The sequence below is a fragment of the Microbacterium sp. GbtcB4 genome, from assembly GCF_019091465.1.
In the GTDB taxonomy this organism is placed as follows: domain Bacteria; phylum Actinomycetota; class Actinomycetes; order Actinomycetales; family Microbacteriaceae; genus Microbacterium; species Microbacterium paraoxydans.
The window spans coordinates 1-43,069 of record NZ_JAGXJJ010000014.1 but is presented as its reverse complement, the minus strand read 5'-3'; the positions used below and the strand labels follow the sequence as shown (position 1 = coordinate 43,069).

The 43,069-nt window shown below is 68.1% G+C and carries 41 protein-coding genes, 1 tRNA gene and 1 pseudogene; 18 read left to right on the top strand and 25 right to left on the bottom strand.

Features of this window, described 5'->3' with window-relative positions; all coding sequences use genetic code 11:
* Positions 1 to 351: heme-binding protein (locus KVS71_RS16990; RefSeq protein WP_217585094.1), on the top strand; the 351-nt coding region annotated here is incomplete at its 5' end.
* 320 nt (positions 352 to 671) lie between these two features.
* The gene (locus KVS71_RS16985; RefSeq protein WP_217585093.1) at positions 672 to 1,613 is read left to right on the top strand and encodes a helix-turn-helix domain-containing protein; all 942 of its coding nucleotides are present in this window, start codon (positions 672 to 674) and stop codon (positions 1,611 to 1,613) included.
* Between the two features lie 557 nt (positions 1,614 to 2,170).
* Here the strand turns inward: KVS71_RS16985 and KVS71_RS16980 are convergent.
* Together KVS71_RS16980 and KVS71_RS16975 are read right to left on the bottom strand one after the other, a co-directional pair.
* Entirely contained in the window at positions 2,171 to 2,431 is a 261-nt protein-coding gene (locus KVS71_RS16980; RefSeq protein WP_126892901.1) for a transposase, read from the bottom strand.
* 154 nt (positions 2,432 to 2,585) lie between these two features.
* Positions 2,586 to 5,252 (bottom strand): excinuclease ABC subunit UvrA, encoded by a 2,667-nt coding sequence (locus tag KVS71_RS16975; RefSeq protein ID WP_105950103.1) that lies wholly within the window; start codon positions 5,250 to 5,252, stop codon positions 2,586 to 2,588.
* Positions 5,253 to 5,277: 25 nt separating this feature from the next.
* On the opposite strand from KVS71_RS16975, the gene KVS71_RS20480 reads away from it, so the two are divergent.
* Positions 5,278 to 5,517, top strand: coding sequence for a hypothetical protein (locus KVS71_RS20480; protein WP_158698553.1), 240 nt, complete (start codon positions 5,278 to 5,280; stop codon positions 5,515 to 5,517).
* 130 nt (positions 5,518 to 5,647) lie between these two features.
* On the opposite strand, the gene KVS71_RS16965 is transcribed toward KVS71_RS20480, so the two are convergent.
* Together KVS71_RS16965 and KVS71_RS16960 are read right to left on the bottom strand one after the other, a co-directional pair.
* Positions 5,648 to 5,947 carry a hypothetical protein gene (locus tag KVS71_RS16965; RefSeq protein ID WP_105950104.1) on the bottom strand — a complete coding sequence of 100 codons (300 nt, stop codon included), beginning with the start codon at positions 5,945 to 5,947 and terminating at the stop codon, positions 5,648 to 5,650.
* Between the two features lie 246 nt (positions 5,948 to 6,193).
* Complete coding sequence (locus KVS71_RS16960) at positions 6,194 to 6,793, bottom strand: hypothetical protein (RefSeq protein WP_105950105.1); 600 nt, start codon at positions 6,791 to 6,793, stop codon at positions 6,194 to 6,196.
* 273 nt (positions 6,794 to 7,066) lie between these two features.
* Between KVS71_RS16960 and KVS71_RS16955 the strand changes: the two genes are divergently transcribed.
* The 6 genes and pseudogenes from KVS71_RS16955 (at position 7,067) to KVS71_RS16935 (ending at position 12,650) form a co-directional block, all read left to right on the top strand.
* Positions 7,067 to 8,038, top strand: a complete 972-nt coding sequence (locus KVS71_RS16955) for a metallophosphoesterase (protein ID WP_234024131.1) — start codon at positions 7,067 to 7,069, stop codon at positions 8,036 to 8,038.
* Positions 8,039 to 8,789: 751 nt separating this feature from the next.
* Positions 8,790 to 8,920, top strand: a pseudogene (locus KVS71_RS20080) (IS3 family transposase); the annotation flags it as partial.
* 249 nt (positions 8,921 to 9,169) lie between these two features.
* Positions 9,170 to 9,898, top strand: a complete 729-nt coding sequence (locus KVS71_RS16950) for a VIT family protein (protein WP_105950107.1) — start codon at positions 9,170 to 9,172, stop codon at positions 9,896 to 9,898.
* Positions 9,899 to 9,971: 73 nt separating this feature from the next.
* Complete coding sequence (locus KVS71_RS16945) at positions 9,972 to 11,381, top strand: ferric reductase-like transmembrane domain-containing protein (RefSeq protein ID WP_105950108.1); 1,410 nt, start codon at positions 9,972 to 9,974, stop codon at positions 11,379 to 11,381.
* Positions 11,382 to 11,400: 19 nt separating this feature from the next.
* Complete coding sequence (locus tag KVS71_RS16940; protein ID WP_105950109.1) at positions 11,401 to 11,856, top strand: FMN-binding protein; 456 nt, start codon at positions 11,401 to 11,403, stop codon at positions 11,854 to 11,856.
* A complete protein-coding gene (locus tag KVS71_RS16935) occupies positions 11,853 to 12,650 on the top strand; it encodes an FAD:protein FMN transferase (protein ID WP_105950110.1) in 798 nt (265 codons plus the stop codon). Before KVS71_RS16940 ends, KVS71_RS16935 begins: the two co-directional genes overlap by 4 nt.
* Here the strand turns inward: KVS71_RS16935 and KVS71_RS16930 are convergent.
* From KVS71_RS16930 to KVS71_RS16920, 3 genes are all read right to left on the bottom strand, one after another.
* Positions 12,622 to 13,605 (bottom strand): sensor histidine kinase KdpD, encoded by a 984-nt coding sequence (locus KVS71_RS16930; RefSeq protein WP_105950111.1) that lies wholly within the window; start codon positions 13,603 to 13,605, stop codon positions 12,622 to 12,624. The genes KVS71_RS16935 and KVS71_RS16930 overlap by 29 nt on opposite strands.
* A complete protein-coding gene (locus KVS71_RS16925) occupies positions 13,602 to 14,276 on the bottom strand; it encodes a response regulator transcription factor (RefSeq protein ID WP_105950112.1) in 675 nt (224 codons plus the stop codon). The genes KVS71_RS16930 and KVS71_RS16925 overlap by 4 nt, the downstream gene beginning before the upstream one ends.
* A gap of 100 nt (positions 14,277 to 14,376) precedes the next feature.
* Positions 14,377 to 15,627 carry a sodium:proton exchanger gene (locus KVS71_RS16920; RefSeq protein ID WP_199787652.1) on the bottom strand — a complete coding sequence of 417 codons (1,251 nt, stop codon included), beginning with the start codon at positions 15,625 to 15,627 and terminating at the stop codon, positions 14,377 to 14,379.
* A gap of 1,300 nt (positions 15,628 to 16,927) precedes the next feature.
* Here KVS71_RS16920 and KVS71_RS16915 point away from each other — a divergent pair.
* The 4 genes from KVS71_RS16915 (at position 16,928) to KVS71_RS16900 (ending at position 21,189) form a co-directional block, all read left to right on the top strand.
* Complete coding sequence (locus tag KVS71_RS16915; RefSeq protein ID WP_105950114.1) at positions 16,928 to 17,245, top strand: hypothetical protein; 318 nt, start codon at positions 16,928 to 16,930, stop codon at positions 17,243 to 17,245.
* A 13-nt stretch (positions 17,246 to 17,258) separates the two neighbouring features.
* On the top strand, positions 17,259 to 18,179 hold the full coding sequence (locus KVS71_RS16910; protein WP_105950115.1) for a hypothetical protein: 921 nt from the start codon (positions 17,259 to 17,261) through the stop codon (positions 18,177 to 18,179).
* 74 nt (positions 18,180 to 18,253) lie between these two features.
* Positions 18,254 to 19,246, top strand: coding sequence for a tyrosine-type recombinase/integrase (locus KVS71_RS16905; protein ID WP_105950116.1), 993 nt, complete (start codon positions 18,254 to 18,256; stop codon positions 19,244 to 19,246).
* The gene (locus KVS71_RS16900) at positions 19,243 to 21,189 is read left to right on the top strand and encodes a hypothetical protein (protein ID WP_105950117.1); all 1,947 of its coding nucleotides are present in this window, start codon (positions 19,243 to 19,245) and stop codon (positions 21,187 to 21,189) included. The genes KVS71_RS16905 and KVS71_RS16900 overlap by 4 nt, the downstream gene beginning before the upstream one ends.
* 243 nt (positions 21,190 to 21,432) lie before the next feature.
* Here KVS71_RS16900 and KVS71_RS16895 read toward each other — a convergent pair.
* A tRNA-Pro gene (locus tag KVS71_RS16895) sits at positions 21,433 to 21,509 on the bottom strand.
* A 108-nt stretch (positions 21,510 to 21,617) separates the two neighbouring features.
* Between KVS71_RS16895 and KVS71_RS16890 the strand changes: the two genes are divergently transcribed.
* The 5 genes from KVS71_RS16890 to KVS71_RS16870 all read left to right on the top strand — a co-directional run bounded on the left by KVS71_RS16890 (position 21,618) and on the right by KVS71_RS16870 (position 25,286).
* Positions 21,618 to 22,226 carry a GNAT family N-acetyltransferase gene (locus tag KVS71_RS16890; RefSeq protein WP_217585092.1) on the top strand — a complete coding sequence of 203 codons (609 nt, stop codon included), beginning with the start codon at positions 21,618 to 21,620 and terminating at the stop codon, positions 22,224 to 22,226.
* Positions 22,223 to 22,678: a hypothetical protein gene (locus KVS71_RS16885; protein ID WP_217585091.1), complete on the top strand. Its 456-nt coding sequence runs from the start codon at positions 22,223 to 22,225 to the stop codon at positions 22,676 to 22,678. The genes KVS71_RS16890 and KVS71_RS16885 overlap by 4 nt, the downstream gene beginning before the upstream one ends.
* Before the next feature lie 62 nt (positions 22,679 to 22,740).
* Positions 22,741 to 23,409 carry a lysoplasmalogenase family protein gene (locus tag KVS71_RS16880; protein ID WP_217585090.1) on the top strand — a complete coding sequence of 223 codons (669 nt, stop codon included), beginning with the start codon at positions 22,741 to 22,743 and terminating at the stop codon, positions 23,407 to 23,409.
* Entirely contained in the window at positions 23,409 to 23,783 is a 375-nt protein-coding gene (locus tag KVS71_RS16875) for an RNA-binding S4 domain-containing protein (protein ID WP_025105136.1), read from the top strand. The genes KVS71_RS16880 and KVS71_RS16875 overlap by 1 nt, the downstream gene beginning before the upstream one ends.
* 39 nt (positions 23,784 to 23,822) lie before the next feature.
* Positions 23,823 to 25,286 (top strand): HNH endonuclease signature motif containing protein, encoded by a 1,464-nt coding sequence (locus tag KVS71_RS16870; RefSeq protein ID WP_217585089.1) that lies wholly within the window; start codon positions 23,823 to 23,825, stop codon positions 25,284 to 25,286.
* Positions 25,287 to 25,497: 211 nt separating this feature from the next.
* Here KVS71_RS16870 and KVS71_RS16865 read toward each other — a convergent pair whose 3' ends face one another.
* The 17 genes from KVS71_RS16865 to KVS71_RS20075 form a co-directional block, all read right to left on the bottom strand.
* Complete coding sequence (locus tag KVS71_RS16865) at positions 25,498 to 26,445, bottom strand: NUDIX hydrolase (RefSeq protein ID WP_217585088.1); 948 nt, start codon at positions 26,443 to 26,445, stop codon at positions 25,498 to 25,500.
* 62 nt (positions 26,446 to 26,507) lie between these two features.
* A complete protein-coding gene (der, locus tag KVS71_RS16860) occupies positions 26,508 to 28,028 on the bottom strand; it encodes a ribosome biogenesis GTPase Der (protein WP_217585087.1) in 1,521 nt (506 codons plus the stop codon).
* Positions 28,021 to 28,719 carry a (d)CMP kinase gene (gene cmk / locus KVS71_RS16855; RefSeq protein WP_144881344.1) on the bottom strand — a complete coding sequence of 233 codons (699 nt, stop codon included), beginning with the start codon at positions 28,717 to 28,719 and terminating at the stop codon, positions 28,021 to 28,023. The genes der and cmk overlap by 8 nt, the downstream gene beginning before the upstream one ends.
* Positions 28,712 to 29,848: a prephenate dehydrogenase gene (locus KVS71_RS16850; RefSeq protein WP_217585086.1), complete on the bottom strand. Its 1,137-nt coding sequence runs from the start codon at positions 29,846 to 29,848 to the stop codon at positions 28,712 to 28,714. The genes cmk and KVS71_RS16850 overlap by 8 nt, the downstream gene beginning before the upstream one ends.
* Positions 29,845 to 30,642: a pseudouridine synthase gene (locus tag KVS71_RS16845; RefSeq protein WP_217585085.1), complete on the bottom strand. Its 798-nt coding sequence runs from the start codon at positions 30,640 to 30,642 to the stop codon at positions 29,845 to 29,847. Before KVS71_RS16845 ends, KVS71_RS16850 begins: the two co-directional genes overlap by 4 nt.
* On the bottom strand, positions 30,639 to 31,262 hold the full coding sequence (gene scpB / locus KVS71_RS16840) for an SMC-Scp complex subunit ScpB (protein WP_060921098.1): 624 nt from the start codon (positions 31,260 to 31,262) through the stop codon (positions 30,639 to 30,641). Before scpB ends, KVS71_RS16845 begins: the two co-directional genes overlap by 4 nt.
* Positions 31,252 to 32,124 (bottom strand): ScpA family protein, encoded by an 873-nt coding sequence (locus KVS71_RS16835; protein ID WP_060921097.1) that lies wholly within the window; start codon positions 32,122 to 32,124, stop codon positions 31,252 to 31,254. The genes scpB and KVS71_RS16835 overlap by 11 nt, the downstream gene beginning before the upstream one ends.
* Entirely contained in the window at positions 32,108 to 32,941 is an 834-nt protein-coding gene (locus KVS71_RS16830) for a ParA family protein (protein ID WP_164498181.1), read from the bottom strand. The genes KVS71_RS16835 and KVS71_RS16830 overlap by 17 nt, the downstream gene beginning before the upstream one ends.
* Positions 32,942 to 33,101: 160 nt before the next feature.
* A complete protein-coding gene (xerD, locus tag KVS71_RS16825; protein WP_217585084.1) occupies positions 33,102 to 34,004 on the bottom strand; it encodes a site-specific tyrosine recombinase XerD in 903 nt (300 codons plus the stop codon).
* Between the two features lie 2 nt (positions 34,005 to 34,006).
* Complete coding sequence (locus KVS71_RS16820) at positions 34,007 to 34,600, bottom strand: NUDIX hydrolase (RefSeq protein ID WP_217585083.1); 594 nt, start codon at positions 34,598 to 34,600, stop codon at positions 34,007 to 34,009.
* Entirely contained in the window at positions 34,593 to 36,287 is a 1,695-nt protein-coding gene (locus KVS71_RS16815; RefSeq protein ID WP_060921094.1) for a CTP synthase, read from the bottom strand. The genes KVS71_RS16820 and KVS71_RS16815 overlap by 8 nt, the downstream gene beginning before the upstream one ends.
* 26 nt (positions 36,288 to 36,313) lie before the next feature.
* Complete coding sequence (recN, locus tag KVS71_RS16810) at positions 36,314 to 37,996, bottom strand: DNA repair protein RecN (RefSeq protein WP_105950130.1); 1,683 nt, start codon at positions 37,994 to 37,996, stop codon at positions 36,314 to 36,316.
* Positions 37,993 to 38,910, bottom strand: coding sequence for an NAD kinase (locus KVS71_RS16805; RefSeq protein WP_060923487.1), 918 nt, complete (start codon positions 38,908 to 38,910; stop codon positions 37,993 to 37,995). Before KVS71_RS16805 ends, recN begins: the two co-directional genes overlap by 4 nt.
* Positions 38,907 to 39,704, bottom strand: coding sequence for a TlyA family RNA methyltransferase (locus KVS71_RS16800; RefSeq protein WP_217585082.1), 798 nt, complete (start codon positions 39,702 to 39,704; stop codon positions 38,907 to 38,909). Before KVS71_RS16800 ends, KVS71_RS16805 begins: the two co-directional genes overlap by 4 nt.
* Entirely contained in the window at positions 39,701 to 39,880 is a 180-nt protein-coding gene (locus KVS71_RS16795) for a hypothetical protein (protein ID WP_025105152.1), read from the bottom strand. The genes KVS71_RS16800 and KVS71_RS16795 overlap by 4 nt, the downstream gene beginning before the upstream one ends.
* 49 nt (positions 39,881 to 39,929) lie before the next feature.
* Positions 39,930 to 40,979, bottom strand: a complete 1,050-nt coding sequence (locus KVS71_RS16790) for an HAD-IIA family hydrolase (protein WP_217585081.1) — start codon at positions 40,977 to 40,979, stop codon at positions 39,930 to 39,932.
* Positions 40,980 to 42,926 (bottom strand): primosomal protein, encoded by a 1,947-nt coding sequence (locus tag KVS71_RS20075; RefSeq protein WP_254635891.1) that lies wholly within the window; start codon positions 42,924 to 42,926, stop codon positions 40,980 to 40,982.
* Between the last annotated feature and the right edge of the window lie 143 nt (positions 42,927 to 43,069).

Here is a 43,069-nt window from a genome sequence, read left to right as displayed (position 1 = left end):
GCGCGCGCTGCGGAGATCGGACGGCCCCAGGACATGGCCGTCGTGGACGCCGGTGGCACCCTCAAGGCACACGTGCGGATGGGTACTGCGAACATCGGCAGCATCCACTTCGCCACCAACAAGGCGTACACGTCCATCGCTTTCCAGACCCAGACCAAGGACCTCACCGAGGCAACGCGCCCGACAGGCGACCTGTACGGACTCAACGACGCTCACGGTGGCCGTATCGTCGTGTTCCCCGGGGGCATTCCGCTCGTCCGCGACGGCGTCATCGTCGGAGCCATCGGAGTGTCCACCGGTAGCATCGAGGAAGACCAGACGGTGGCTGAGGCCGGAGCCGCCGCACTCTGACTTCGGACCGCACGAGCTGGCGCCGATCCCTGTTGAGCGGTGTCCGATCTCACGAGAACCTCAACTCCACCCAGCCGTCAGCACAAGACGGCCAGCAACGCTAGTCAATCGGGGTAGCGACGGTCGCCTCCCACAGCTCGCCAGCCGGGAGTACGGCGTCTTCCAACGGTGCCGCCCGCACGCCCACGAACCCCGCGCCTGCATCGACACCGACTAGCCCGAGTCGATGTCCGCATGGGGTCGCGGAACACCCGCGAACCCATGCGGAGCGAGGGCCGGTGGGGAGTGGCGTATACGGCAGTATTGCTATTGTTTACGTCATGCGTATTGGACTGATCGCGATCGACGGCTGCTTCGGTTCGGCTATCGCGTCGATCATCGACATCGTGCGGGTGGCCGAGGGTGCCCGCGGCGATGTCGACCCGCGGATCGACCCGATCGAACTCGCCATCCTCGGACCGAAACGGCGAGTGACCACGACGGCATCGATGACCCTGTCGGTGGACCACCCGCTGTCGGAGTCCGGAGAGTTCGACGTGGTCGTTGTCCCTGCGCTTGGAACCCTTACGGCCGCCGCTACCAACGACGTCCTCCAGAGCCGAGATGCTCGTTCGGTCATCGCCTCGCTCGGGCGCCTCGACGAGGCGACCACCCGGATCGCCGCGGCGTGCACCGGCGTGTTCGCTGTCGCCGAGACCGGACGGATGCATCATCGGCGGGCGACGACCAGCTGGTTCCTGGGGCCGGAGTTCCTGAAGCGCTATCCGACCGTCGCCCTCGATCTCGACACCATGGTCGTGACCGACGGGAACCTCGTCACCGCCGGCGCCGCGTTCGCCCACATCGACCTCGCGCTCTCACTCGTGCGATCGATCAGCCCCGACCTGGCCCAACATGTCGCCAAGCTCCTCATCATCGACGAGCGCCCGTCGCAGGCGGCCTTCGTCGCTTACGAACATCTCCGGCACGAGGACTCGATCGTCGTCGAGTTCGAACGCTTCGTGCGCGCCCGCCTGGACGAACCGTTCAACGTCACCTCCGTCGCGCAGTCGCTCGGCACCAACCGGCGCACCCTCGAAAGACGAGTCCGTGCGGCGCTCAACCTGACTCCGCTCGGCTTCGTCCAACGGCTTCGCATCGAACGAGCTCGGCACCTCTCAGCAACCACGGACCTCACCTCCGCCGAGATCGCGCTACGAGTCGGCTACGCGAACGCCGAGACTCTGCGCTCCCTCCTGCGTAGGGAGCGACACCGTTCCTGACCTATCGCCATGCCTGTAGCCGGTGTGCCAGTGCTCGACTGGAATCACCTCTCAGCACGTCGCGTCGACGCTCCTGCGTCGCCCCCTGAACGACCCACTCGACACGCCCGCAGCACAGGCCATGTGACGTGTCCCGGCTTCCCGGACGGTCGGAGTTGGGTGGCTGCGATGTCGCTGCGTTCTCGTCGAGAGCATCAGCAGACCCGATCAGAGTCGATTGGGATAGGACGCGAAGGCGGTCAGGTCAGGGCGGCCGAAGCCGGCCGGCGGGGTAGCGTCGGACACGTCGAGGTCTTTCGGATGGATGGCGTAGGAACCTCCATCGTCGGGAGACCTCGACGTCTATCCCGGGACCGCCACGCCAACGCCAACTACACCCTCATCTGGGAAGAGCCCGTTTACGGCACCTTCACCGGGCATTTTTGCGGGACAGTCTTACGGGAATCGAAGGCTTAGGTAGTTGCTGGGTTCTGGTCGTTCACCCGGATGGTCCGCACCTGTACCGGTGGACGACCGGCTATCGGGACAGCGGAAGCGGTGTGCGCGGGGCAGACCCGTCAGGAGCGGTCGAGTTCCTTCGCGAAGAACACGCTCGCGGCCTTGAAGACTTCGTTCGCCTTGCGCAGCTCAGCGTTCTCACCCCGCAGGCGCTTGTTTTCCTCGGCAACATCGGTGGGCACACCGGGACGCTGCCCGCCGTCGACTTCGCGACGGCGATGCCACACCCGCAACGTCTCCGCGCTCATACCAAGAAGCCCAGCGACATGGCGCACCGCGGTTATGAGATTCGGATGCGAGGGCTTCGCCTCGTCCAGCATCCGCAACGCCTTCTCCCGCATCTCGGGCGACTACTTCTGATTCATCAATTCCATCCTTGCTTGAAGAACGGAACGGAACGAAACCCAGAGCGATTCACCTTACCCGGCCAACGACGCACCCTCGACGTCTACACCCCCATCTGCAAAGAGCCGGTTATGCCCCTGACGTCAGCGTCGCGGCCTCGGCGAGGGCGGCGGCGAGATACGGTGCTGAAGCGCTGTTTCTCGACGCGGCGACCTCTGCTGGCGTTCCGGACGCGACCACTGTGCCGCCGTCGTCACCGGCTCCCGGCCCGAGATCGATGACGTAGTCGGCTGCGCCGACCACCCGCATGTCGAGTTCCACCATCACGACCGTGTTGCCCGCATCGACGAGAGTCTGAAGGTGGGTAACTAGACGGTCTGCGTCGGCACAGTGCAATCCGGAGGTCGGCTCATCGAGCACATACAGAGTGTCGCCGCGCTGCGCTCGTTGCAGTTCGGTGGCCAGCTTCACACGCTGCGCCTCCCCACCGGAGAGCTCTGTGGCCGGCTGTCCCAAGCGCAGATAACCGAGCCCGACATCAACCAGCGAGGTGAGTGAGCGCATCACGTCGTACTCGCCGGCGAAGAACTCGTGAGCCTCTTCGACGCTCATCGCGAGGATTTCCGCGATGTTGCGCCCTCGCCAGGTGATCTCCAGGGTGCTCGATTGATAGCGGGTGCCATGGCAGTCGGGACACACGGTGTAGACCGAGGGCAGGAAGAGCAGCTCGACCATCACGGAGCCTTCACCCTCACAGGTCGGGCAACGGCCGCCTGCGACATTGAAGGAGAACCGACCGGGCTTGTATCCGCGTGTCCGAGCTTCCGGCGTCTCGGCGAACCGGCGCCGCACATGATCGAAGAGTCCTGTGTAGGTCGCGACGTTGGAGCGGGGCGTGCGGCCGATGGGTTTCTGGTCGATGCTCACCACACGCCGGACCGTCGTGAGGTCGCCCTCGACCGACCCTCCGAGTTCATCGGACTCGTCAGTGAGGAGCAGGGTGTCGGCCTCTGCGTTGTCCTCCTCGATGCGACGGGTGTCTCCTTGCCTGGCGCCGATGAGGGCTGGCAGGACTTGACTGACAAGGCTGGACTTCCCCGACCCTGACACGCCAGTGACAGCCGTGAGCGTTCCGAGCGGTAGCGCCACAGATACGTCCCGCAGGTTGTTGCGGGTGACGTGCTCCAGCTGCAACCAGTCGTGGGCGGCACGGGGCTGGTGCGGTGGGAGGCCGCTGCCTCCGAAGATGTATCCGCGCGTCACCGACTCGTCGACCTCCGCGAGCCCGTCCGTGGGGCCGCTGTAGATCACGCGCCCGCCGCGTTCCCCGGCTCCGGGGCCGATGTCGACGAGCCAGTCCGCGTGCCGCATGACGTCGACGGAGTGTTCCACGACGAAGAGGCTGTTGCCGCGCTGCTTGAGGCCGTCGAGGATACCCAGCAGCGCGGTGACGTCGTGCGGATGGAGACCGGCTGACGGTTCGTCGAGGACGTAGACGACACCGAACAGTTCCGACGTGAGTTGCGTGGCGAGTCGAAGTCGTTGCAGTTCCCCCCCGGACAGTGTCGGCGTCGTACGGCTCAGCGAGAGGTAGCCGAGTCCGAGGTCGATGATGGGGCGCAGGCGGTCCAGCAGCTCGGCACCGAGGCGGGCTGCCGCGGCGCGCTTCTCGGCGGACCGATTCGGCGTGCGACGGACATCGGGTGCAGCGGAGTGCGCAGACCCGCCTGCAGCGACGCGTTGTGCGACGGCCTCGCGCCTGGTCTCGACGTCTATCGTTGCGCCGGAGGTCTCGTCCTCGAGGTCGGATTCGGCGACGACGGGCACGAGAAGTTCTGCCAATTCACGCAGTGGCAAGGCTGAGAAGTCGGCGATGTCCAGTCCTTCGAACGTGACCGTCAGCGCTTCGGGCTTGAGCTTCTTCCCCTGGCACACCGGGCACACCGCTGCGCTCATGAACTGGGCTACGCGGCGCTTCATCGACGCGCTCTTCGTGTTTGCGAAAGTGTCGAGCACGTATCGTCGCGCGCCGACGAACGTGCCTGAGTAGCTCGGTTCGATCCCCGCTTGGATCGCCCGTCGAGCCTCAGCGAGCGTGAGTCGCGAGTGAACCGGGACGAACGGAGTCTCGTCGGTGTAGAGGATCCAGTCCCGATCCTTCTTCGGCAGATCTTTCCACGGCACATCCACGTCATAGCCGAGCGCGACCAGCACATCGCGCAGCTGGTGGCCGTGCCAGGCGGTCGGCCACGATGCGATGGCGCGTTCCCGGATGGTGAGTGAAGGATCGGGGACCATCCGCTCCTCGGTCACCGCGTACACTCTGCCAATGCCGTGGCACTCGGGGCACGCGCCCTGCACGGTGTTCGCGGAGAAGTCCTCGGCGTAGAGCATCGGCTGACCATCTGGGTATGCACCTGCTCGCGAATAGAGCATCCGAACCACACTCGACAGCGTGGTGATGCTGCCTACAGAGGAGCGCGCGCTGCGCCCTCCGCGCTGCTGCTGCAAGGCGACTGCGGGCGGCATCCCAGTGATGGAGTCGACGTCGGGGACACCCGCCTGGTCGATCAGTCGCCGCGCGTACGGGGCAACTGACTCTAAGTAGCGCCGCTGCGACTCCGCGTACAACGTGCCGAAAGCCAAGGAGGACTTCCCGGATCCGGACACGCCCGTGAACACGACCATCGCGTCACGCGGAACCGTGAGATCGACGTCCTTGAGGTTGTGTTCCCGGGCACCACGCACCCGGACATCGGGCTGGACGTGGGGGGACGCTGAGGAAAGGTGATCCATTTCGGAACTGTACCAAGCGGCTCTCGTGGTAAGCAGGTTCATCGACCGTGGGAGGCAAGATGATGCGGCTGTCTACCGGCTCTTCAAGGTTCGTGGTGAAGGGCGCTTCGTCGGCATCGTCTTTACCAACACGTTCGAGGATTCCCTCCCCTCTACGGGAGCAGATGGGGCAACAGCGATACTCGCGCTGCTTCTTGGTCTCGGCATCCTTGGCGGGGGCGCCTGGCTGGTGACGACAAGTAGGAGGAGACGTCTCACGCGATGAAGAACCTCCCCACCGTCGCCGCCGGACGGAGATCACCGCGGTAGGTCCCTGTCGTCGATCTCACGCCAACCGCATCCGGCTCACTAGGTGGGCGTCTGTCCTGAATGCTCCTTGTAGAACCTCCGGGTTATCACTCAGTTACCGCAGCCCTACACCGAAAATCGACGACGATGGCGATCCTTGCTGGCGTCAAGAGCCACAAAACACATCGCGGATGTTCGACGTGCGGCGGACTCCTCCGCTCCTTGACTTTGTCGATGGCCACGGCACTGAGAATCAGTGCAGGCACGCCAAGCACGCTCCGCATGCTGCCCTGGAGCAGCACCACGTTCAGCTTGGGCGCGAGCTCCAGCAGCCGCAGGATTGTCTGGACACCGGCGTCCAGTTGGGCGATGTTCGGTGCCCGGTTGATGTACCAGGAACTCGGCACACTTGTGCATGCACGAGGAACCCGGGAAGTTCGTCGTCAGTCTTATGAATCTGGCGCTGCCGCACGCCGCACGCCGCACGGGCATGGTCATGGAGTTCACAGACGTACACGCTCCGAGCGTCACCCGCACACCACGAATCAACCTTTAGCAACACGCTCTAGTGGCGGTGGCTAATGGGCCCGAGATGGTCGACACGCCGGAGACGAGGCCGCGTAGAGCTGGGCGACAAGCAGCCGACTACCGGGTCAGAAGGCGACTTCGCCCGCCGGGGTAGCGCCGGCACCCTTTCCGCTCTCCTCCAGGTACCGTGCGTAATCCTCTTCGGGGTCGTACCGGTTCGGGTGGCCGTCGCCCCACAGTTCGTACTTCGTCTCGATCCTGCCGGGCGGGAATGAAGGCCAGCTCCAGTCTTCGCCGCGTGCGTGTGCCCACACCGCAGTTTCCAAGGCGGCGCGCGCGAAGTCGATGGCGGCGAGGACCGAGTCTACGAAGGCACTCCAGCGGTCTCGGTTCGAAGTGGGCCAGCCCCCGGATTCTTCGTCCCAGGAGCGATCTCGGTCTGTGTAGGAGATGCGCTGCGTCGAGAAGGTGGCGAGCTGCGACGCCCAGTCGGCCGGCAATCCCCGGGGAATGCGGAAGTGGATGGTTGCGTACTCGTCCGTCTCGTTGGTAAGTACGCGAACGCCGTAGCCGTCCCAGGTACCGATGACATAGCGAGTGCATGCGAGATGCGAGTAAAGAGGCGACGGGTCGATGTCTCGCACGTACTCGTCAGTGGTGGGGCGGGGGAAGTCCGGCAGTTCGATGTCTGACTGCGGCGTAGTCGAGGCGTGGATGTTAGTCATAAGCAGCTTTCTCTGAGTGGTTTGGACGCCTCCCTATGCGCGACAACATCGAGCCGGCAAGGCTCAGCTGTAGGTCGTCAAGCACGCGTGTTGAGACACCCGCGTTGGACAGAGCTCGCGTCGAGAATCGCCGAACGGAGGACAACGCTCCATGCGAACAGACCCGACGCATGTTTGCTTGAGATGCTTGCAGGATCGCCCGGTGCACGGCCGTGGTGCTCGCCGCTGAACGGAGTCGGGATGAGATTGTCTGAACACACAGAAAGGATCTCTTTGCCCGATCGGCGCGTCGCGGTGTGCGGCGACTGGCACGGCAATGCAGATTGGGCTCGTGTGGTCGCCCGGGCACTCCCGTCGCTGGCACCCGATGTGACGACGCTGCTGCACCTAGGGGATTGGCAGATGTCGCCGCGCGAGGTCGACGCGATCTTCGCCGACACGAACATCGACCGCTTCTACGTGGTCCTCGGGAATCACGACGACTACGGTCAGATCACTCCGCTGCTCGATCGACATCCCGGGGAAGCCGTAAGGGTATCCGAGCTCACCTGGATCCTCCCACGGCCAGCCCGCCTCACCATCGGCGGACGCTCTGTTCTGGCGCTTGGCGGCGCCGCGTCCGTCGATCGCGAGTCCCGCCAAGAAGGGCGGACCTGGTGGCCAGATGAGACGATCACCGATGACCACGTCGCGACAGCTGTCGCCGGTGGGCGGGCGGATCTGATGCTTACCCACGAGTCGCCGGCCAACAACCCCGTCCGCGCCGTTCGCCAGGTCTTGCGCACAAACCCGCACCGGTTTCCGAGGATGGCACTCGAGGCTTCCGCAGCATCACGCGCGCGCGTGAGCGAAGTCTGGGACGCTGTGCACCCGGAGCTTCTCATTCACGGGCACATGCATATCGCAGGAGGCGGACAGACCGATGATGGACGGCGGGTCGCTAGCCTCGGACGCGACGGCCACGAGTGGAACCTCGGGATCCTCGACATGCAGAACCTTCGGATGGCAACGCCGAGTCTCGCCGTCCTCCGCGGACTGGCGAACGACCAAGCTCCCCGCCTCACTCGTGCGCAGCGAATCAACGGCGCCGCAGAAGCCCTGCACTCGGGTGTCTTGGACGGACTCAAGCCGACGCCTCGTGCCCTCCGTGACGCCCAGGACTACGTCGACGGTGTCCGCAGTCTCGAGGAGATACTCGAAGAGGTCCGCCGCCGCCATACTCGAACCCGCCACGATGAGCCTTGACCGAGGAGAAGCCCCTCGCTTCAGGTGCGACCCTGCGCGGGCTAGCTGCAAGCATTCAGCTAGTCGCAGTCGCCACGCGAACAGCATCGACGCTGTTTCCCTCGACGGACGGCCGCAAGTATGTCTGTCGCTGTGCCAACCGTTTTGGTCAGGCTTATACATCGCGACTGTATAAGCCTGCGCCACGGCTCCCGCCGCATCCACCCTCCCCGCTATACGGCACCGCTGGGTGAGAGGCCATCTCCTGTTGCTTCAGCGGGAGGGCGGGAGCGGCAAGGTTCGAGCAGCGTCGAGCACGCATTCGACGGACCAGCAATCCTCCCTGACGAGTCTCTCTGGAGACGAGTGAACGCCTGGGCGTGAAGGTCTGACGAAAGCTCCAGTGCACGAGCAGCCCATCGCGGGACGAAGGCTATGTTCGCCGTGCTTCAGGCGACGAGGAAGAGCGAGCCGACGCTCGCGGCCGTCGAGATGAGTAGTCCGCCCGCGGCGGTCAAAAAGTCGCGCCGAGTCGAGTTGAGCACTCGTACGCCGCAAGAAGGCTTTGTTGTCGTAGGTAGGACGTGTGAGCCCATGTTCGGCGCAAATCGCGTCCCACTTCTCGTCCCTACCGATGAAGAGAACCATTGACGAGGGGTCGCCGGGAGGTGCGAGTTGTCCTCGAACTCGGCCTTCGCGAGCTCTTCCATCTTGCCGATCCGCGCCTGGGCATGATCGAACTCCTTGCGCGCGCCGATGGGCCCCCGGCAACGACTTCCGCCTCGCCATCGTAACCTGAAGCGAACGGACCTACTACCGGCGCCGTCGACAGCGAGCCCTCGGCAAGTTGCGCCCGTCGAATTCGAAGCCATCATGACCACACAGGCCGCATCCGCGGCCTAACACGAAGAGTCACCAAGACCCTCGGCAGTCCCACGGAGCTTCGATCAGACCGGGAGCTCGTCGTACAGCACAATCCACCCGCGGCTCAACGCTTCGGGACAACGGGGGCTGGCACTGGACGCTCCCCATTGACCTGAAGCTTCAGATCACGCCAGCGTTCCAAAGCGAGCCCAGTTGCGGTTTTGTATTGGATCCGCGATCATCTTGAATCAGTCTGCGAAACCAGTCGAAGGATGCTTAGCTAACGCCATGGACGACAACGCGCCTGAGGGCGCCCACCGCAACGAGCCTCACTCTGGCGATCTCGGTGGGCGATTGAACTGGCTGCGGGCAGGCGTACTTGGCGCCAACGATGGCATCGTTTCGGTTGCGTCGCTCGTCGTGGGCGTCGCCGGGGCGACGACGGATTTCGCGCCTCTGGTGACGGCGGGTATCGCAGGGCTGGTCGGTGGGGCGGTCTCGATGGCGCTGGGCGAGTACGTCTCGGTCAGCAGTCAGAGCGATAGCCAGCGGGCGCTGATCGCGAAAGAACGCCAGGAGCTGGTCGATGATCCCGCTGCGGAGCTCGAAGAGCTCACCGGTATCTACCAGGCGAAGGGGCTCACTCCCGAGACAGCACGCAAGGTCGCGGAAGAACTGACCGCCCACGACGTCCTCACCGCGCACCTGGAAGCAGAGCTCGGAATGACCGAAGACCACGTGGTGAGCCCGTGGGCTGCCGCTGGAGCGTCGGCTCTTGCGTTCACTATCGGTGGGTTGCTCCCGTTGCTGGCGATCTTGCTGCCGCCCGTCGACCTGCGCGTCCCGATCACGTTCATCGTTGTCCTGCTCGCGCTGGCGCTGACGGGGTTCGTGAGCGCGAGGATCGGCGGGAACCCTGCGGTCCGGCCGACGGTTAGGGTCGTGGTCGGCGGGGCGCTCGCTCTCGCCGCGACGTTCGCACTCGGGTCGCTTCTCGGAACGACCGGCGTTGCCTGAGAATCACCTATGACAGCTTCAGGTGCACAGCTTTCTTAAAGCTCTCTCAGAGGGCCGCGTGGACGATGGCGTCATGAGCACCCTCCGCACCGCCTCAACGTTCACGCCGACCTTGCGTGTATCGAAGCCCCGGGTCGCCACTTCGTGGTGGCGGGTCGCCGCACTCTGCGTGATCTGGGCGACGAGCTTGTTCGTCGTCGCACTGTGGGTGGCCGGGGGCGGGGTGACCGCCGTACTCAGTTTCTCTGCGGAGAGCGTGACCACTCTGGGACGGCTCTCCGGGCTTGTCGCAGCGAACCTGTTGCTCTATCAGGTGTTGTTGATGGCGAAGGTTCCGCTGTTCGAGCGGGGGTTTGGGCGTGAGGGGATCACGCGGTTTCATCGACAGGTCGGCTTCTGGTCGTTCTGGTTGATGGGTCTGCACATCCTGCTGCTGGTCATCGGGTACGCTGCGGCGGCGGGTGTGGGACTGTGGGATCAGCTGTGGAGTTTCGTCTGGGATTACCCGGGGATGCTGCTGGCAACTGCGGGAACCGGTCTGCTCGTGATGGTCGTGGTCACCTCGATCCGCCGTGCCCGCCGTCGCCTGCGGTACGAGTCATGGCATCTGCTACACCTGTACGCGTACCTGGGCGTCTTCCTCGCTCTGCCGCACCAGTTATGGACGGGAGCCGACTTCCTCGCATCAACACCGGCCACGATCTACTGGTGGTCGCTGTGGGCTATCGCAGCGGCAGCCGTCATGGTGTTCCGCGTCGTCGCACCGCTTGTCCGTTCCCATCGACACGCTCTCCGCGTCGACACCGTCGCACTCGATGGGGCAGCCGGTGTCACCGTGCGCATGTCCGGTCGGGACCTCCGTGCGCTGAAGGCACGGGCGGGCCAGTTCTTCGTGTGGCGGTTCTTGGATGGGCCAGGATGGATGCGAGGGCACCCTTTCTCCCTCTCGGCCGCTCCGGGCGACACCTACGCGCTTACGGCGCGCCTCGTCGGCGACGGCACGACACGACTCGCGTCGCTGCGTCCGGGCACCCGAGTGTTGGTGGAGGGTCCGTTCGGGGAGATGACCGGAGATCGCCGCAGCGGCCGGAAGCTCCTCATGATCGGTGCGGGAGCCGGAGTGGCCCCGCTCGTCGCGCTTCTCGAGGCGGAGCGATACGAGCCAGGTGACGCGGCCCTGGTCGTCCGGGACAGTGCGGACTCTGACGCTCTACTGCGGGAGCCGATCTCGTCGCTGATCCGTGAGCGCGGAGTGCGCCACTTCCCGCTCACCGGCCCCCGCGCGGGCGGCAACTCCCCGTGGCTGCCGGCCACCCACACCGCCTGGAATGGCCCCGATCTGCTCCGCTACATCGCCCCTGACCCGGACGAGTACGACGTCTACCTGTGCGGCCCCGACGGGTGGATGCGCGCACTACGAGAAGACCTCCAAGGCGCCGGCTTCACCGTCGACCGCATCCACTCCGAATCCTTCACTTCCTGAGCACCGAGGGAGCAACGCCATGAAGAAGATCATCTACGCACTCCTCGCGACACTGAGCGGGATCGTCCTCCTGTTCAGCTACCGCACCTCCCTCGACGCTGTTCCCCCCTCCGACATCGCCAGCCCCGCCAGCAGCACCACCCAGGGCACCAGCGGGTCGGCATCGACCACCACCGCCGGGACTACGACGGGGCTCGCGGACGGGACGTTCACCGGCGACACCACCCACACGCGCTACGGGCCCATCCAGGTGCAGATCACCGTGTCGGGAGGGAAGATCACCGACGCGCAAGCGCTCCAGTATCCCGACAGCAACGGTCGAGACCAACAGATCAACGCACACGCGATCCCGCTGCTGGTCTCCGAGACCGTCCAGGGCCAGAGCGCACACATCCAGATGGTGTCCGGCGCGACCTACACCAGCGACGGATACACGAGCTCGCTGCAGAGCGCTATCGATCAGGCACAACAATGACCACGCCAGACATCCACGTGCACGTGGAGCACATCATGGGCACCGCCATCAGCATCCACATCGTCGACCCGCGTGACGACGCTGCGGTCCGGGATGCGGTGCGGGCGTGCGTCTCGGAGCTCCGCGACATCGACCGCGTGTTCTCGCCCTACCGGGCCGAATCCGACATCAGCCGCATCCGGGCCGGTGACCTCCGCATCCAGGACGCTGACCCGCGCGTGGCAGAGGTCGCTGCCGCGTGCGCCGACTACGAACACGAGACCGGCGGGCTCTTCTCCGCATCTTGGCGGGGCGGGTTCGACCCCACCGGGTACGTCAAGGGGTGGGCGGTGGAACACGCGAGCAGACGACACCTCGCCCCTCTCCTCGTATGGTCACGGGCCGTCGGCATCAACGCCGGAGGAGACCTGCAACTGTTCACCGCACAGGGCTCGGACTGGGTCTGGGACGTGGGAATCGCAGACCCGTGTCGCCCCGGGAGCGTTGTCGCGACGATGCAGGTGACGAATGGTGCTGTGGCCACGTCCGGTCCCGCCGAACGTGGCAGGCACATCATTGATCCACGCACCGGTCACCGCGCGCACGGCATCGCCTCCGTCACCGTCGTCGCCGACACTCTCGCTCACGCAGACGTCTGGGCTACGGCCGCCATCGCCGCAGGCTCCTCCGACACCACCTGGATCGCCGCCTCCCGCACGAGGACCGGGCTGCTCGTCACGGATACTGGAGCCACCACACGGTGGATCGGGTCGACGCCCGTCGAGGTCACCTCGGCGTCGTCGTGGGCAGCGTAAGAAGGAACACTGTCCTTCCCGGGGACGTCGATTCGACGACAACGCTCCCTCCGGCGCGCTGTGCGACATCCCGCACCAGCGAGAGCCCGATCCCGAATCCGCGTCCACGGCCGCTGTCGGGAGAGCGAGCGAACCTCTCGAACACCTGAGCGGGGTCGATACCGGAGATCCCAGCCCCGTGGTCGGTCACACGTATCTCCACCCCGCTCGCCGACCGCCGTGCTGAGAGCTCGACCGAGCCGCCTGCCGGTGAGTGCGCGACCGCGTTATCCAGGAGTGCGACCAGAGCCCGCACGAGGGTCACCGGCAGCACCGGCACGACAGCGTCCACGACGTCGACGTCGATCCTCACAGCCGTGTCGTCCGCCAGGGAGCGGATCGCGGCTGTGGCGCCGCGAGCGGCGTCGGCGAGGACCGCTGATTCTCCGGCGAACGACTGTCCTTCTGCGGCGAGGAGCATGTCGGAGAGGACGTCGCGCATGCGATCCGCGTCTTCTCGCAGCTCGCGCGCCGTCGCGGTCACGTCCTCGCCGCGGTCCAGACGGCGCTGCAGGATCTGGATACGGCTCGTCAACGCCGTCAACGGCGTACGGAGCTCATGGCTCGCATCCGCGACGAACTGTCGTTGCCGCCGCAGAGCATCGCTCAACGGGAGTGCTGCTCGCCGCGCGGCGATACTCGCAACCACGGCCAGCAACAGCACCCCCACCGCACCGAGCAGGACCACGGCGGGCACGAGAACACTGATGTCGACGACGAAATCGTCCCCACCCGCACCCGGGAACCACCCGCCCTCGTGCCTCTCGCCCTCACGGCGCGACGACGACAGCACCACCGCGAGAAGAATCAGCACACCTCCGAGGACGATCACCCCGGACGAGACGCCCACCCAGACCGCGACGACCCGAGCCGCCCGCCGCACCTTCTCCGCATCCGGGTCTCTCTGCGCACTCATGACGGGTTCCCCGCACGATACCCGCGCGCTCTGACCGTCTCGATCATCTCCGGAGTCGTCTTCTTCCGCACATAGTGCACATACGTGTCCACGGAGCTCGCGGAATCACCGGCAGGGAACACCGCCCGGAGGATCTCCTCTCGACTGAACACATGGTCCGGACTCCCGCTGAGCACCTCCAGCAACGCGCTCTCCGTCGCCGTGAGCGTGATCCGGTACCCCGACGGGTCAAAGACCGCCTGTGCTGTCGGGGCGAAACTCCACTCACCGAGCTCGCGCCGCGCCCCACCCGACTGGAAAGCCCGCTGCAATGCGCGCAACCGCGCCAGGAGTTCCTCGTAGTCGAACGGCTTGACGAGATAGTCGTTCGCCCCACCGTCGAGCCCCGTGACCTTGTCGTCCACCGCGCCCAGGGCAGTCAGCATGAGCACCGGGGTCGTGATGTGCGCCGTGCGCACCGCGCGAACAAGATCGACACCGTCCATCCCCGGCAGCCGCCGGTCCACCACCATCAGGTCATACCGGGTACCCAGCGCCAAACGCAGGGCGACCTCGCCGTCGGACGCATGATCGACCCGATACGTCTCCGACAACACCTCGACCGTCATCGCCGCGATCAGTGGATCGTCCTCGACATACAGCACAGACGCGAGCTTCGAGGATCCCACCATGAGGTGATACTGCCACGCGCCACGGGCATCACGCTATGACTCACGACAAGCGCACAACGGAATCGAGCATCTCACTCACACAGCAGATGCCGTGCTCACGTCACTGCCAGGCAGCCGTCGGAGTCTCGCTGAGACGTTCCCGAGTAGGGGTGCGGCGGAACGGTGCCGTGAGAGTGGGCAGGATGTGTGCGCGGTGCGCGATGAGCATCCCCACGGCGATCAGCACCTGGATTGCTGAGAGGATGTAGCGGCCGGTGGTGTCGGTGACGAAGAACTGCACAGCGAAGATCGCTGCGAGGGCGACGGCCGAGCGCCAGTGGAAGCGCAGCGCGATGATGATCGCGACGCCCATGAGGGTCTGTGTGCCGGTGAGGACAAACTCTTCGATCTGGCGGGAGTCGAGTGGCAGGTCGCCTCCTCCGCCTCCGAAGAAGTGCGCGATGGGGAGGGATCCGACGAGCAGGCTCCACTGGTTGACCTTCGAGGCGATGAGGGTGCCGATGGCGGCGGCGCCCATGCCGCGCAGCGCGAAGAGCACGGCGATGATGAACTCGGGAGCCTCGGAGGCGAGTGGGGCGAGCCACTGGACGAGGAAGTAGCTGTCGATGCCGAGCGACGTCCCCGAATCCACGAGCGCGGTAGCGAACGGTTCGGCGCAGGCGAGGATGATCGCGGCCGACACGACGAACATCGAGATGACGGTGACGCGGCGGGCACGCGTCGGCATTCCGGCGATGTCGGCTGCCGCTCCGACGAACTCCTCTTCGCCGTCGTCTTCGACCCGGCTCGCGCGCCATAGGTACAGCACGAATCCGGTGATCAGGACGAGGCCGAACCAGATCGGGATGTTGCCCAGCAGCGGGATCGCGAATGCCAGCACCGCGAGGATGCCGAGGAATCCGACGTCGAGGCGCGCAGTCACGGGAAGGCCCAGACTCGACACCCGGCGCGTGTCGCCACGGCCAAGACCTCGATTGGCGACGATGAGGGCGACGATCACGACCAGCGGCCAGCCGAAGCCGAGCAGCAGCCGGTTGGACCCGGTCATGTTCGCGGCGGCGTACTGGGCGTAGTCGGGGTCCGAACCCGAGCGGAACGCGTAGTACAGGTCGACGGCGTACTCGGGGAGCACGGCGATCAGGGCGAGGATCGCAATCGCGAGGGCGCCGGAGATGTCCTTCTGCGCGGCTTCGGCGGCCCAGGCGAGCAGGAAGCTCGCAGCGACCACCGCGGCACCGAACACGAACAGGTCGACTACGGGGTTCGGGTGGAATGCGAGGATGCGGAACACAACGGCCGGGGCGGCAATCGTCAGGCACAACAGGATGCGGGAGATGAGGGCGCGAGGCATCGCGCTCTCCTTTCGGTCGGGCGCGACCGAAGAGACGACACAGCGGAGCTTCGGCCACACAGAGAGGCCGAAGGTCTCGCTCATCCCGGATCGGGACGGGGCACCGGACGATCTCCGTGAACGTCAGTATGTCGATGCACCCTCAGGCGCTACGGCCCGGAGCTACTCCCCTTCGATACCCCCAGTCTTCCGGCCGGCGAGCTTCGAACATGGCCGAGAGAACGGATTCGGAGCTTTTCGGGAGACCTGAAGCGGAATCGTAAGGCCGAAGCTAAGACACTTCTTATCTTTTCGCTGCGCCGAAAGCATGAGCGAGCGTTTCTCAAGCGCCACAGCCGGCGGCGCAGCCACTCAGAGCAACGGATGGCAGCATGACATGGCCTCGCCCAGACTAGCGATTCGGGGTGCGGGGTCGCCCACGGCAATGACGCCGAGACCCGAATGATAATGCTGGCACTTGACGTTCTCGCGTCTGGTAGACAACCATCCTGCAGCCCGACCACTGCTGGATGCGATCAGGCCAGGATTGCGAAGCGTGCACGAAATTCAGCATGTGGGACCGCTCGGGTGCGGCCGGGGTTATGTTCGGCGCGCTTCTCGAATAAGTCGGAGCAACTTCTGAGTACGAGCACGTTCAAGTCGTCCGTTTCGGAGTCGCAGCAATTGACGGCCGAGCCATCGCGCGAGCACGAACTCTGCCCGATCTGCCGCGTGCAATCGAGGAAGGGTGCGATGCGCTGCGACGAATCGTTCGCATTCTTCGAACCTTTCGTTCCACGCGCGATCCAGGGGATCCCACTCGAAAGCGGGTGAGACGTCGAGTCGAGCGCGCTGGTACGCGTTCAGGCCGCCTTCGAAGCGACGCTGATACCGAGCCCACTCGCCGAGATGGCGTTCCTCGTCCATGAGGGTCGTCCTCGCGCGAGTGTTCTCGCGTGGCGCGCGACCGTGGTGTCGCCAGTGATCTTCGTAGGCATGGAGAGAACGGATCCAGGTCGCTGCGCGGCGCTGAGGTACGACTTGGTCGTCAAGAACCAACGTCACCGCCGCGGCGAACCGGTCGGCGACGGGATCGACGGGCCCCTCCGCCCGTCGTAGTTGTTCAGCTTCTTGGTGGAGTTCTGCAGGGGTCGACGCGCGCACAGGGTCCTTTCATGGGCGAGACGGCTCGCCCAATGGACCTATGCGCGGTGTGCACCCGTCGTCAGACCGCGCCGAGCACACGCGTCGCTGTCGCTGAGTCGGCGGAGTCGCCCTAGACGGCTTCGTAGGGTTGCTGACATTTAAAGGAGGCGTCATCGTGCAGATCGACGACGAGCCGCAGGTCCGGGTGCTCGACGAGATGGACGGCGTCTTCGTCGTGACCACAGATGATGGAGTCGAGTACTGCCTCGACATGAACAACCGACAGGTCACCCGCACGGTAGAAGTGCGCACAGGGGTCCGTACGGTGCTCGACCCAGAATCCGCCGCGCTGGTCGCTGTCGCGACGTGCCGAGTCGGCGTTCCGATGGTGCTCCTCATCGACCGAGACGTCCCCGGAGTGTTGTTCACTCGCCGCACGTCCGCCACGGTGTTGAGCATCAACCAGGTGTCACGAACACCACTCCCGCAGTAGGAACAGCTGGACCATGGCCGATACCAAGGTCGACGATGAGGCCGACGACGGAGCCTTCGCGCCGAAGAAGGCGGCACGGTACTGGACGACGCTGGGGCCGGTCGTGACGGCTGCGGTGAACAAGACGGCGAGTCGGACGGGTCGGGAGGCGCGTTCGCTGTATCCGGTCGCGACGGCGTTCGTGCTGTGGGCGTGGCAGACCAAAGGCCTGGAACTCGACGTCGCACAGATGTTCCGGCGTCGACTGGTCGAAGAGTACGTCCACCGAGGGATGGAATCGTTCACGCGCGGGAGCCGGGCCACGTATCGCTCCGTCCTCCTCACCATCGTCGACACCGTGACCCCACCCTCAGAGGCCCCCTTCCCTATTCCTCGGTCTGATCCCACTCCGCCATACAACTCAGCTGAGATCGCTGCCCTCCGGAGCTGGGCCGGCGCCCAGGGGTCGACTGTCCGCCGTCGTGACGCGGCCGCCCTCCTCGCGATGGGGTTCGGAGCAGGCCTCGCGACCCGTGAACTTCTGTCGGTGCGCACCGGGGACATCGACGTGCGCGGGGACGACGTTCATATCCTGGTATGGTCGGGGCGACCACGGCTCGTCCCGGTTCTCCCTGCATGGCAACCCGCACTCCGAGAAGCGATAGAAGAGCTGGGCGACGACCAGTGGGTATTCCGTATTGGACGCACGGGGGTGCGGTCGGCTCAGGTCACCGACTTTTTACATCGGGGGCACAAGACAGAGCTGGATGTTAGGCCGGCGCGGATGCGGACGACTTGGTTGCTCACCCATCTGCAGGCCCGGACACCTCCGGGGGAACTCCTTCGTATCGCAGGGCTCGAGCACCTTGCGGCGCTGGATAGGATTCGACGGTTCCTTCCGTCGCGGGCACCACTTCCGCCATCGAAGTCCGACTTCGAGCGCTCTCGGGACTAGGCCGGTGCGCTGTGCTGCGGGAAGTGCGACACGCCGTACGCACGCTTTGGCGACTGGCCGCGTACACGGTGGTCATGAACCCAAACCACCGACTCAGCGACAACCTCGACGAGACCGCAGCACTACTCGCATCCCACCCGCAGCTGCCCGAGCTGGCCGCGCCCATCATCGTCAAGTACCGGCCCAACAGCGCCGCCCTGGCTGGCGCCTGGACGGCCACACGCTCCTTCACCGTCGAGACCGCAGCCGCGATGCTGCCGCACTCGTTCGATGTGGCTCGCCGGCTGATGACGATGTCCGCGTCGTTCCACATGTGGGTGTGGGCGCGGACGGGTACAGAGCTGACGATCCGTCGGGTCTACACGCAGAGCAACATCGACCGGTTTCTCGAGACGGTCCATAAGAACCGATCCGCGGGTCACCGGTGGGGCGTATCCCGTCAGCTGGTGAAGATCGGTCGCGAGCTCGCCGACGCCGACCTCATCGCCATCACGGCACCGCACGGCAAGGTCCGCTCCCCGTTCACGACGAAGCAGATCGCGTCGATGCACAGCTGGGCGAACTCGCTCACCACCGTGAAGAAGCGCCAGAACGCTCAGGCGCTCCTCGGACTGGCCGGCGGCGCTGGACTGACCGCGGCCGAGATCGTCAACGTCCGCGTCGCCGACATCCACCGCGACGGCGACGTCGTCTTCGTCGATGTCGTCGGCAAGCGTGCCCGACGCGTACCTGTGCGACACGCCTGGGCTCGGGTGCTGCTTCGCAGCATCGACGGCCGGGCCGACGCCGACCAGCGTCTGTTTCGTGGACCGCGGATCGCCGAGTACCCGCCCCGCATCATCCAGTCCTTCCTCACTGACCACCCCGCGCCCGTCCGTCCCACCCCGGCAGCGCTTCGTGCGGCGTGGTTGCTGCACCACATCAACAACAACGTGCCGCTGCCCGTGCTCCGTGAAGTGGCCGGGTTCGAGCACTACTCGACCCTCGTTCGGTACTACGAGCACGCGAACGTGCTGGATGTCGCTGACTTCACTGCTCAGCTCGTCGGAGCGGAGGTCGCACGATGACCTCCGTCGACATCGACTACTACCGCGCCTTCGACGACAACGACGACTGCGGCATCACCGAGCGCGAGGTCCTCGGTCGCGGCCGCGACCTCCAGCAGTTCGACGACTCCACTGTGGCCTTGGCGGAAACCCGCGTCCGGCAGTCCGGCATCCTCGAGCAACTCGACCGTTGGGCCGCTGAAGATGCCAAACGCGACGGTATGGGCGGACGACCCGCGATGATCTCCTACCGCGCCCTGCTCACCGCCCTCCTTCTTCTTGCTCAGGAAGGGGCCCCGCTCCACATCCGGCGTGCCGCGTACGTTCTTCAGCACAGGCTCTCCACGAAGTCCAGCGACCTCCTCGACCTGCCCGAGACGCCCACGAGCTTTGCTACCCATGTCGCCACAACGAAGCGCTGGTACACGAACACGATTCGCGCGTTCCACCGAATGAAGACCCTGATGGACCCCTACCCGCAGGAGCTCTACACTGCCAAGACCCACACTCAGATCCAGGAGATCCTTCGCAATCACGACGCAGAGCGCGCGGAGAAGTACAAGGCGCGCCTGGACGAGTACACCCGCCTTTTTATCCGCATGACGTTCATGCTCCAGCCGCGAGAAGTGCGTCGGGCTTCGAAGCAGATGGATCTCTCCTTCGACCAGACCTACATCGGCACACCCACCACCAAGGGGTACAGCCGCAAGCATCTCGCGAGCAAGGTCAAGGCTGAAAAGGGAGCCGATTTCGGCGAGGTCTCCCCTGGCCCCGTGGACGCCTTCGCCGGGTGGCACGTCAAGAGCGGCAAAGCTGAGCGCGTCGACAACCAGAAGGGCGAGGTCGACCAGACCGCACCTGAACGCGGGAAGTCGGGAGACTACGACTGGGGATGGGTGGCGAACCTGGCCGTTCGCGTCGACGCCGAGCAGCCCAGCTCAAAGCGGTTCCCGAGTCTCGTGGTCGCCGCGTCCCTCAGCATCCCGAACATGGAGGTCGCCGAAGAAGCTGCGCACCTCCTCGAAGCCGCAGCGATGCTCGACCTCGCCCCTGGTGTCGCCGACGCTGACAAGCAGTACTGGGCCAACGCCAAGCCCTTCCGACTCCTGAAGCCGGCATTGAAAACCGGCTTCACTCCGTCCACGGACTACCGATCCGACCGCGTCGGCGTCAAGGGTGGCCAGCACGGCGCCTTGTTCGTCGAAGGCGACGCGTACTGCCCGAGCACGCCGAAGCCCCTCCTGAACGCCACTCCGGATCGTCTCGGCGACGTGATCGACGTCGCAACGCATCGAGCCCGAATCGAAGAGCGGAAGGCCTTCCAGCTGCACGTCAAAGACAAGGCGAAGACGCCTGACGGAAAAGTGATGCTGCGCTGCCCGGCCCTCGGCCCCAGTCCGACGGTCACCTGCCCACTCCGCGAGATGATGCTCAGCGCGGCTAAGAAGGCCCGCCCCGAGGTCGAGCCCGAGACCCTGGAAGAAGAGTTCCTCGACACCATCTGCAAGAAGCACTCGGCCGCGTTCGACCTCACTGAGATGCAGGCCCCGCAGCAGGCCTTCGCCTACGGCACCGAAGAGTGGGAGACCTTCCACGACCACGCCCGCAACACCGTCGAGTCCGGAAACCATCAGCTCAAGGCATCAGGCGACGCAGACATCGAAACCGCCGGTCGCCGCCGCGTCCGCGGAATCGCCGCCGCACAGATCCTCGTCACACTCCTCATCGCGGCCCACAACATCCGGAAGATCGCAGCCTTCTTCAGCGACCGAGAGATCGAACGAGCGCGCACGACTCCACGTGTCCACACCATCCGCCGCCGCGACCGCGTCTGGGCCAATCGCTACACGAAGACCACAGGCAACGGCGACCTCAGTATCCCCCGAGGCGGTCGAGCATCGTCGCTGACGAACACACCGCCCGGCCAACCGAGCGAGCTCGCGCTGACACCAATGCGCACCTGAACGGCTCCGTACACTGACGACGCCCGCCGGCGGCACGCCCGGCACGCTCCCCGCTACACCAGGACAATCGAACGCGCCCGAAAACCGGGCGCGTTCGTGTTTTCGTCCCCAGAATCGTGCGGACTCGACCATATGAACTCGAATCCGATCTCGCAGACGCAGAAAAGGGAAGGGCACCTGCTCGAAGCAGGTGCCCTTCCCTTTTCTCTAGCTGTTCTGCAATCAGTATTGCCAACAGCCCAATGGTCGGGCTGACAGGATTTGAACCTGCGACCCCTTGACCCCCAGTCAAGTGCGCTACCAAGCTGCGCCACAGCCCGTTGTTCTGCACTCTCGCGCAGGCAACTCCCCTATCTTAGCCGCACCGGAGGCCCTCTCGCGAACCGAGGCGTTGCGGGGTGTCGGAAGCTGCTTGTACCGTCGCCTGCATGTCGACGATCACGACCGCGCTGGCGACGACCGCCCGCTGGGATGACGTGCAGCACGCGCTCACCGGCGGGGGCGATGGGGCGAGCTGCCAGTGCATCTGGCCGGTGCTGCCGAACAAGGACTGGAATCAGACCACCACCCCTCAGCGCACCGAGATGTTCCGCGCCGAGATCGACGAGGGTCCCCCTCCGGGGCTGGTCGCGTACGTCGACGGCGAGGCCGCGGGCTGGATCCGGATCGGACCGCGCACCCGTCAGGCCCGGATCCCCCGTACCAGCATGATCGCTGCGTCGAGCACCGAGCCATTCGGTGACGAGTCCGTGTGGGCCGTCACCTGCTTCGTCGTCCGCAGGGAGCATCGGGGCACCGGACTCAACGCGGAGCTGCTCGACGCCGCGGTCGCCTTCGCGCGGGAGTCCGGCGCCCGCCTCATCGAGGGCTATCCGGTCGACACCCGTGGCGAGAAGCAGCGCGCGAACGATCTGTACCACGGCACGCTCGGGACGTTCCTGCGCGCGGGCTTCACGGAGAAGGCGGTGATGAAGCCGGGGCGCGTGCTCGTCGCCCTGGACATCGCACCGAACGGGACCGATAGCGTGAAAGCATGAGCGACGCGAACCCCTCCCTCGACGATCCCGACCTCGGACCGCTCCACCGGGCGACCTCCGAGCTAGACGACGGCTCTGTCCTCACCCACGACTGGTTCGTCGGCAGCGTCGAGGTCGACGGCAGCACCTACGAGCTGATGGTCGAGGGCGCGTCGCCGGACGAGGTCGCTCCACTGCTCCCCCGGCTGCGTACGGTCATCGCCGGGCTCCCGGGCCTCCGCCGCATCGCCTCGGATGCCGTGGTCACGGCGTTCAGCACCGGCGATCCGGACCCCAGCGAGCTCGACGAGGCGGCGGACGACCTGGAGCTCGAGACCATCGAGGCCGGAGCCGATGGCACCGTCGTCCTCCACTTCACGGACTCCTGCGGCGAACACTTCCCGGAGGGCTACTGGCCCGCCGTGCACCTCGATGCCGAGGGTGCTGTGGCCACGGTCACCGTCGAGTCCTGAGTCGGGCCGGTCCGATCGACCGCCTTCGAGACGACATGCCCCTCCGGTCATACGATGGAGGGATGCAGCGCCGCACCCTCCCTCCCGCGATCGTGTGGGCGTTCGTCCCCTACGCCGTGGTCTCCGCCTTGCACGTCGTGCTTCTGGCGCTCGGCCACGATCTCGCGGGTCCGACGAAGCTGCTGCTCATGCCGCTGCTCGCGGTACCGGTCCTGGTGACGGCGCGGCGAATCCACCCACCCGTGACGGTGGCTCTGCTCCTCGTCGCCCTGCTCTTCTCCTGGCTGGGCGACGGCGCGGGCGTGCTGTTTCCCGCGGCACCCGAGCTTCCGCTCATGCTCGCCTTCTTCGGTCTCGCGCACATCGCCTACATCATTCTCTTCGCCCGCCACCTCGCGCGCCGCCGGCTGCCGTGGTGGACCGCGGTCTACGCGGTCTGGTGGCTCGCGATGATCCTCGTCCTCGGCCCACACACGGGACCGCTCCTCATCGGCGTCGCGCTGTATGGTCTGCTCCTCGCGGGCACCGCCGCGTTCGCCGCACGATGCCATCCGCTCGTCGCGACGGGCGGCGCGTTCTTCCTGGCGAGCGACACGATCCTCGCTTTTCGGCTCTTTCTTCCGGATGCCCTTTCGGCCTGGAGCAGCCCCGCCGTGATGCTCACGTACACGCTCGGCCAGGGGCTGATCGTGTACGGCGCCCTCGTCTCCCTGCAGCGGAGGCCCGCCTGATGGTCGACAGTGCGCGGGTGGATAGCTGGCTCTGGGCGGTGCGCGTCTACAAGACCCGGTCGGCGGCGACCACCGCATGCCGCGCGGGGCATGTGCGCGTGAACGGCGACAAGGCGAAGGCTGCACAGGCGGTTCGCGTGGGCGATGAGCTCCGGATCCGCATCGCGGGTTTCGACCGGATCCTGATCGTGCGCCAGATCCTCGTCAAGCGCGTCGGAGCGCCGCTGGCCGCCCTCGCCTACGAAGATCGAACGCCGGAACGCGAGCCGCAGGCAGCCCTCGGCGTCCGAGACCGCGGCGCCGGACGACCGACGAAGCGGGAGCGTCGGGACATCGACCGCCTCCGCGGACGAGGCGATATACAACACGACTGAGCCCTTCCTGGATTCGAACATACGTTCTAAAATCGAGGTATGACGAACCCGCCGACCGCACCCCTCGACCTCGAGGAGCGGAGGCGCGTGCGAGACGCCTGGACGGAGACCCGTCGACGCATCGCAGCACTGGAGGCAGAGGCTGCGGAGCTCCTGGTGGCGCAGATCGCTTTCCATGACGAAGACGTGGCCGCGGCCCCACACCACCGTGATGCCATCCACCGCTCGATGGTCGCCGAGTTCGCCACAGCGGCGCATCTTTCCACCGGCACCATGGAGTTCGCGTTCGCCGACGCTCTCGCCCTGAGCACCGCTCTCCCCCGCGTGCGAGAGGCCTTCCACACGGGGTCTCTGAGCTCCGGGCACGTGCGGGAGATCGCGCGGGCGAGCGCCGTCGTGGCCGAGGCCATCCGCAACCGCGTCGTCGCGCCCGAGACGATGGCGCTGTTCGAGACGGCGGTGCTCGTCGTCGCCGAAGCCGAGACCGCGGCGCGCACGCGGGTGCATGCCCGCCGCGTCGCCTCCGCGCTTGTCGGCGAGACGATCACGGAACGACACCGCCGCGCCGCGGACGAGCGCTGCGTCACGGTGCGATCGGTCGACGACGGCCTCGCGGTCCTGACGGCGGTCCTCCCGGAATGGGCGGCGGTGGCGATCGCCGACCGACTGAATCAGCTCACCCGCACCGTCATCCGGGCCCGTGATGCGGCTCCCACGCGTGATGCGGGGACTGCGCATGACGCGGGGTCGGGTTCGGACGAGGCAACGCTTCGCCTGTCCCTGGCGCGTGACGACCTGCTGACTGCTCACAGCGTCGCGACGGATCGCCCGCGCGGCGAGACTCGGTCGGACACGAAGATCTCCAGCGCCGATGGCGACACCTACGCCCTCGACCCCGAGACGGAATCGCTCCCCGCAGACACCCGCACTTGGAGCCAGGTGCAGGCCGACCTTCTGACCGGTCTGCTCCTCACCGCCGATCCGAGCGCCGTCGAGGGCGACGGCCTCACCGGGGTGCGGGGTCGCCTGCAGGTGACCGTGGCGGCGACGACCCTCGTCGGACTCGACGACCGTCCGGCCGAACTGGACGGACACGGCGCTCTGCACCCGGACATCGCGCGAGCTCTGGCCGGTCGCGACGGGGGCTGGACGCGGTTGTTCCTCGATCCGCACGGGCAGGTCATCGAAACGGACGCCTACAGCCCGACCGAGAGCATGCGCCGGTTGCTTCGGGCCCGCGATCAGCACTGCCGGTTCCCGGGGTGTCGCCAGCCGGTACACCGCTGCGACGTCGACCACACCTGGGATCACGCGAAGGGCGGCCCGACCCGCGTCGACAACCTCGCGCACCTCTGCCGCGGACACCACGTGCTGAAACACCCCGATATCCCGGAGCCTCAGCGCTGGACGGTACGACAGCGACCCGGTGGGGTTCTCGAATGGCGAAGTCCCCTCGGCGCCGTCCATACCGATCACGCCCCACGTCGGGTCGCCTTCGTCTGAGCTCGCGGATCATCTCGGCGGCGGGTCATTCGCGCGCGGTGACGCAGGCACGTCGATTAGCGCCACCTCAGACCATGTCGATCTGCGCCGCGTCAGACCACGTCGTGCCGCGCCACCTCAGACCACGTCGATCCGCGCGACCTCAGACCATGCCATGCCACGCCGCTGTATGAGTACCTGGATCCGCGGAGCGAAGCGCCCGCGTCTCGCGCTAGGCGTCGAGAAGACGGAGGAGCCAGCCGCTCGAGCGCACCTGCGCCCCGGCGGCCTCGACGCGGGACTGCAGCTCGCGGTCACTGGTCACCGCGAGAACCGGCGACGCGCTCGCGACCCGGCATTCGACCTCGGCGACGATCGCATCGTCACCGGCGCCCTCCGCACGCACGACGTCCAGGGCCGAGCTCGCGACTCCGGCTTCTGCGGCCGCGGCGTCCGCGGGTGATCCCGCCGCAGCGGCCTCCGCGATGTCCCGCGCGCGACCTTCCACGACGAGCGAGACCTCCGGGAACCAGGCGTCCCCCGCGAGCCCGAGGTCGTCCGCGGGCACGGCCAGCCCGGTCAGACGGTCGCGCAGTCGTGCGGCGGCTCCCGCACGATCCTTCCACCAGCCGTCCGGGACCGAGCCCACGACGTTGGCGGCGTCCACCACGACCACCGGATGCGCCGAGAGCTGAGCCCGCAGCATCGGCCACGCCGCACCGAAGCCGGGATGCAGGGGCAGCGCGTCCACGTCCTCGACGGGTACCCACGACAGCGCGACGCTCTCCGGGTCGCTGATCACGGGGTCGAACGGCGTGCGCACATCGGCGACGACGGTGGTGTACGACCAGATGCCGAGGTCGAGCACGCTCGTGAAGCGCGGCCGCACCGCACCATCCGGCACTCCCGCCTCTTCCTGCGCCTCCCGCACGGCGCCCACGATGGCCGCTTCTCCCTCGTGCAGCGCGCCGCCGGGAAGGCCCCAGGTGCCGCCGAAGTGGCTCCACGCGACCCGATGCTGCAGCAGGATGCCGCGCTCCGGGTCGACGGCGAGGAGGCCGGCTGCACCGAAGCGCCCCCAGTACCGCTCACCGGTGTCGGCGACCACCCAGGCATCGCCGGGATCGCGAGGCCCCTCGGGGCGACGCGGTTCACCGGCGGCGGGAGGTACGACAGTCACCCCCTCAGCTTTTCACAGCATCGGGGCTCCGGCGCCACCGCCGCGACATGCGCGGCAACGAGTCAGCGCTGGCGACGCTCCCGCACGCGCATGTTGATGACGATCGGCGTGCCCTCGAACGGGTAGAGCTCGCGCAGGCGGCGCTGGATGAACCGGCGGTAGCCCGGGTCGAGGAAACCGGTCGTGAACAGCACGAACGTCGGCGGACGGGTCGAGGCCTGCGTCCCGAAGAGGATGCGCGGCTGCTTCCCGCCGCGCACCGGGTGCGGGTGCTCGGCGACGAGTTCGGCGAGGAACGCGTTGAACTTGCCGGTCGGGATGCGGCGGTCCCAGTTCTCCAGCGCCATCTCGAGCGCGGGGACGAGCTTGTCGAGGTGACGACCGGTCTTCGCCGAGATGTTCACCCGCGGGGCCCAGGCCACGTGGGCGAGGTCCTGCTCGATCTCGCGCTCCAGGTAACGGCGGCGGTCGGCGTTCTCCAGATCGTCGTCGTTGAGGCGATCCCACTTGTTGAACGCCAGGACGAGCGCGCGACCCGACTCGAGCACGAGGTCGATGATCCGCACGTCCTGCTCGCTGATCGACTCCGACACGTCGAGGACGACGATCGCGACCTCTGCCTTCTCCAGCGCGGCGGACGTGCGCAGCGACGCGTAGAAGTCGGCGCCCTGCGCCATATGCACGCGGCGACGGATACCGGCCGTGTCGACGAGGCGCCACATCTTGCCGCCCAGCTCCACGACCTCGTCCACGGGGTCGCGAGTGGTGCCGGCGAGGTCGTTGACGACGACGCGCTCCTCGCCCGCGGCCTTGTTCAGCAGCGAGGACTTGCCGACGTTCGGGCGCCCCAGGATCGCGACGCGGCGCGGACCGCCGATCTCCTGCTTCGCCACCGCGGAGATCTCGGGCAGCTTCTTCAGCACAGCATCGAGGAGGTCGGCGACACCACGACCGTGGATCGCGGAGACCGGGTGCGGCTCCCCGAGACCCAGGTTCCACAGGGCGGCGGCTTCCGGCTCCTGACGCGCGTCGTCGATCTTGTTGGCGACGAGGAAGACCGGCTTGCCGCTCTTGCGCAGCAGCTTCACGACGTGCTCGTCGGTCGACGTGGCGCCCACCATGGCGTCCACGACGAACAGCACGACATCGGAGAGGTCGATCGCGACCTCGGCCTGAGCCGCGACCGAACGGTCGATGCCGCGGGCGTCGGGCTCCCAGCCGCCGGTGTCGACGACCGTGAAGCGGCGGTCGTTCCACTCGGCCTTGTACGTGACGCGGTCGCGGGTGACGCCGGGGGTGTCCTCCACGACGGCCTCGCGACGGCCCAGGATCCGGTTCACGAGCGCGGACTTGCCCACGTTCGGCCGCCCGACGATCGCCACCACGGGCAGCGCAGGCAGGAACTCGATGCCGTCCTCGCCCAGCGTCACGCCGGCGAGGAGCGCGGCGTCCTCGTCGTCGAGCTCGTAGTCGGCCAGGCCGGCGCGCAGGGTCTCCGCGCGCTGCTCGGCCAGCTGGTCATCGATCTGCTCGAGCTTCTCGGCGAGCTGGTCGGGACCGCCTTCGTATTCGTCGTCAGCCACGGTCTGCTCCTCGGAGTCGTTCGATCACCGAGAGGACGGCGTCGATGGTCTGGGGGAAATCGAGTGCGGTCGAGTCGACGACCTCCACGCCTTCCGCGGCGTTGAGGAAGTCGACGACGGCACTGTCGGAGGCGTCACGCTTGTGCAGCGCGTCCGCGACGGCGGCGGCGTTCTCGCCGGCGAGCTCGCCCGCGCGGCGTGCGGCCCGCACCTCGGGCGCCGCGGTCAGCAGGATGCGCACGGGCGCATCCGGTGCCACGACGGTCGTGATGTCGCGTCCTTCGACGACGACGGCCGGGTACGGCGCCTCGGCGACCAGCGCCCGGAAGAGCTCGTTGACCTGGGTGCGCACCTCCGGCACGCGGGCCACGCCGCTCACGGCACCGGACACACGCGGTTCGCGGATCGCGTCCGTCACGTCGACGTCGCCGACGCGCACCGTGCGGTCGTCGGGGTCGAGACCGAGACGGACGGGGAAGTCGGCGGCCGCGGCGCGCACGGCCTCGGCGTCGTCGGTGTCTGCACCGCGATCGAGCACATGCCAGGCGAGGGCCCGGTAGGCCGACCCGGTGTCGAGGTAGCCGAAGCCCTCGCGACGCGCGATCGCCTTGGAGACGCTCGACTTGCCGGACCCGGCGGGGCCGTCGATGGCGATGAACTTCGTGGCGGAGATGGTGGAGGTGTCAGTCATTGGTGTTCCCTGCGATGCGCCAGCCGCGTTCCTGGAGTCCGGTGATCGCGCCGTGCAGCGCCGCGGGGTCGACGCTGATCTCGGCGAGGCCGAACTGCGCGCCCGGAGAGTGCTCAAGGCGCAGGTCCTCGACGTTGACGCCCAGCTCGCCGAGTTCGCCGAACAGGCGCCCCAGCTGACCGGCGGTGTCGTCGACCATGACGACCAGTGTCTCGAAGCGTCGGTTCTGTCCGTGCTTGCCGGGGAGGCGCTCGACGCCGTCGTTGCCCTGGCGGATGGTCTCGGCGAGCACGCGTCGGGCGCCGGGGGCCCCGGGAGCGCGCAGCGCATCGGCGACCTCGCTCAGGTCGGTCGCGAGCGCGTCGAGGATCTCGACGACGGGACCGGCGTTGGCGCCGAGGATCTGCACCCACAGTTCGGGAGCGGACGCGGCGATGCGCGTGGTGTCCCGCACGCCCTGCCCGGCCAGACGGAGGGCGCCCTCCTCGGCCCCGGCCAGCCGACCGGCGAGGAGACTCGCGACGACCTGCGGCACATGCGAGGTGAGGGCGACGGAGCGGTCGTGCTCCTCCGGGGTCATCTCCAGCGGCATCGCGCCGACGTCGAGGGCCAGTGCCTCGACCAGCGCGAGGTCCCGCGCGGTGGTGTCCTCGTCGCGGCACACGACCCACGGCCGCCCGATGAAGAGATCGGCTCTCGCCGAGATCGCCCCGCCGCGCTCCCGACCGGCGAGCGGGTGCGAGCCGATGTAGCGGGCGAGGTTGACGCCGCGCTCCCGCAGCGTGCGGAACGGCTCCAGCTTGACACTCGCGACATCGGTCACGACGGCGTCGGGGTACCGCTCGAGCTCGGCCTGGATCACGTCGGCGGTCACGTCCGGCGGCACGGCCACGACGATGAGCACCGGCGCGTCGTCGTCCTGCGGAAGCCGCCCGGCACCGTAGTCGACGGCGAGGCGCAGCTGCGCAGGGGACGCGTCGGTGAGGACGACGTCGATGCCCTTCGCTCGGAGGGCGTGGCCGACGCTGGCACCGAGCAGCCCGGCACCGACGATGCGCACGGTGCCGGACAGACGCGGCGCCACGGCACCGGTCTTCCGCGCCGCGGGCGCACTCGTCGTCTGGGTCATTCGCTCTCCTGCTCGCCTGGCGCCTCGGCGACACCGGATTCCCGGCGCGCGAGAGTCAGCAGCGCGCCGACTTCGATTTTACTCAGTTCCCGCGTCCGACCGGCCGGGAGGGTTCCCAGGTGCAGCGGACCGAACTGCCTCCGCACGAGTTCCGTGACCGGATGGCCGACCGCGGCCATCATCCGGCGCACGATCCGATTGCGGCCGGAGTGCAGCGTGAGCTCCACGAGGCTCGAGCCGCGCGACGTGTCCAGCAGCCGGGCCTTGTCGGCGGCGATGGGGCCGTCCTCCAGCTCGATGCCCTTCGTGAGCTTCGAGATGGTCTGCGCCGTGACCGCCCCCTCGACCTTCGCGATGTAGACCTTGGTGACACCGAAGGAGGGGTGCGCGAGCACGTGCGCGAGCTCGCCGTCGTTGGTGAGCAGCAGCAGTCCGCTGGTCTCGGCGTCCAGACGCCCGACGTTGTACAGCCGCTCCTCGTAGTCCTTCGTGAAGCGCCGGAGATCCGGGCGTCCGCTCTGGTCGCGCATGCTGCTGACCACACCCGTCGGCTTGTTCAGCATCACGTAGCGCTTGGACACGTCGAGCTGCACCGCGGTGCCGTCCACGTCCACGAGGTCCCGCTCCGGGTCGATGCGGCGGCCGAGCTCGGTCACCACCTGGCCGTTCACGCGGATGCGCCCCTCGACGATGTACTGCTCGACGACCCGACGGGACGCCACACCGGCGGCCGCCAGCACCTTCTGCAGTCGCACGCCTTCGGGAGCGGCGGAATCGTGGGCGTCGGTGGTCATCGGACCGTCCCTTCGTCGAAGCCGTCGGCGCCGTCGTCGAGGAGCGGCGAGATCGGCGGAAGCTCATCCAGAGAGTTGATGCCGAGATGCTGGAGGAGCGCATCGGTCGTGCCGTAGTTGATCGCGCCGGTCTCGGAATCGGCGAACAGTTCCGTGATCAGCCCCCGCGCGAGCAGGGTGCGGACCACGGAGTCGACGTTGACCGCGCGGATCGAGGCCACCTGGCTCCGGGTCACCGGCTGCTTGTACGCGATCACCGCGAGCGTCTCCAGCGCCGCCTGGGAGAGCCGGGCCGGCGCCTGACCGCCGACGAACTCCGCCACGACCGGATCGAGGTCTTCGCGGACGTAGAGCCGCCATCCACCGCCGACCTCCCGCAGCTCGAAGCCGCGCCGCGGACCCGCGCCTCGACCGTCGTAGTCCTCGACCAGCGACTCGACCGTCTGCCGGACGGCGGGCACCGGCGCGCCGACCGCGGCGGCGAGAGCCACCAGGCCGATCGGCTCGTCGACGATGAAGAGGATCGCCTCCACACGCTCGCTGAGCGGGAGCTCGGACCCCGTCACGGCGTCGGGCTCGTCGCGGAGCCCGGTCTCTGCCTCGGTCACGTCATCGGTCATAGTCGGCCCCCAGGGTCGCGAGTGTCTCGTCCGACCAGGAGTCGGCGGCCCAGCGGAGCGTGAGCTCCCCGAGCGGTTCCAGTTGTTCGAAGGAGAGCGCAGCGTGCCGGTACAGCTCCAGCACCGAGATGAAGCGGGCCACGACGATACCCGGCTCGGTGACGCCGGCGACGAGCTCGCGGAAGCTCAGCGATTCGGTGCCGCGCAGCAGCGTGACGACGATGGCGGCCTGCTCGCGGATGCTGACCAGGGGTGCATGCAGATGGTCGAGGCCGACGTGCGGGATCTCCTTCGGCGCGAAGGCCAGAAGCGCCAGCGCCGCGAAGTCGTCGGGGGTGAGCGACCAGACGAGCTCGGGCGTCTGCTTCCGGTGCTTCTCCTCCAGAGGCACCGCACGCACATGACGGCGGTCCTCCCGCTGCAGGCACCGCGAGAACCAGGCGGAGACCTCTTTGAACGCGCGGTACTGCAGGAGGCGGGCGAAGAGCAGGTCGCGCGCTTCGAGCAGGGCGACGGCCTCGGCGTCGACGAGCTCGCCCTGCGGCAGCAGTCCCGCGACCTTCATGTCCAGCAGGGTCGCGGCGACGACGAGGAACTCCGAGGCCTGATCCAGCTCCTCCTCGTCCTCCAGGTCGGCGAGGTACGCGATGAACTCGTTGGTGACGGCGCTCAGCGACACCTCGGTGATGTCCATCTCGTGCTTCGAGATGAGGTTCAGCAGGAGGTCGAAGGGGCCGTCGAAGTTCGACAGCGAGACGCGGAACCCCGCGGCGTCGTCGGCAGACGAAGACTCCGCCGCGTCGACGGCGTCGGCGGATGCCGGGACCTCAGCGGTTCCGAGCTCGTCAGGCGACGGCGCCACGGGCGACCAGCTCCCTGGCCAGCCGCAGGTATGCCTGTGCGGCCGCGTGCTCCGGAGCGAACTCGGTGATCGGGACCCCCGAGACCGACGCATCCGGGAACTTCACGGTGCGGCCGATCACGGTCTCCAGCACGTCGTCGCCGAACGCCTCCACGACCCGCTCCAGCACCTCGCGCGAGTGCAGCGTGCGAGGGTCGTACATGGTCGCCAGCAGCCCGTCCATCTCGATGGAGGGGTTCAGGCGATCGCGGACCTTGTCGATGGTCTCGATGAGGAGCGCGACACCGCGGAGCGCGAAGAACTCGCACTCGAGCGGGATGATGACGCCGTGCGCAGCCGTCAGCGCGTTCACGGTCAGCAGACCGAGCGACGGCTGGCAGTCGATGAGGATGACGTCGTACTCCCCCGCCACCTGGCGCAGCACGCGGGCGAGGATCGTCTCGCGGGCGACCTCGTTCACGAGGTGCACCTCCGCGGCGGAGAGGTCGATGTTCGCGGGGAGGACGTCGAGACCGGGCACGTTCGAGTGCACGATCGCGTCGTGCGCGTCGCGCTTCGTGTCGAGCAGGAGGTCGTAGACCGTCGGCACGTCGTGCGTCTGAATGCCGAGACCGGCGGACAGTGCGCCCTGCGGGTCGAAGTCCACCGCGAGCACCTTGCGGCCGTACTCCGCGAGCGCGGCGGCGAGGTTGATGGAGGTGGTCGTCTTGCCGACGCCGCCCTTCTGGTTGCAGAGCGCGATGATGCGGGCCGGGCCGTGCGACTTCAGCGGCGCCGGGATCGGGAAGCCCTGGTACGGACGGCCGGTGGGTCCCATGGGAGTGTCGTCGGCCTTCTGCGCCTTCGCCCTGGACTTCGCCACTTTCTCAGCCACCGGTTCTCCTGCTCCTTCGTGCTTGCTCGATTGTAGCCGCCCAGCGTTCCCCAGCCGTCTCGGCGCGCGGCGGGCGACCCGGTACCGGCCGCGGCCTGCGCGGTCAGCGCGCCCGGGGATGAGAGGTCGCGTAGATGTCACGGAGAGCATCCACCGACACATGCGTGTAGATCTGCGTCGTCGCGACCGAGGAGTGCCCCAGCAGCTCCTGCACCACCCGCACGTCGGCACCGCCCTGCAGGAGGTGCGTCGCGAACGAATGCCGCAGCGTGTGCGGGGAGACCTCGGCGGTGAGCTGTGCGCGCTCGGCAGCGGAACGGATCACCAGCCACGCGCTCTGTCGCGAGAGCGGGGCACCGCGCGCGCCGAGGAAGAGCCGGGCCGATGCGCGGCCCTTCGCCGCGAGCTCCGGACGGACCCGGGTGAGGTAGGCGTCGACGGCGGCGCGGGCGTACGACCCCACCGGGACGATCCGCTCCTTCGAGCCCTTGCCCCGCAGGCGCAGCACCTCGCCGTGCGCCATGTCGTCGACGTCGAGACCGACCGTCTCCGACACCCTGGCACCCGTGGCGTAGAGGAGCTCCAGCAGCGCCCTGTCCCTGATGCCGAGCGGTTCCTCGGCCGACGGCGCGGCGAGCAGGCGCTCCACCTGGTCGATCGTGAGGGCTTTCGGCAGCCGGCGCGGGGTCTTCGGTGGGCGGAGTCGTCCGGTCGGATCGTCCGCCTCGATGCCCTCGCGGGCGAGGAACCGGTGCCAGCCGCGCACCGAGGACTGCAGGCGCGCCAGGCTCGTCGCGGCCGGCGGCGGCTCCGCGGACGCGCGGGCGGCGATGAAGCGGTCGACGACGGCGGGCGTGATGTGCGCGGTGTCGTCGATCCCGTCCGCAGCGAGCCAGTCCCGGTAGCCCTCGAGATCCCGCCGGTAGGCGCCGACGGTGTGGCTGCTGAGCCCGCGCTCGATCGTCACATGACGCAGGTACGCGTCGAGGGCGCGATCGAGCAGCATGCTCAGCTCCGGTCGCGCAGCCTCTGCGCGGCGGCCAGGACGCCGATGGAGAGGATGCCGTTGTGCAGGCGTCCCTCCAGGACTCCGGCGACGGCCTCGTGCAGCGGCACCCACGCGACGCGGATGTCGGCCTCCTCGTCCTCGCGGTCATGCGCGGTCTCGGCGGCTGAGAGTCCGGTCGCGAGGAACACCCGGATGAGCTCGTCGTTACCGCCGGGCGTCGTCCACGACGACACCAGGGGCTCCCAGTGGGCCGCGACGAGGTCGGCTTCCTCCGCGAGCTCGCGACGGGCGGCCGCCAGCGGCTCCTCCCCCGCGATGTCGAGGAGGCCGGCTGGCAACTCCCAGTCGCGGTGACGGATCGGGTGACGGTACTGCTGGATGAGCAGAACCCGCTCTTCGTCGTCCAGCGCGAGGATCGCGACGGCCCCGGGGTGGGCGACGTACTGTCGCACGATCTCGCCGTCGCCGTAGCGGACCCGGTCAGAGCGGACGTCCCAGACGTACCCCTCGTAGACGAGGTCGCTGCTCAGGACCTCCGGCTCGAAGGGCTCGTCCCGCAGCGGTTCCGGCACGCCCGCCTTCGACTCACTCATCGACGGGCACGTCGAACAGCTCGCTCGCGCGGTGACGCGCGATGGCGGCACCGACGAGACCGCGGAACAGCGGGTGCGGGTCGGTCGGACGCGAGCGGAGTTCCGGGTGGGCCTGCGTGGCGATGTAGTACGGGTGCACGTCGCGCGGCAGCTCGACGTACTCGACGAGGTCCAGCTCGGGGTTCAGACCCGAGAACACCAGACCGGCCTCCGACAGGCGATCGCGGTAGGCGTTGTTGACCTCGTAGCGGTGGCGGTGACGCTCGGACACCTCGGCGGCGCCGTAGACCTCACGCGCCAGCGAACCCTCCGCGAGAGCCGCCTTGTACAGGCCCAGGCGCATGGTGCCGCCCAGGTCGCCGCCGTCGAGGATCTCGATCTGCTCGGCCATGGTCGCGATGACGGGCTCCGCGGTATCCGGATCGAACTCGCTGGACGAGGCTCCGGCGATTCCGGCGACGTCGCGGGCGTACTCGATGACCATGCACTGCAGCCCCAGGCAGAGGCCGAGGGTCGGGATGCCCTGCTCGCGGGCGAACTTCAGCGCACCCAGCTTGCCCTCGATGCCGCGGATGCCGAAGCCTCCGGGCACGCAGATGCCGTCCAGCTCCGCCAGCTGCTCCTGCGCGCCCTCCGGCGTCTCGCAGAGGTCGGACGGGATCCAGCGGATGTTGACCTTGGTCTCCTGCGCGAAGCCGCCCGCCTTGAGGGCCTCCGTCACGGACAGGTAGGCGTCGGGAAGGTCGATGTACTTGCCGACGAGGCCGATCGTGACCTCGTGCTTCGGGTTGTGCACCGCGTGCAGCACCTTGTTCCAGCGCGTCCAGTCGACGTCGTCCGCCTTCTGGTCGAGGCCGAGGCGGCGCACGATGTAGGAGTCGAGGCCCTGCTCGTTGAGGGTCGACGGGATGTCGTAGATGCTCGGCAGGTCGACGGTGTTGATGACGCCTTCGACGTCGACGTCGCACATCAGGGCGATCTTGTTGCGGTTGCTCGCGCTCACCGGGCGGTCGCTGCGGAGCACGAGGGCATCGGGCTGGATGCCGACCTGGCGGAGGGCTGCGACCGAGTGCTGGGTCGGCTTGGTCTTCTGCTCGCCGGACGCGCCCATGAACGGCACGAGCGAGACGTGCACGAAGAACACGCTGTCGCGGCCGAGCTCGTGACGCAGCTGGCGCGCCGACTCGAGGAAGGGCTGCGACTCGATGTCGCCGACCGTGCCGCCGACCTCGGTGATGATCACGTCGGGACGCGGGTCCTCGGTGGCCTGCAGCCGCATGCGGCGCTTGATCTCGTCGGTGATGTGCGGGATGACCTGCACGGTGTCGCCGAGGTACTCGCCGCGACGCTCGCGGGCGATCACCTGCGAGTAGATCTGACCGGTCGTGACGTTGGCCGCCTCGGACAGGTTGATGTCGAGGAAGCGCTCGTAGTGGCCGATGTCGAGGTCGGTCTCCGCACCGTCGTCGGTGACGAACACCTCGCCGTGCTGGAACGGGTTCATGGTGCCCGGATCGACGTTGAGATACGGGTCGAGCTTCTGCATGACCACGCGGAGTCCGCGAGCGGTCAGGAGGTTGCCCAGGCTGGCCGCGGTGAGCCCCTTGCCCAAAGACGAAACGACACCACCGGTCACGAAGATGTGCTTGGTCGTGTCGTTCTTGGGCCCCGCAGAAGAAGAGTTCATCACGGGCTTCTATCCTAACAGTTCATTCAGACGCCGAGGCTGAGAAGCTCGCGGGCGTGGGTGAGTGCGGCATCGGAATCCGCGAGGCCGGAGAGCAGACGGGCCATCTCGGCCTCGCGCTCCTCCCCGTCGAGCCGCCGCACGCTGGAGGCGGTGACGGCGCCGTCGTGCGATTTCACGACGGTGAGGTGGTTGTTCGCGAAGGCGGCGACCTGCGCGAGATGGGTGACGGCGATCACCTGCGACTTCTCGGCGAGTCGGGCGAGTCGCCGACCCACCTCGATGGCCGCCGCGCCGCCGATTCCCGCGTCGACCTCGTCGAACACGAAGGTGGGCACCGGGTCGGTCGCCGCGATGACGACCTCGATCGCGAGCATCACCCGCGACAGCTCGCCGCCGGAGGCCCCCTTGGCGACCGAGCGGGGTTCGGCGCCGGGATGCGGGGCGAGCAGGATGGCGACGTCGTCGCGGCCGTGGGTGCTCTCAGACCCCGGGGTCACAGAGACCTCCAGGCGCGCGTCCGGCATCGCCAGCGCGTGCAGCTCGGCCGTCACGGCCTCGCCGAGTCGGCCGGCCGCCTCGTTCCGGGCCGCGGTGAGAGCGTCGGCCCGGGCGTCGAGCTCCGCCCTGGCCGCGTCGCGCTCGGCGGTGAGGCGTTCCAGACGCTCTCCGTCGTCGTCGAGTTCGGCCAGCCGCGCGGATCCGGTCTGCCACAGCGCCAGCGCCTCCGCCAGCGAGCCGTGCTGACGGATGAGGACGCCGAGTGCGGCCCGGCGCTCCTCGACGGCGGCGAGCTCATGGGGTCCGGATTCGTCGAGGTCGGCGAGGAAGCCGGAGAGCACACCGGCGGCGTCGGCGATCCGGTAGCCGATGTCGGCCAGGGTCTCCGCGACCTCCGCGAGCTTCGGGTCCGACACGCGCTCGATCGCTCGGCGTGCTTCCGCGACCAGCGCCGACGCATCGGGCTCGCCCTCCTCGTTCGAGAGGGCCCCGTGGGCCAGGGCGGCGGCGACGCGGAGTTCCTCCGCGTTCGCGAGGCGCTCGGCACGAGCCGCCAGCTCCTCGTCCTCGCCCTCCTCGGGGGCGGTCGCCTCGATCAGGGCGAGGTCCTCCCGCAGCCGAGCGGCCTCCTCGGCACGCCGGTCGCGATTCGCGGTGATGTCGATGATCTCGGCGTCGAGGGTCCGCCAGCGCTCGAACGCGGCCTGGTAGTCCTCCAGCGCCCGGGCGATCGGTTCGCCGCCGAAGCGGTCGAGGGCGTCGCGCTGCGCGGCGGCCGACCGCAGCCGGAGCTGCTCGGACTGTCCGTGCACGACGATGAGCTCGTCTGCGAGCGAGGAGAGCACCCCCGCCGGAGCGGCGCGGCCGCCGACGCTCGCACGGCTGCGGCCCTCGGCGCTGAGGGTGCGCGACACATACAGCTCGGCGGTGCCGGCATCGGCCGGCTCCAGCTCTCCCCCGGCCTCGGCCACGATGTCGGCGACCTCGCCCTTCTCGGGCACGATCCACACCCCGGCCACCGACGCCTGGGCCGCGCCCTTGCGCACGGCCCCCGAGTCGGCGCGCTGGCCGAGGAGCAACCCGAGGCCGGTGACGACCATGGTCTTGCCCGCGCCCGTCTCTCCGGTGATCGCCGTGAAGCCCGGGCCGAGCGGCAGGACGGCGTCAGCGATCACGCCGAGCCCCTGCATGCGCATCTCCTCGATCATGCGTCGCTCCTCCGCTCCTGTCCGCGCCACCCTTCGACGGGCAGCTGGAACTTGCGGACGAGACGGTTCGTGAACGCGGTCGGGTGCAGGCGCGCGAGACGGACCGGGCGCGACGAGCGGCGCACCACGACGCGAGCGCCCGGCGGGAGGTCGTGGGAACGACGGCCGTCGCACCAGAGGATGCCGGAGCCGTCCGTCCGCTCCAGCATCTCGATGGCCACGGCCGCATCGGGGCTCACCACGAGCGGCTTCGCGAACAGGGCGTGTGCCGACAGCGGGACCACCGCGATGGCCTCGACCGTCGGCCAGATGACGGGTCCGCCGGCGGAGAAGTTGTAGGCGGTCGAGCCGGTCGGGGTGGAGATGACCATGCCGTCGCAGCCGAAGCTCGACAGGGGGCGCCCATCGATCTCGAGCACCACCTCGATCATGCGCTCGCGGCTCGCCTTCTCGACGGTCGCCTCGTTCAGGGCCCAGGTTTCGAAGACGACGTCGCCGGACCGGTCCTTGACGCGCACCGACAACGCCAGGCGCTCCTCGACCTCGTAGTCGCGGGCGATGACGCGGCGCATCGCGTCGTCCATGTCGTCCCGGTCGATCTCCGCGAGGAAGCCGACGTGTCCCATGTTGATGCCGAGCACCGGGGCGCCGCTGTCGCGGACGAGCTCCGCCGCGCGGAGGATGGTGCCGTCGCCGCCGAGGACGATCGCGAGTTCGAGGGTCGACGGCCCGGAGGCGTCCAGCACCTCGACGTCCGCGAAGAACGCATCGACCGCGGCGAGCTCGGCATGGTCGTCAGCTGCCAGGACGGGACGGACCCCCGCACCGCGGAGGGCGCCGATCACCCGACGGGCGGCCGCGACGGTGTCGACGCGGCCCGCATGGGCGACGACCAGGATCCTGCGCTCGTTCATCGTCCCCCTGCCAGCCGGTTGATGGTGTCCATCCATTCTGTCGGATTGCTCCCGCCGCCCGGCACGAAGTGCACGAGATACTCCGCATTGCCGTGAGTCCCGAGGATCGGGGAGGAGACGATCCCCGCCATCCCCAGCCCCGCGTCCCACGCGCTCCACACCACGCGGGCGACGGCGTCCGCACGGGTGGCGGGGTCGGTGACGAGACCGCCGCGCACGGCCGTCCGCCCGACCTCGAACTGGGGTTTGACCAGCAGCAGCACGTCGGCGCCCGGTGCGGCGACGGAGACCACCGCGGGCAGCACGAGCTCGAGCGAGATGAAGGAGAGGTCGCCCACCACCAGATCGGGGGGCGCAGACTCCCCCGTCGCCGCGGCGAGGCCGTCACGCGTCATGTGCCGCACGTTGAAGCCCTCGACGGCGATGACGCCGGGGTCGGCAGCGACCGCGGGGGCGAGCTGGCCATGCCCGACGTCCACGGCGAGGACACGGCGCGCGCCGCGTTCCCGCAGCACCTGCGTGAATCCGCCGGTCGAGGCCCCCATGTCGAGCGCCAAGCGCCCCTGAACCGGGATGCCGAAGCCGTCGAGCCCGGCGACGAGCTTGTGCGCCCCGCGGCTGACGTAGTGGTCGGCGCCGGCGACCGTGATGGTGTCGTCGTCGCTGACCGGGGTCGAGGCCTTCACGACTGGGCGGCCGTCGACGCTCACGAGGCCGTCGGCGATGAGGGTGGCGGCATGCGTGCGCGAACGGGCGAGTCCTCGGGCGGCGAGGGCGGCGTCGAGTCGCGTCATCGTGGTCCCGGGGTCTCCCGCAGGTCGTGCCGGGATCCGCTCTCGAGTCGTCGCGAGAGTTCGTCGTGCAGGGCCGAGTACGCGTCGGCGCGTGCGGCGAGCGGCTGCCCTTCGATCAGGCGCAGACGACTCCACAGGCCGTCCGTCGGCGCGCTGGTCGTCGTCTCATCGCTCACGCTTCCACTGTACGCGGCGCCACCGACGGGCGGCGGCGCCACGCGTGGCTCAGGGGCGGTGGAACGGGTCCGCGTACAGCCGCTCCGGAACCCGGAGGACGAACACCGGTGTCCCGGACGCCCAGATCGCGGCGGCACCCGCACGGAGCAGGTCGAGCTGGTCGCCGGACTCGGCGACGATCTCGACGTCTGCGCCCCGGACGCGGACGGCGGCGCCGTTCACGTCGAACACGCCGTCGGTCACGGTGGGCTCGGGGTACGGCTCGTGCAGTCCGCGCAGGTCGCCGAGGATGTAGGTCGGGCGCGATCCTTCGGGCGCGGCGAGGACGTGCTTGGGGCGGTCGATGCCGGTGAGCACCAGGGCGGACTCGATGCCCGCACGGCTGGCACCCATGATGTCGGTGTCGAGGCGGTCACCGATGAAGAGCGCCTTCGCCGCGCCGAAACGAGCGAGCGCCTCCTCGAAGATCGGGGTCTCCGGCTTGCCCGCCACCGTCGCCAGACGACCGATCGCGGTGTGCACGGCGGAGACGAGAGTGCCGTTCCCCGGGGCGACGCCCCGCTCGCGCGGGATCGTCCAGTCGGTGTTCGTGGCGATCCACGGGATGCCGCCCTCGTCCTCGGGGACCTTGAGGGCGAACGCCGCCTCGGCGAGGTCGGTCCAGGCGACCTCGGGCGCGAAGCCCTGGACCACGGCCTGCGGCGCGTCCTCGGCGCTGCGCGTGACCGTGTACCCGGCCTTCTGCACCTCGTCGACGAGGCCGTCGCCGCCCACCACGAGGATGGTCGCCGGCGCCGGCACGATCCCGGACAGCAGACGCATCGCCGCCTGCGGGCTCGTCACGACGTCCTGCGGAGCGACGTCGAGTCCGAGACTCGTGAGGTGCGCCGCCACGGAGGCGTCGGTGCGCGAGGCGTTGTTGGTGATGTAGCCGAGACGCACCGTGTGCGCCGCCGCGTTCAGGCTCTCCACCGCATGCGGCAGAGCGCCGGGACCCGCGTAGACCACGCCGTCGAGATCAGCGAGGACGGTGTCGACGCCCTCGAGGGGTGTGTGTCCCGCGGGTTGCTTCCGCGCCTTCGGTGTGAAGAGTCCCACCTACGCCTCCGGCTTCTCAGGCGCGGAGGGCGAGTCGTCCTCCGTCTCGTCGTCATCCGTCTCGTCGTCCTCGCCGAGCAGCTCGCGCACCTCGTCCTCGATGGACGGCTCGGGGGTGTCGACCGCGTCGGTGGCTTCCGTCGCGACGTCGGCTTCCGTTGCGTCGCCGGCGACGTCCTCGACAGAAGCAACGTCCTCGACGGAGAGCTCGTCGTCGGAGAACTCGTCCTCGACGAGGCCGTCCTCGACGTAGAGTTCCTCGTCGCCGGCCTCATCCACACCGAGAGCTTCCGCAGCGACCTCGGCGCGATGCGCCCAGAACTCCGCTTCGTCGGTGCGCCCGAGGTCCTCCAGCACGGCGGCCCGTGCGGCGAAGAGCGCGGGGCTCCACTCGAACGCGCGGTCCGGGTCGAGCTCCGGAATCTCGAGTTCGCCGAGGGCCAGCTCCAGGTCTCCCTGGTCCAGCCGGGCACCCGACATCGCGATCGCGAGAGCCACGCGCACCGGGGTGGTGAGAGCCGATCGGTCCACGGCGCGGCCGGTCTCGAGGGCGCGGTCGGGACGCCCGATGCCGCGCTCGCTGTCGACCATGAGGGCGATCTGGTCGTCCTTGCCGGAGATCCGGCGATAGGTGCGAAGTTCACGCAGAGCCAGGGCGAAGTCGCCCGTCGCGTAGGCGGTGATGCCGAGAGTCTCGCGGACGATCGCGATCCGGCCGGCACGACGCGAGGCCGCCAGGGCATGCTCGTGCGCCAGAGCGGGATCCTCGTCGATCAGCCGGGACGCCATCGCCAGGTGTCGGGCGACGAACTCGGCGTTCTCCTTGCTGAGCGTCTTCAGCTCGTTGCGCGCGGACGGGTGCAGGTCGCGTGCGGTGAGCTCGTCCGGGAGGCGGGGCTCATCGAACCGAGGACGCTCGTTCGCCGCGTTGGCCGGACGTTCCCGCCCGGCGCCGCCGCGCTGCGGGAAGGACCGCGACCGGTCACTCCCCCGCTCACGCGCGAACCCACCCTCGCGACGGGGGGCACCACCGTCACGGTTGTAGCCCCCCTCACGGCGGGAGCCGGAGTCACGGTTGTAGCCGCCCTCGCGCCGCGGAGCGCTGTCGCGGTTGTGACCACCCTCACGACGCGGGCCGGAGTCGCGGTTGTAACCACCTTCGCGACGCGGGCCGGAGTCGCGGTTGTAACCACCCTCACGACGCGGGGCACCACCATCACGGTTGTAGCCACCCTCACGACGCGGAGCACCATCACGGTTGTTGTAGCCACCCTCACGACGCGGAGCGCTGTCGCGGTTGTAACCACCCTCGCGACGCGGAGCGCTGTCGCGGTTGTTGTAGCCACCCTCACGACGCGGAGCGCTGTCGCGGTTGTTGTAGCCACCCTCACGACGAGGGGCACCACCATCGCGGTTGTAGCCGCCCTCACGACGCGGGGCACCACCGTCGCGGTTGTAGCCACCCTCACGACGAGGGGCACCATCGCGGTTGTTGTAGCCACCGTCGCGACGGGGGGCACCACCATCGCGGTTGTAGCCACCCTCACGACGCGGGTTGGAGTCACGGTTGTAACCACCCTCGCGACGCGGAGCGCTGTCGCGGTTGTTGTAGCCACCCTCACGACGAGGGGCACCACCGTCACGCTTGTAATCACCCTCGCGACGGGGGGCACCATCGCGGTTGTTGTAGCCGCCCTCGCGTCGGGGAGCACCACCGTCGCGGTTGTAGCCACCCTCACGACGAGGGGCACCACCATCACGGTTGTAGCCACCCTCACGACGCGGGGCACCATCACGGCTGTAGCCGCCCTCGCGACGCGGGGCGCGGTCACCCGAGCCGGCACGAGATGCGCCGTCACGGTATACGGGGCGACCTCCGGAAGGACGTTCGTTGCGCTGGTTCCTGTCGTCGTTGCGACGCGGACGGCGCTCTTCCTCTTCCGGCATGGTGCTCCCTGTTCTCTTCGTGCTGTAAACGCAAAATGGCCACCCAACGATGGGTGGCCATTTCGACTAAAAGGAGTCCGGCGGTGTCCTACTCTCCCACAGGGTCCCCCCTGCAGTACCATCGGCGCTGTGAGGCTTAGCTT

What these genes read in the sequence shown, in the direction of transcription:
- KVS71_RS16985 (WP_217585093.1), top strand. Translation starts at nt 672, where the DNA reads ATGCGTATTGGACTGATCGCGATCGACGGCTGCTTCGGTTCGGCTATC.
- KVS71_RS16980 (WP_126892901.1), bottom strand. Translation starts at nt 2,431, where the DNA reads ATGCTGGACGAGGCGAAGCCCTCGCATCCGAATCTCATAACCGCGGTG.
- KVS71_RS16975 (WP_105950103.1), bottom strand. Translation starts at nt 5,252, where the DNA reads ATGGATCACCTTTCCTCAGCGTCCCCCCACGTCCAGCCCGATGTCCGG.
- KVS71_RS16960 (WP_105950105.1), bottom strand. Translation starts at nt 6,793, where the DNA reads ATGACTAACATCCACGCCTCGACTACGCCGCAGTCAGACATCGAACTG.
- KVS71_RS16950 (WP_105950107.1), top strand. Translation starts at nt 9,170, where the DNA reads ATGGACGACAACGCGCCTGAGGGCGCCCACCGCAACGAGCCTCACTCT.
- KVS71_RS16945 (WP_105950108.1), top strand. Translation starts at nt 9,972, where the DNA reads ATGAGCACCCTCCGCACCGCCTCAACGTTCACGCCGACCTTGCGTGTA.
- KVS71_RS16940 (WP_105950109.1), top strand. Translation starts at nt 11,401, where the DNA reads ATGAAGAAGATCATCTACGCACTCCTCGCGACACTGAGCGGGATCGTC.
- KVS71_RS16935 (WP_105950110.1), top strand. Translation starts at nt 11,853, where the DNA reads ATGACCACGCCAGACATCCACGTGCACGTGGAGCACATCATGGGCACC.
- KVS71_RS16930 (WP_105950111.1), bottom strand. Translation starts at nt 13,605, where the DNA reads ATGAGTGCGCAGAGAGACCCGGATGCGGAGAAGGTGCGGCGGGCGGCT.
- KVS71_RS16925 (WP_105950112.1), bottom strand. Translation starts at nt 14,276, where the DNA reads ATGGTGGGATCCTCGAAGCTCGCGTCTGTGCTGTATGTCGAGGACGAT.
- KVS71_RS16920 (WP_199787652.1), bottom strand. Translation starts at nt 15,627, where the DNA reads ATGCCTCGCGCCCTCATCTCCCGCATCCTGTTGTGCCTGACGATTGCC.
- KVS71_RS16910 (WP_105950115.1), top strand. Translation starts at nt 17,259, where the DNA reads ATGGCCGATACCAAGGTCGACGATGAGGCCGACGACGGAGCCTTCGCG.
- KVS71_RS16905 (WP_105950116.1), top strand. Translation starts at nt 18,254, where the DNA reads ATGAACCCAAACCACCGACTCAGCGACAACCTCGACGAGACCGCAGCA.
- KVS71_RS16900 (WP_105950117.1), top strand. Translation starts at nt 19,243, where the DNA reads ATGACCTCCGTCGACATCGACTACTACCGCGCCTTCGACGACAACGAC.
- KVS71_RS16890 (WP_217585092.1), top strand. Translation starts at nt 21,618, where the DNA reads ATGTCGACGATCACGACCGCGCTGGCGACGACCGCCCGCTGGGATGAC.
- KVS71_RS16885 (WP_217585091.1), top strand. Translation starts at nt 22,223, where the DNA reads ATGAGCGACGCGAACCCCTCCCTCGACGATCCCGACCTCGGACCGCTC.
- KVS71_RS16880 (WP_217585090.1), top strand. Translation starts at nt 22,741, where the DNA reads ATGCAGCGCCGCACCCTCCCTCCCGCGATCGTGTGGGCGTTCGTCCCC.
- KVS71_RS16875 (WP_025105136.1), top strand. Translation starts at nt 23,409, where the DNA reads ATGGTCGACAGTGCGCGGGTGGATAGCTGGCTCTGGGCGGTGCGCGTC.
- KVS71_RS16870 (WP_217585089.1), top strand. Translation starts at nt 23,823, where the DNA reads ATGACGAACCCGCCGACCGCACCCCTCGACCTCGAGGAGCGGAGGCGC.
- cmk (WP_144881344.1), bottom strand. Translation starts at nt 28,719, where the DNA reads ATGACTGACACCTCCACCATCTCCGCCACGAAGTTCATCGCCATCGAC.
- KVS71_RS16850 (WP_217585086.1), bottom strand. Translation starts at nt 29,848, where the DNA reads ATGACCCAGACGACGAGTGCGCCCGCGGCGCGGAAGACCGGTGCCGTG.
- KVS71_RS16845 (WP_217585085.1), bottom strand. Translation starts at nt 30,642, where the DNA reads ATGACCACCGACGCCCACGATTCCGCCGCTCCCGAAGGCGTGCGACTG.
- scpB (WP_060921098.1), bottom strand. Translation starts at nt 31,262, where the DNA reads ATGACCGATGACGTGACCGAGGCAGAGACCGGGCTCCGCGACGAGCCC.
- KVS71_RS16830 (WP_164498181.1), bottom strand. Translation starts at nt 32,941, where the DNA reads ATGGGACCCACCGGCCGTCCGTACCAGGGCTTCCCGATCCCGGCGCCG.
- xerD (WP_217585084.1), bottom strand. Translation starts at nt 34,004, where the DNA reads ATGCTGCTCGATCGCGCCCTCGACGCGTACCTGCGTCATGTGACGATC.
- KVS71_RS16820 (WP_217585083.1), bottom strand. Translation starts at nt 34,600, where the DNA reads ATGAGTGAGTCGAAGGCGGGCGTGCCGGAACCGCTGCGGGACGAGCCC.
- KVS71_RS16815 (WP_060921094.1), bottom strand. Translation starts at nt 36,287, where the DNA reads ATGAACTCTTCTTCTGCGGGGCCCAAGAACGACACGACCAAGCACATC.
- recN (WP_105950130.1), bottom strand. Translation starts at nt 37,996, where the DNA reads ATGATCGAGGAGATGCGCATGCAGGGGCTCGGCGTGATCGCTGACGCC.
- KVS71_RS16805 (WP_060923487.1), bottom strand. Translation starts at nt 38,910, where the DNA reads ATGAACGAGCGCAGGATCCTGGTCGTCGCCCATGCGGGCCGCGTCGAC.
- KVS71_RS16800 (WP_217585082.1), bottom strand. Translation starts at nt 39,704, where the DNA reads ATGACGCGACTCGACGCCGCCCTCGCCGCCCGAGGACTCGCCCGTTCG.
- KVS71_RS20075 (WP_254635891.1), bottom strand. Translation starts at nt 42,926, where the DNA reads ATGCCGGAAGAGGAAGAGCGCCGTCCGCGTCGCAACGACGACAGGAAC.